The organism is Aliidiomarina maris (genome assembly GCF_003987335.1).
Lineage (GTDB): Bacteria > Pseudomonadota > Gammaproteobacteria > Enterobacterales > Alteromonadaceae > Aliidiomarina > Aliidiomarina maris.
Genome location: NZ_PIPK01000019.1, coordinates 1 through 41,980 on the forward strand (window position 1 = coordinate 1; position 41,980 = coordinate 41,980).

The 41,980-nt window shown below is 48.4% G+C and carries 61 protein-coding genes and 1 pseudogene; 14 read left to right on the plus strand and 48 right to left on the minus strand.

Annotation, left to right across the window (positions count from 1 at the left end; genetic code table 11):
* Window positions 1-256 precede the first annotated feature (256 nt).
* Entirely contained in the window at window positions 257-838 is a 582-nt protein-coding gene (locus CWE07_RS13525) for a hypothetical protein (RefSeq protein ID WP_111570467.1), read from the plus strand.
* Between the two features lie 27 nt (window positions 839-865).
* Here the strand turns inward: CWE07_RS13525 and CWE07_RS13530 are convergent, their stop codons facing one another.
* From CWE07_RS13530 to sugE, 3 genes are all read right to left on the minus strand, one after another.
* Window positions 866-1,981 carry a hypothetical protein gene (locus CWE07_RS13530; RefSeq protein WP_111570468.1) on the minus strand — a complete coding sequence of 372 codons (1,116 nt, stop codon included), beginning with the start codon at window positions 1,979-1,981 and terminating at the stop codon, window positions 866-868.
* 69 nt (window positions 1,982-2,050) lie between these two features.
* Window positions 2,051-3,901, minus strand: a complete 1,851-nt coding sequence (locus tag CWE07_RS13535) for a hypothetical protein (RefSeq protein WP_111570469.1) — start codon at window positions 3,899-3,901, stop codon at window positions 2,051-2,053.
* 183 nt (window positions 3,902-4,084) lie between these two features.
* Window positions 4,085-4,402: a quaternary ammonium compound efflux SMR transporter SugE gene (gene sugE / locus CWE07_RS13540; protein WP_111570470.1), complete on the minus strand. Its 318-nt coding sequence runs from the start codon at window positions 4,400-4,402 to the stop codon at window positions 4,085-4,087.
* Between the two features lie 242 nt (window positions 4,403-4,644).
* On the opposite strand from sugE, the gene CWE07_RS13545 reads away from it, so the two are divergent.
* From CWE07_RS13545 to CWE07_RS13560, 4 genes are all read left to right on the plus strand, one after another.
* The gene (locus CWE07_RS13545; RefSeq protein ID WP_111570471.1) at window positions 4,645-5,025 is read left to right on the plus strand and encodes a DUF6152 family protein; all 381 of its coding nucleotides are present in this window, start codon (window positions 4,645-4,647) and stop codon (window positions 5,023-5,025) included.
* 6 nt (window positions 5,026-5,031) lie between these two features.
* Window positions 5,032-5,517 (plus strand): DUF6644 family protein, encoded by a 486-nt coding sequence (locus CWE07_RS13550; protein ID WP_111570472.1) that lies wholly within the window; start codon window positions 5,032-5,034, stop codon window positions 5,515-5,517.
* Window positions 5,518-5,724: 207 nt separating this feature from the next.
* The gene (locus tag CWE07_RS13555) at window positions 5,725-8,580 is read left to right on the plus strand and encodes a TonB-dependent receptor (RefSeq protein WP_111570473.1); all 2,856 of its coding nucleotides are present in this window, start codon (window positions 5,725-5,727) and stop codon (window positions 8,578-8,580) included.
* Window positions 8,580-10,367: a metallophosphoesterase family protein gene (locus CWE07_RS13560; RefSeq protein WP_111570474.1), complete on the plus strand. Its 1,788-nt coding sequence runs from the start codon at window positions 8,580-8,582 to the stop codon at window positions 10,365-10,367. Before CWE07_RS13555 ends, CWE07_RS13560 begins: the two co-directional genes overlap by 1 nt.
* A 25-nt stretch (window positions 10,368-10,392) precedes the next feature.
* Here CWE07_RS13560 and CWE07_RS13565 read toward each other — a convergent pair whose 3' ends face one another.
* The 7 genes from CWE07_RS13565 to CWE07_RS13595 form a co-directional block, all read right to left on the minus strand.
* Window positions 10,393-10,764 carry a hypothetical protein gene (locus CWE07_RS13565; protein WP_111570475.1) on the minus strand — a complete coding sequence of 124 codons (372 nt, stop codon included), beginning with the start codon at window positions 10,762-10,764 and terminating at the stop codon, window positions 10,393-10,395.
* 20 nt (window positions 10,765-10,784) lie between these two features.
* Window positions 10,785-11,204 carry an SMU1112c/YaeR family gloxylase I-like metalloprotein gene (gene gloA2 / locus CWE07_RS13570; RefSeq protein ID WP_111570476.1) on the minus strand — a complete coding sequence of 140 codons (420 nt, stop codon included), beginning with the start codon at window positions 11,202-11,204 and terminating at the stop codon, window positions 10,785-10,787.
* A gap of 13 nt (window positions 11,205-11,217) precedes the next feature.
* Complete coding sequence (locus CWE07_RS13575) at window positions 11,218-11,601, minus strand: hypothetical protein (protein WP_126819022.1); 384 nt, start codon at window positions 11,599-11,601, stop codon at window positions 11,218-11,220.
* A 34-nt stretch (window positions 11,602-11,635) separates the two neighbouring features.
* A complete protein-coding gene (locus CWE07_RS13580; protein ID WP_111570478.1) occupies window positions 11,636-12,076 on the minus strand; it encodes a YqaA family protein in 441 nt (146 codons plus the stop codon).
* A 22-nt stretch (window positions 12,077-12,098) separates the two neighbouring features.
* Window positions 12,099-13,112, minus strand: a complete 1,014-nt coding sequence (locus tag CWE07_RS13585; protein ID WP_111570479.1) for a YihY/virulence factor BrkB family protein — start codon at window positions 13,110-13,112, stop codon at window positions 12,099-12,101.
* Between the two features lie 94 nt (window positions 13,113-13,206).
* Window positions 13,207-13,545 (minus strand): hypothetical protein, encoded by a 339-nt coding sequence (locus CWE07_RS13590; RefSeq protein ID WP_111570480.1) that lies wholly within the window; start codon window positions 13,543-13,545, stop codon window positions 13,207-13,209.
* A 35-nt stretch (window positions 13,546-13,580) separates the two neighbouring features.
* Window positions 13,581-13,793, minus strand: coding sequence for a zinc ribbon domain-containing protein (locus CWE07_RS13595; RefSeq protein ID WP_111570481.1), 213 nt, complete (start codon window positions 13,791-13,793; stop codon window positions 13,581-13,583).
* A 403-nt stretch (window positions 13,794-14,196) separates the two neighbouring features.
* On the opposite strand from CWE07_RS13595, the gene CWE07_RS13600 reads away from it, so the two are divergent.
* The 4 genes from CWE07_RS13600 to CWE07_RS13615 are packed head-to-tail and all read left to right on the plus strand — an operon-like array spanning window position 14,197 to window position 17,472.
* On the plus strand, window positions 14,197-14,904 hold the full coding sequence (locus tag CWE07_RS13600) for a TVP38/TMEM64 family protein (RefSeq protein WP_157983280.1): 708 nt from the start codon (window positions 14,197-14,199) through the stop codon (window positions 14,902-14,904).
* 2 nt (window positions 14,905-14,906) lie between these two features.
* The gene (locus CWE07_RS13605) at window positions 14,907-16,241 is read left to right on the plus strand and encodes an MGDG synthase family glycosyltransferase (protein ID WP_111570484.1); all 1,335 of its coding nucleotides are present in this window, start codon (window positions 14,907-14,909) and stop codon (window positions 16,239-16,241) included.
* A gap of 15 nt (window positions 16,242-16,256) precedes the next feature.
* Entirely contained in the window at window positions 16,257-16,847 is a 591-nt protein-coding gene (locus CWE07_RS13610) for a YkoP family protein (protein WP_111570485.1), read from the plus strand.
* A complete protein-coding gene (locus tag CWE07_RS13615) occupies window positions 16,825-17,472 on the plus strand; it encodes a polysaccharide deacetylase family protein (protein WP_111570486.1) in 648 nt (215 codons plus the stop codon). Before CWE07_RS13610 ends, CWE07_RS13615 begins: the two co-directional genes overlap by 23 nt.
* Here the strand turns inward: CWE07_RS13615 and CWE07_RS13620 are convergent.
* Genes CWE07_RS13620 through CWE07_RS13635 form a run of 4 tightly spaced genes read right to left on the minus strand, consistent with a single transcriptional unit; the run spans window position 17,469 to window position 20,103 of the window.
* Entirely contained in the window at window positions 17,469-18,263 is a 795-nt protein-coding gene (locus tag CWE07_RS13620) for an amidohydrolase family protein (protein WP_111570487.1), read from the minus strand. The genes CWE07_RS13615 and CWE07_RS13620 overlap by 4 nt on opposite strands.
* Window positions 18,264-18,282: 19 nt before the next feature.
* On the minus strand, window positions 18,283-19,083 hold the full coding sequence (gene blaOXA, locus CWE07_RS13625; protein WP_111570488.1) for a class D beta-lactamase: 801 nt from the start codon (window positions 19,081-19,083) through the stop codon (window positions 18,283-18,285).
* A complete protein-coding gene (map, locus tag CWE07_RS13630; RefSeq protein ID WP_275541020.1) occupies window positions 19,080-19,895 on the minus strand; it encodes a type I methionyl aminopeptidase in 816 nt (271 codons plus the stop codon). Before map ends, blaOXA begins: the two co-directional genes overlap by 4 nt.
* 1 nt (window position 19,896) lies before the next feature.
* On the minus strand, window positions 19,897-20,103 hold the full coding sequence (locus CWE07_RS13635) for a ParD-like family protein (protein WP_111570489.1): 207 nt from the start codon (window positions 20,101-20,103) through the stop codon (window positions 19,897-19,899).
* Window positions 20,104-20,316: 213 nt separating this feature from the next.
* On the opposite strand from CWE07_RS13635, the gene CWE07_RS13640 reads away from it, so the two are divergent.
* A complete protein-coding gene (locus CWE07_RS13640; RefSeq protein ID WP_111570490.1) occupies window positions 20,317-20,529 on the plus strand; it encodes a coiled-coil domain-containing protein in 213 nt (70 codons plus the stop codon).
* Window positions 20,530-20,665: 136 nt separating this feature from the next.
* On the opposite strand, the pseudogene CWE07_RS13645 reads toward CWE07_RS13640, so the two are convergent.
* From CWE07_RS13645 to CWE07_RS13770, 25 genes and pseudogenes are all read right to left on the minus strand, one after another.
* Window positions 20,666-21,022 (minus strand): annotated as a pseudogene (locus CWE07_RS13645) (LbetaH domain-containing protein); the annotation flags it as partial.
* Between the two features lie 63 nt (window positions 21,023-21,085).
* Entirely contained in the window at window positions 21,086-21,526 is a 441-nt protein-coding gene (locus CWE07_RS13650; protein ID WP_111570491.1) for a GFA family protein, read from the minus strand.
* A gap of 100 nt (window positions 21,527-21,626) precedes the next feature.
* On the minus strand, window positions 21,627-21,848 hold the full coding sequence (locus CWE07_RS13655) for a VF530 family protein (RefSeq protein WP_111570492.1): 222 nt from the start codon (window positions 21,846-21,848) through the stop codon (window positions 21,627-21,629).
* A gap of 66 nt (window positions 21,849-21,914) precedes the next feature.
* Window positions 21,915-22,217, minus strand: coding sequence for a type II toxin-antitoxin system RelE/ParE family toxin (locus CWE07_RS13660; protein ID WP_111570493.1), 303 nt, complete (start codon window positions 22,215-22,217; stop codon window positions 21,915-21,917).
* Window positions 22,205-22,462, minus strand: coding sequence for a type II toxin-antitoxin system Phd/YefM family antitoxin (locus CWE07_RS13665; RefSeq protein WP_111570494.1), 258 nt, complete (start codon window positions 22,460-22,462; stop codon window positions 22,205-22,207). The genes CWE07_RS13660 and CWE07_RS13665 overlap by 13 nt, the downstream gene beginning before the upstream one ends.
* An 84-nt stretch (window positions 22,463-22,546) precedes the next feature.
* The gene (locus CWE07_RS13670) at window positions 22,547-23,086 is read right to left on the minus strand and encodes a hypothetical protein (RefSeq protein ID WP_111570495.1); all 540 of its coding nucleotides are present in this window, start codon (window positions 23,084-23,086) and stop codon (window positions 22,547-22,549) included.
* Between the two features lie 100 nt (window positions 23,087-23,186).
* Entirely contained in the window at window positions 23,187-23,483 is a 297-nt protein-coding gene (locus CWE07_RS13675; protein WP_111570496.1) for a HigA family addiction module antitoxin, read from the minus strand.
* The gene (locus tag CWE07_RS13680) at window positions 23,483-23,761 is read right to left on the minus strand and encodes a type II toxin-antitoxin system RelE/ParE family toxin (protein ID WP_111570497.1); all 279 of its coding nucleotides are present in this window, start codon (window positions 23,759-23,761) and stop codon (window positions 23,483-23,485) included. The genes CWE07_RS13675 and CWE07_RS13680 overlap by 1 nt, the downstream gene beginning before the upstream one ends.
* A gap of 66 nt (window positions 23,762-23,827) precedes the next feature.
* Entirely contained in the window at window positions 23,828-24,073 is a 246-nt protein-coding gene (locus CWE07_RS13685; RefSeq protein ID WP_111570498.1) for a hypothetical protein, read from the minus strand.
* A gap of 47 nt (window positions 24,074-24,120) precedes the next feature.
* Window positions 24,121-24,543, minus strand: a complete 423-nt coding sequence (locus tag CWE07_RS13690) for a VOC family protein (protein ID WP_111570499.1) — start codon at window positions 24,541-24,543, stop codon at window positions 24,121-24,123.
* Window positions 24,544-25,308: 765 nt separating this feature from the next.
* Window positions 25,309-25,698, minus strand: coding sequence for a YcxB family protein (locus CWE07_RS13695; RefSeq protein ID WP_111570501.1), 390 nt, complete (start codon window positions 25,696-25,698; stop codon window positions 25,309-25,311).
* A gap of 59 nt (window positions 25,699-25,757) precedes the next feature.
* Entirely contained in the window at window positions 25,758-26,336 is a 579-nt protein-coding gene (locus CWE07_RS13700; RefSeq protein ID WP_111570502.1) for an HD domain-containing protein, read from the minus strand.
* 159 nt (window positions 26,337-26,495) lie between these two features.
* Window positions 26,496-26,903: a GFA family protein gene (locus tag CWE07_RS13705; RefSeq protein WP_111570503.1), complete on the minus strand. Its 408-nt coding sequence runs from the start codon at window positions 26,901-26,903 to the stop codon at window positions 26,496-26,498.
* A gap of 54 nt (window positions 26,904-26,957) precedes the next feature.
* Window positions 26,958-27,254, minus strand: coding sequence for a hypothetical protein (locus CWE07_RS13710; RefSeq protein ID WP_111570504.1), 297 nt, complete (start codon window positions 27,252-27,254; stop codon window positions 26,958-26,960).
* 12 nt (window positions 27,255-27,266) lie between these two features.
* The gene (locus CWE07_RS13715; RefSeq protein ID WP_111570505.1) at window positions 27,267-27,836 is read right to left on the minus strand and encodes a hypothetical protein; all 570 of its coding nucleotides are present in this window, start codon (window positions 27,834-27,836) and stop codon (window positions 27,267-27,269) included.
* Between the two features lie 151 nt (window positions 27,837-27,987).
* Window positions 27,988-28,470 carry a hypothetical protein gene (locus tag CWE07_RS13720; protein WP_111570506.1) on the minus strand — a complete coding sequence of 161 codons (483 nt, stop codon included), beginning with the start codon at window positions 28,468-28,470 and terminating at the stop codon, window positions 27,988-27,990.
* 29 nt (window positions 28,471-28,499) lie between these two features.
* Window positions 28,500-29,804, minus strand: a complete 1,305-nt coding sequence (locus CWE07_RS13725) for a glycosyltransferase (protein WP_111570507.1) — start codon at window positions 29,802-29,804, stop codon at window positions 28,500-28,502.
* A 175-nt stretch (window positions 29,805-29,979) separates the two neighbouring features.
* Window positions 29,980-30,279 carry a type II toxin-antitoxin system RelE/ParE family toxin gene (locus tag CWE07_RS13730; RefSeq protein ID WP_111570508.1) on the minus strand — a complete coding sequence of 100 codons (300 nt, stop codon included), beginning with the start codon at window positions 30,277-30,279 and terminating at the stop codon, window positions 29,980-29,982.
* Window positions 30,276-30,515 carry an addiction module protein gene (locus tag CWE07_RS13735; RefSeq protein WP_111570509.1) on the minus strand — a complete coding sequence of 80 codons (240 nt, stop codon included), beginning with the start codon at window positions 30,513-30,515 and terminating at the stop codon, window positions 30,276-30,278. Before CWE07_RS13735 ends, CWE07_RS13730 begins: the two co-directional genes overlap by 4 nt.
* Before the next feature lie 206 nt (window positions 30,516-30,721).
* Window positions 30,722-31,812, minus strand: a protein-coding gene (locus tag CWE07_RS13740) for an IS3 family transposase (protein ID WP_198679930.1) whose coding sequence is annotated in 2 segments (ribosomal slippage) — window positions 30,722-31,563 and window positions 31,563-31,812 — 1,092 coding nt in all. Because the reading frame shifts where the segments join, the coding sequence is not laid out codon by codon here.
* Between the two features lie 83 nt (window positions 31,813-31,895).
* Window positions 31,896-33,065, minus strand: coding sequence for a serine hydrolase domain-containing protein (locus CWE07_RS13745; RefSeq protein ID WP_126819023.1), 1,170 nt, complete (start codon window positions 33,063-33,065; stop codon window positions 31,896-31,898).
* Between the two features lie 175 nt (window positions 33,066-33,240).
* On the minus strand, window positions 33,241-33,459 hold the full coding sequence (locus CWE07_RS13750; RefSeq protein WP_111570511.1) for a DUF6500 family protein: 219 nt from the start codon (window positions 33,457-33,459) through the stop codon (window positions 33,241-33,243).
* 156 nt (window positions 33,460-33,615) lie between these two features.
* Window positions 33,616-34,461, minus strand: a complete 846-nt coding sequence (locus tag CWE07_RS13760) for a hypothetical protein (protein WP_111570512.1) — start codon at window positions 34,459-34,461, stop codon at window positions 33,616-33,618.
* Between the two features lie 27 nt (window positions 34,462-34,488).
* Complete coding sequence (locus CWE07_RS13765; RefSeq protein WP_111570513.1) at window positions 34,489-34,830, minus strand: addiction module antidote protein; 342 nt, start codon at window positions 34,828-34,830, stop codon at window positions 34,489-34,491.
* 3 nt (window positions 34,831-34,833) lie between these two features.
* Window positions 34,834-35,130 (minus strand): type II toxin-antitoxin system RelE/ParE family toxin, encoded by a 297-nt coding sequence (locus tag CWE07_RS13770; protein ID WP_111570514.1) that lies wholly within the window; start codon window positions 35,128-35,130, stop codon window positions 34,834-34,836.
* 200 nt (window positions 35,131-35,330) lie between these two features.
* On the opposite strand from CWE07_RS13770, the gene CWE07_RS13775 reads away from it, so the two are divergent.
* The 4 genes from CWE07_RS13775 (at window position 35,331) to vapC (ending at window position 36,580) form a co-directional block, all read left to right on the plus strand.
* Window positions 35,331-35,552, plus strand: a complete 222-nt coding sequence (locus CWE07_RS13775) for a TA system antitoxin ParD family protein (RefSeq protein ID WP_062373131.1) — start codon at window positions 35,331-35,333, stop codon at window positions 35,550-35,552.
* Window positions 35,545-35,835, plus strand: a complete 291-nt coding sequence (locus CWE07_RS13780) for a type II toxin-antitoxin system RelE/ParE family toxin (protein ID WP_111570515.1) — start codon at window positions 35,545-35,547, stop codon at window positions 35,833-35,835. Before CWE07_RS13775 ends, CWE07_RS13780 begins: the two co-directional genes overlap by 8 nt.
* 152 nt (window positions 35,836-35,987) lie before the next feature.
* Window positions 35,988-36,182: a type II toxin-antitoxin system VapB family antitoxin gene (locus CWE07_RS13785; RefSeq protein WP_093479021.1), complete on the plus strand. Its 195-nt coding sequence runs from the start codon at window positions 35,988-35,990 to the stop codon at window positions 36,180-36,182.
* Window positions 36,179-36,580: a type II toxin-antitoxin system VapC family toxin gene (gene vapC, locus CWE07_RS13790; RefSeq protein WP_111570516.1), complete on the plus strand. Its 402-nt coding sequence runs from the start codon at window positions 36,179-36,181 to the stop codon at window positions 36,578-36,580. Before CWE07_RS13785 ends, vapC begins: the two co-directional genes overlap by 4 nt.
* Window positions 36,581-36,686: 106 nt before the next feature.
* Here vapC and CWE07_RS13795 read toward each other — a convergent pair whose 3' ends face one another.
* The 9 genes from CWE07_RS13795 to CWE07_RS14440 form a co-directional block, all read right to left on the minus strand.
* Window positions 36,687-36,884: a hypothetical protein gene (locus CWE07_RS13795; protein WP_111570517.1), complete on the minus strand. Its 198-nt coding sequence runs from the start codon at window positions 36,882-36,884 to the stop codon at window positions 36,687-36,689.
* Window positions 36,885-36,911: 27 nt separating this feature from the next.
* The gene (brnA, locus tag CWE07_RS13800; protein ID WP_111570518.1) at window positions 36,912-37,181 is read right to left on the minus strand and encodes a type II toxin-antitoxin system BrnA family antitoxin; all 270 of its coding nucleotides are present in this window, start codon (window positions 37,179-37,181) and stop codon (window positions 36,912-36,914) included.
* A complete protein-coding gene (locus CWE07_RS13805) occupies window positions 37,171-37,434 on the minus strand; it encodes a BrnT family toxin (protein WP_111570519.1) in 264 nt (87 codons plus the stop codon). The genes brnA and CWE07_RS13805 overlap by 11 nt, the downstream gene beginning before the upstream one ends.
* Before the next feature lie 138 nt (window positions 37,435-37,572).
* Entirely contained in the window at window positions 37,573-38,469 is an 897-nt protein-coding gene (locus tag CWE07_RS13810) for a hypothetical protein (RefSeq protein WP_111570520.1), read from the minus strand.
* 77 nt (window positions 38,470-38,546) lie between these two features.
* Window positions 38,547-38,846, minus strand: coding sequence for a helix-turn-helix domain-containing protein (locus CWE07_RS13815; RefSeq protein ID WP_111570521.1), 300 nt, complete (start codon window positions 38,844-38,846; stop codon window positions 38,547-38,549).
* Entirely contained in the window at window positions 38,839-39,153 is a 315-nt protein-coding gene (locus CWE07_RS13820; RefSeq protein ID WP_111570522.1) for a transcriptional regulator, read from the minus strand. Before CWE07_RS13820 ends, CWE07_RS13815 begins: the two co-directional genes overlap by 8 nt.
* A gap of 131 nt (window positions 39,154-39,284) precedes the next feature.
* Entirely contained in the window at window positions 39,285-40,643 is a 1,359-nt protein-coding gene (locus CWE07_RS13825; RefSeq protein WP_198679931.1) for an alpha/beta hydrolase, read from the minus strand.
* Between the two features lie 129 nt (window positions 40,644-40,772).
* Window positions 40,773-41,726 carry a hypothetical protein gene (locus tag CWE07_RS13830; protein WP_111570524.1) on the minus strand — a complete coding sequence of 318 codons (954 nt, stop codon included), beginning with the start codon at window positions 41,724-41,726 and terminating at the stop codon, window positions 40,773-40,775.
* Between the two features lie 16 nt (window positions 41,727-41,742).
* Window positions 41,743-41,980 (minus strand): hypothetical protein (locus CWE07_RS14440; RefSeq protein WP_206750624.1); only part of this gene is annotated, 238 nt, incomplete at its 5' end.

A 41,980-nucleotide genomic window follows, 5' to 3' on the forward strand; every position in this document is an offset into this window, starting at 1 on the left:
AGGTGGAGCAACTATCGAAACACTGAAAGAATATGTACAAAGTCAGGCCATACCTGACTAGAACCGCTGCGCGGCTCCCGCTTATATCCCCGCCCGATTGGGCGAGGGTTTACGCGGATTTTGCTAAGGTTTGTAACTGTGTTGCACACAGTGATATAAATAGTTGATTTGCTCTGCAAATGCGAATTTATGGATTACACTTTGCAGCTTAATTACAACAAGCGTTTGGGAAGGCCGAACGAATATAAGGGGTCATATGCGCACGTCACAATTATGGATTAGCAGCTTCCTCGCTCTTTGGGTACTTACTGGCTGCGCGAGTTTCAGTGCGCCGTTCAATGCCCCACAGCCACAGGCGACCCAGCAATACAGCAACTTAACGGCTGCCGACCGCCACATCAATATGGTGTTAATTGACGAGCGCCAGCTCATCAACCAGCGCCGGGCGAGCCAAGCTAACTTCAATGAGCAATTAAGCACCATTCGTGCACGCGAAGGTTTAGCGCCGAACTTTGAAGCCAGCGTACGTCAGTTTGTCGCACACCTACCTAACCACGATCGCAACTGGCGGGAAACCTACACCTATATTCTGGTATTTTACGTCGATGGCCTCAACCGACTTGAACCATTACGCGGTTTGACGGTGCGCAATAGCGCCGGTGAGCGCATCAGTGAGAGCTTTCAGGTTAGCCCTGAAGACCACATGCTGGAAATCACTATCAGCGGCGATAAATACCGCATTCGCGAACCGTTGCAAGTTGAGATAGCGCGCAGCAGTGGCGCGCCTTTGCAATTCACCGTACCTGTGGTGGCGCTGCCTAACCGACCAAACCGCTAGGCAGCCCAGCGCTATTCGGTAATATTATCAATTAGCCTTCTCGCTGTGTGCTTGACCATCTAGCTCATGGTCAAGCGGCGGAACCCAAGCTCGCAAGCGCGTTGGCAATACTTTGAGCGTTACCCGTCGGCAGCGCTGCCAATATACTGACAATGCCAGCAAACCAAGGCCGATACCCATAGTGCTAATGGCAAAATTCAAGCTGACCACACCATATTCGGTCAATACTTGGCTATACACGTACACCAGTGCACCAATCGCTGCCAGCATCAGTGCGCGACGGTCCACCCAAAGCGATACCAAGGCCATCAGTGCGTAGATCAGGGTCACAATCAGGGCACCAAAGATACCCACCTGCGGGGCTTCCTCAGCAAGCTGAGGACCGCCTATAATGAACGGGAAAATACCAGCTGCGAGTAGCCAAGCGGCTAATATATGCAGCCAAAACGCGACATCGGCGCGGTAATTAGTGCGTTTTAAGTCGCTAATATCCCACCACATGGCAAACGCAAATACCGCAAGACCGAGCAGTAGGTTCAGCAGTGGTATGGTAGCAATCACACCATGGGTGGTACCTGCGACCATGATTTGTACCGCCAGCACCAGTGCGCCCACTGCTGTCGCAATAGTAATAGGTACCCGGAAACGCCACCAGAACAGCAGTTGTAGCGCTGCCGCTGCCAGGCAAACCAACACCAGCCTAAAGCCTTCAAAGCCAAAGTTTTGCATCGCGAAAATAATGCTCGCGATACCGAAACTTAACGCCAGCGCCACACCCGGTAGCGCCATTTTACGCACCCGCACAAAGTACTCGGCGAGTGCCCAAGCACCCAGCGCAACCCCTAAGCTAGCATTTAAATCCGTTAGTGCACTGACGAAACTACCGATGGCAGCTAGTACCAAGGCACAGGCAACCACCACGAAAATATCGTTAAAGCCTGAAATTAAGCGAAAATACTCACTTTCAATGCTCTTTTTAGCGGTATTGCGGTGGTATACGTGGTCACGTACTTGCGTTAACTGTTCAGGCGTAAGAATCTCGGCCTCCACGCAAGACTGCAAGTCCGCTTCCGTATAGTTGCGAGGCGCAGGTTTTGCAGTGGAACCGTCAATCTCTGGCTGGTTTGATGTATGTTGTTGCATGCTCAATCCTTGTGGTGCACTTATTTGTGTGTGAGCCATAGCAATTAAGCTCGGGTTCACTTTTCCCTATTAAAGCTGCATTGGGCCTTGTAAGTCGACTGTTATTTCAACAATATGTTCGCTCACATCTTGCTTTGACCACACCTCTACCCAACGCGGTTCACCGTAATATAGTGCCGCCTCATAGGCTTGTTGCGGGTCGCTTTCAAGGCTTACAGTGCTGCGTGCCATCAGCTTTAGGACGCCATGGTCATCGCCGACTACTAATGCACTGCCGTCGGGCACAGCGCTATCAGCCATCACTAACCGGTTACCTTGCACATATACGCCAGTTGGCAGCGCATCTAACTGAAAGCGTTCACGCTGGAAGCCATCCACCCGCGTCACCGGCAAGGTTAACGTCACCCGATACGGCCAACGCTCAAATTCATACGGCCGATAGAGCAGTTTTCCTGTATCCACACTTACTGCATCATCGCTATCTGGAGCCGCCAGCGGCTCGCCGTCTTGATCGAAGAATTGGACGCTTTCAAGCTGCGGGGCGCCAATACGCTGCGCGCTGGTCAGCAAGTCTGTCATCACGCTTGGGTACTTAAATGCTATCTCTTCAAGCTGTTCCGTTTCTGCTTTGCTGAAATCATCTAAATGGGTAGTGAAGTTCGACAGCAATGCTTCAGCCATTGCCTCCTCGGGCAATTCTTCTAACTCCCAATGCCCGTCATACACCGGCCCCGCGGGCGCAGTGATTGGTAGCTCGTCAAAGGCTTTGAGCGGATGCGGCCAGCGGCTCGACCAAAATTGTACTGGAATACTAAGTTCGCGCTGCACACGCTGCGGCGTTTCTGGATATTGCAGCAAGGTAATTCGCCCCGCCTGCATGTAGCCAAAGGTCGCGTAAGTGACCGTCACTCCTTCCTGCAGCACGTCCTCGCTGGCGTAATTGAGTGAACTTTCCAGCGCTTGTAATTGCTGCTCCCAAACATCCAGATCGATGGGCTGTTCGGCGTCGGCAGCAATAGCGTCAGCAATGCGGGCGTTGATCCAGTCATTTAAAGTCGCCAAATACGCTGCATTAAACCGCGTGCTTGCGATTTGCTCAACTAAACGGCCGTCTGCGGTCTTGCCAAGGCCACGCAAATCGCCATCACGTAACGGCGCAAGTGGTTCACCTGCGTAATCCGGGTCGCGCTGAATATGGACACTGAAACGCGAGGGCTCAAGGTCTGTTAGCGTCATCAAGTACCCGCCAACCCGCTGGGTTTTATTTAGGTCTTGTTCTGTAAAATCGACGTTATACACACCGAGGGGCAAGTCAGCCTGAAACTGTCCGCCCAAGCTCGCAACTTCACGCTCACGTTGCTGCGGTCGCGAGCGCAACTGAAATAGCGGGCTAAAGCGTTGAATATCGACAGTCTGGTCAGGCCCATCCGTAAGCCCCGGCACCATTGGCATGGCGATGCGCTGGTCATTGCGTAACTGTGCATATGGTAATTGCAGCTCATAGTCGAATGGCAGATCGAAGCCCCAATATATCATCCAGCTGGAATGATCTTGCGCACTGCTAAGGACCTGCAAGCTATTTAAAAACGCGTCGGCCATGGCTTCTGGGCTTACGTAGTCGGTTAGTATCTCGTGACTATCTTGGCTATGTACAACAAAGTCAGGGTCTTGCGCTGGCCCATCAATCCACTCTTGACGCCGCTCATGTTCGCGGTTCAGATTGCCTTGCAAGCGCCACAGCCAATTCCGCACACGTCGGTTTTCTATCTGCATCACGTCGGCTTGCTGCCAGACATACTCTGGGTTTTCTTGATTTGAAGATTGCGTCATATCGTCTCCCGATGGATGCGCAAAGGCAGTGCCGCTGGCGAATGCCAGGCTGGTGGATGCAACCAAGATACCAATACAAGTTAGTTTCATCGTGCCTCCGAATGCGTGTGTGAGGGTGATACTAGAGGTAGATCGGTCTGCTTTGGGGGTGCCATTCGCTTTCAATTCCTTTTGTTTTAAACGCGTATAGCATAGCAACATAGCGCTTGAGAATGAAACGCATCCTTGATCAAGCGCTTTGATTTTACCTAAGTTTAACGTTGAGAAGCGCGACTAGGTGCTTGCGAGTTTTAAACCAATGATGCCGCAAATAATCAGGCCAATACTGACTAGCTTGAGTAATGAGACGGTCTCATTGAATAGCACAACGCCTGCAATTGCAGCACCAATAATACCGATACCCACCCACACCGAATACGCAGTCCCAAGCGGCAACACGCGCAATGCTTGGCTGAGCAGGTAAAAACTGGCCAACATAGCAATGATAGTCACGATTGACGGTGTCAGTAGCGTAAAACCGCGGGTGAACTTAAGCCCCACCGCCCATACAACTTCCAACAAACCTGCAAGAATTAAGATTAACCAGAACATAACGGCTCCTTGAATTGCTAGGGCCGTCCCTACGATGAAAGGCAACGCGAGGTCGTCCCCGCGTGGCGCACTTATTCAATAAGCGTGCGACTTGATATTACCACAATAAAGCCAAAAGTAGCTCAACTGCGTAGTGATTATCACCACTGGTATTCATCCGCTTATTTTATATACTGATGATGTAGTCAGTGAATCATGCTTAGATTATGTAAATCATTCGAACATCATGTACGAGGTAACAGATGCGTAAATTATTTGGATTTGCCAGCGCTGTATTCGCCGCCGCACTGGTCACTATGGCGTCCGCGATTGCCCACCACGGCTGGGACTGGACGGAAGACGAACAAACTGAAATGACAGGTACTATTACCGAGATCTACATCGGCCCGCCCCACCCACGGTTGATGATAGACACACCCGACGGCCCTTGGCAGGTTGATCTGGGTAACCCGCGACAAACGCGTGATGCAGGCTTTGTTGAAGGCGAAGCGGAAGTGGGCGACCAAGTGTTGATTCGTGGTCATCGGTCAAATAATAGTGATGAGCGCATTATCAAGGCGGTTCGCGCGACCATTAATGACACCCAGTACACCTTCTACCCCAATTTATTGCAAGAAGACTAAGCGGCCATGCTTGAGCCTCTTTGGCAATGGCTAGCGCAATCCGCGCTAGCCAGCTTTCTACGCAGCTCCGATTGGGCTTACCCCGCATTAAGCGCCAGCCATATTATCGCTCTAGGCACCCTAATCGGCACGGTAATCGTGATGGACTTGCGCGTCCTTGGGGTTATCCGCCGCATTGAGCTAGTCCCTTTAGTGCCATTGATGAGCCAAGTTGCCGCCGTTGCTTTAGTCTTCGCGCTGCTAACTGGGGTGGTGCTATTTAGCGTGCAACCGAACCATTACCTCAGCAACGACGCATTCCTATTCAAGCTGGCCTGTATCGCGCTTGCACTACTAAATGCCCTTCTGGTTCACGCCAATACGCACTGGCGGGCACTACGCAGCAACGCTCCAGCCACACATGCACACGGGCTGCTGAAGCTAGGTGCAGCGCTATCTCTCATATTGTGGCTAAGTGCCGTGTTTGCAGGGCGTTGGATAGCATTCGTGTAATTAATAAAACTGAATGATATTACAAATTAATAATTTACCACTTAAAATATTAGCCAAACTTAACCGACTGTTCTTTACACTTATTCACACAATCGTCACGTTCCAGTCACTCAATTGAACCCGAACTGTCACATACGCTAGCTAACCTCTCCTCCCGCGTTAAATCTGTCTTTCACAGATTACAATAATTATTCGCGAGGGTGTCCCATGTCGTTGCAATTCAAATCTCTATTCAATAAGTCGTTTATTCATCGTGCAGTGCTTCACGCTTTGCACAGTCGTCATAGCGCACTTGCAGGCGTGGCACTTGGCGGCGTACTACTGAGTTCAGCCGCTATGGCGCAACAATCCGAACAACAATCCGAACAACAATCCGAACAGCCGTCAGACACCACTGAACGCGTTGAAATCATCACTGTTTCTGCAAGTTATAGCCGTAGCCTAGAACAAGCCAACGATTTGAAGCGTGACAATATTGGATTTTCTGACTCTATTGTTGCCACCGACATCGCCGACTTTCCAGAACAGAACCTCGCAGAGGCTTTACAACGAGTGCCAGGGGTTACCATCGAGCGCGAAAAAGGGCTTGGTACACGCGTCAATATTCGTGGTTTACCCACCGAATTTACCCATGTGTCTATTAATGGCCTTGCCACCGCATCGGGTAGCGGCGGACGCGATGTTGAATTCGACATTTTTGCCTCAGAACTGATTCAACAAGTTACCGTGCAAAAGTCTCCCACGGCCGCCGACGAAGAAGGTGGTATCGCAGGCTCGGTGATGATTTCTACAGCGCGGCCATTTGATTACCCAGGAAGCCGCTTTATTGTCTCTGCTGAAGGCGCTCATAATTCGATTTCAGAGGAGATCGACCCGCGTTTTTCAGTGCTTGCAAGTAATACGTGGGGCAACTGGGGCGCATTAGCGTCGTTCTCGCACGCGCAACGTACTAACCGTACTGACTCTAATTCAGGGATAAATTTTCGCCCGCTTGAACGCTTCGCTGCGCGCACGGGCGATGCAGCTCGTGATGCGCAAGGTCAACAGGCAGTAGACGTAGTGGCTCGTGATACCGGCCGCGTCATTCAAGATAGATTCGACAACGACGAAACCTCGCGCGTGGTGTTTTTAGATAAGTCAGGGGATCGCGTGTATGTCAACGACCAGACGCGCTGGGGTGCGACTGCTGCGTTGCAATATCGCCCTACGAACGCATTCAGCATGACCCTTGAGGCTATGTTGGGCGGTTACGACGCCATCGAAGACGAATACGATGCGGCAGCTTATTCAGCATCAAGCATTAGTACCTTAGAACGCATTCACGCCTACGACGATACCACACTAGCTGATTATGGCATTCTCGTGCTGACTGATGCGTCTTACACCGCAACCCAACACGAATTTTTGAGTAAAGAGCGTGTGTCAAACACTGACTTTCAACAGTTTAGCCTTAACTTTGACTGGCAACCGGGCAATTGGCTAGTGAGTGGACTAATAGGCTATTCCGGCGCGCGCAAAGAGCTGGACTATGCGAACTTGAAGCACGTCGCCTTTGGTCCTTCACGCACTCGCTACACCGAACGCGGTGGTGAAACTATCGCTAGCGAGAGTGCAGCTGGCTTCGATATGTATACGGCACTTGATCAGTACTTATTTGAATCTTATGAAGTTAACCTCGAAAATATTAGTGATGACAAATACGCCGCTGAGCTTAACTTCAAGCATGCCCTTAACCTAGCATGGTTGCCCGTGCTAACTGATATTCAATTTGGCATGCGTTACACCGATAAGTCTAAACAACGTGACTTTGGCGACGCCCTGATTCAAGGCCCAAGCGAGGGGGACACTTCGTGGGCAAACACGCGTCTTTTGAGCGATAGTGAGCTTGGCTATATTAGCGACATTGCTCCAGGTGGCGCTTACCGGTCGAATGACATCGATTGGATGCAACCGTCCAACGCCTATGCCAGAGACACCTTTCGCTACCCAGGTTTCGCTGTCGATTTCGATCCAGCAGAGTTTTACCAAGTTGACGAGCAAGTCTTTGCCGCGTATCTGATGGCAAATTGGGGGTTTGATGTAGGCCAAATTCCAGTCACGATTAACACCGGTGTACGCGGTGTCGACACCTCGGTCGATTCTTTCGGCTACCACCAAATTCAAAACCCAGATGGTTCCAGCGGGTATACCAGCGAGCCAGTATCTAGCCAGGGCAGCTATCGGGATTGGCTACCCAGCATGAACTTAACCGCAGGCTTAACCGACCAGCTATTACTACGCGCTGCCGCATCAAGAACACTAATGCGCCCAGATCTGGTCGATATTGCCTATCGGCGCAGCGTAAGCTGGAACGAGTATCGCTTCAGTGACGGCAACCCTAACCTTGAGCCCACCTATGCAACCCAATGGGATCTGGGTTTAGAGTGGTATTTAGATTCAGGTGGTTTGCTTGCCGCAACCTACTTTGAAAAAGAAATTGAAGGGGTGGTTCGTCAAGCCTTAACCGGAGTTGTTCCAAACGTAGAAAAACTTAATGCAAACGGCACCTTAGACGGCTTTTACGACTTTGATGTGTACCAGCCAGTCAATGCCGACGGTTCCTATCGTATCTCGGGTATTGAGCTTATCGCCCATGTACCCTTTGGTGGCTTATGGCCTGCACTTGAAGGCTTTGGTTTGAATAGTAACCTTACTTTGCTTAATAACTCGTTAACCGGTGCATCGACTCTCGATATTCCTACCCCACCAGAGGGGCTGGCTGAGACCGCTTACAATGCCACGCTGTATTATGAGAATGAACGCTTTGATGTACGTGTCTCTTACAACTACAAAGACGACTATGTAGAACGCATTGAGCGTAATATGTTCCCGGTCTATCGGGAAAGCTACGGGCAAATCGACATGTCCATGGGCTATCAAATTAATGACTTCGTGCGCGTCACGCTTAAAGCCATTAATCTGACCGACGAAGCGACCCGCGGTTACACCATCGACCCTCGCTTCCCAACCACCAACGAGTTTTCTGGCCGTCGTGTTAGCCTCGGTGTGCGGGCGGTATTTTAATGCAACACATACTATGCTTTACTGCCTTACTGTCGCTATCAGGGCTTGCTCCGGTAGCGGCGGAACCGACCCCTGTGGCCCAAATTGCATTTCTGCCGGATGTGCATTTTCATGACGTCTATGCAAGTTTTGAGGATGACACTTTCACTGGTATTACGCTCGACAGCGGCGAAAAGGCAGTGTTGCGAAGTATGCAGGCGCAGCTAAGATCCACGCGGCTATTTAACGAAAACTACTTTGCCTTTATCGCAGCGCTTGACGATATCGCGCAACGCGGGATATCACTGGTTGCTTTACCAGGCGATTTCAGTGACGACGGACAATCTCTGCACCTTCGGGGTTTGGCCAATATTCTGAGACGTTACGAGCAGGAACACGGCATGCGTTTCTTGCTAACCCCAGGCAATCACGACCCCGTGCGTCCATTTACGGTGCCGGGTGGTAAGCCTGACTTTCTAGGGGAAGACGGCCAAGCTCTAAGTATCTACAGTCACCAACATACTGAGTGTCGGCAGCAGCGTGCGGATATATGCAGCGACGAGTTAGAGCAGTTAGGCTATGCAGGCATATTTGCTCATCTCAGTGACTTCGGGTTTACCCCCAGGCGTTCCGATATCTATTTCGAAACCCCCTTTTGGCGACCTCAAGGCGATTATTCCTCACAGCAAGGGCTTGCTGCAGCTGAATTGGCTGCACGTCAATATGAACCGTGTGCTGATGGTGACTGCCAAACAATTAGCGACACCAGCTATTTAATTGAACCCATTGATGGCCTTTGGCTCTTAGCACTGGACGCCAATGTGTATGAGCTTTTAGACGACCATGCGAGTGATGCGAATCTTGCCTACGCTTCACCAAGCAACGCTGGCTATAATGCGCTCGTTGAACAAAAACCTTTCTTGGTCGAATGGATTAGCAACGTTGCAGCCCGAGCAGATGCACAGGGTAAAACGCTTATCACATTTAGCCATTACCCCATGGTCGACTTCTATCACGGCACGGGTACTGGCATGGCCGAACTATTTGGCCCTGATAGCGCCCAATTACGACGCTTACCCACTGCTCATACCGCAGAACGCCTTGCTGCAACTGGTTTAAGGCTACATGTCGGTGGGCACATGCACTTCAATCACACGAGCAGTGTGGCAGATTCCAGCGGCAATACATTAGTGAACATTCAGGCCCCGTCTATTGCTGGCTATCGCCCTGCGTATAAATTACTAACGGTACATAGTGACCAAAGCATAAAAGTAGAAACCCTGTTGGTTGAAGACATTGATGGCTTCGACACATTCTTTGCTGCTTATACTCAGGAGCATGCACAAGGCGCACCGTGGAGCCCAGAGCTACTTAATAGTACAAGTTACGGAGAGATGGTGGATTGGCATTTACGCGAACTTGTGCGCCAGCGCTTTATTCCGCGGGAATGGCCGCAACCACTTAAGCAAGCAGCATTAGAACTGAGTGCCGAAGAACTAGCACAGCAATTATCGCTACCCGAAACCATCAGCGAGCAATGGCAGTGGTCGATGCTCACTCTCGCTGAGGACTTTTATCGTGTACGCAATGCCAGCAGCTTAGGGCTTAACCATATCAGCAATACGCGCCTCGCTGAGTACCAAGCCTTACACAAGGCGGTACAACTAGTGTCCGCACAGCATGCAAACTATCAGTTGGCGCAGCAAATCGCGCAGTTACTCGATATTTTATTCCAGCTACAAAAAAGCCCCGCCAGCCAGCACTTCTGGGTGCAACCCGACGGGACCATAGAAAACCGCGCTGAGTAAACCTGCCAGCGCGGTTTATATCGAACTATAACGTTTGAATATTGGCTTCAGCGTTTTTCGACTTCACCGTGCTTAGGTAAGCAACTGGAATTAAACCCAGTAACGCGCCCAAGACTGCCGCTAAACCGCCCGCAGCAAGCACCAGCAAAATAGCCAGAAACGAGCTCCACAAACCTTTTGCGCTGACAACTAATACCGCAAGTAGTAAACATACCAGAATCGCAATGCCACCACCGACGCGCATCAGAAATTCATGGTCTTCGCCGCCAGTGATGACCCCGGCAATACCACCCGCTATGCCGCCAACCAACAGAACCAGCAACAAGTATGCGAGGTAAAAACCAAGCGCTTGCTTACCCGTGCGCTCGTAACCAAAATTTGTGAGTTGTGAGAACATGCTTACCTTACCTCATTGTTTTAATTAGGATCTTGCCATTGTAGCTCGCTTTCGCTGTACAACTCTAGCGGCAAACCGTCAGGATCTTGAAAAAAGGTAAAGCGGCGCCCGGTATGGGCATCAATCCGAATCGGTTCAGCGCTCACCTGCTGGGCGTCTAACCAAGCGACCGCCGCATCAATGTCGTCCACCGCAAAAGCTAGATGCCGAAGCCCCCGCGCTTCGGGGTCAGTCACCCGTGACGGAGGGTTTGGAAATGAAAATAACTCAATTTGACCGCCATCTGGCAACGCAAGATCAAGTTTATATGACTGGCGTGCCTCGCGGTACACCTCGTTTACCACAGGTAACCCCAGTATGTTCGTATAAAACGCTTTCGATCGCTGATAGTCCGAGCAAATAATGGCGACATGGTGAATGCGCTTTAATTTCAGGCCCATAGACTCAAACTCCTTATACTTCGACGTGGCTGCGAGATGCTGTATGCCGTGCACGCCAGCGCCAGACATTGCCAATCACCACACCTGCCACTATCAACGCGGCTGAAGCCCATAACGCCCAAATATATCCAGCCCCCTGCTCTGCGCTGATTGCTTGCATCAAGGCTTGATCACTTAAGGTGTCATAGGCGCCAATTATACTAAACAGAGCAACCGGTAAAGCCACCACATTCGCCCATTTCGACCAACGCACTAGCACTAAAAGTATTGCCCCCACCAGAGCCCCAGATACATACAAGCTTGGTTGTGAGCTCATTTTATCCGCCACCTCAGCAGCAGCTGGCGGCACCATACAAAGTAAAATTAACCATGCCCACGACAGTTTTAAACTCGCCACATCTGACTCCATTCATATAACAGCTAAGTGAGTGTCAACTAACTTGAAGTACTAGGTAGGCCACTACAACGTAGCGCAGTAACTTACCCGCAGTCACCAAAATAAAGAACCACTTCAGCGGCACGCGCAGCATGCCTGCCATCACGGTCAGGGGGTCACCAATCACGGGTACCCAAGAGAAGCATAATGCCAGTAAGCCATATTTGGAAAATCGCTGTTCAGCGCGAATAAAATCTTGCTCTGACATCCGCAGCCATTTTTTCACCACACTTAAGCGTGCCCAATACCCAAGGGCATAGTTGGTTAGCGAACCCAATACATTGCCAACCGTAGCCACGGCCACCAAAGTAACGGGCGACAGCTGGGTCAGTAGCAACGCGGTTAATACAATTTCTGAACTGAACGGTAAAATAGTCGCCGCTAAAAACGCGGCAACAAACAAGCCAACATAGCCAAGCTCTGCGAGGTATTCCATGGGTATCGATTACATTACTGGTCTATTGGCGCTCTTGATCTTCGGGCTCCGGTTCAGAACCAACCGTATCGGCCATATACGCGCCGCGCTCACCCATGGGTTTGTCTTTGCCAACGGTTGAGTCAACTTCGGTTTGGTGCTCCATTTCGGCGTTGATTTCGGCGCCTAACAGCACCACAAACGCGCTAATATAAAACCACAAAATGAGCACAATGACACTGCCAATTGCACCATAGGTTTCGTTGTAATTGGTAAAGTTTTGCACGTATACCGTGAAGCCGTACGACGCACCCAGCCAGCATAATGTCGCGATGACGGCACCCACGCTGACCCAGCGCCACTTCGCATTCTTGCGATTCGGCGCAAACCGATAAATGCTCTGCAACACTAAAATAAATATCAGTGCTAACAGTGGCCAGCGTAAAGTGCTCAGTAAGGTTTCAACAGATTCCCCCATCGGCACCATATTGAGCGCGATAGGCAGCACAATCGCAAGCGCTGCCAACGCCACGAAACCAAGAATACCAATCACCGTAAATAGCATCGACACCAATAGCAGCCCCCAGAAAGGCCGCTTTTCATGCTCTTCATAAATAATATTGCAGGCGGTAATCAGCGCTTTCGCCCCTCGTCGCGACACCCAAAACCATACCGCAATGGAGAGTACTAATGTCCAACTCAAAGATACGCCAGCCTCGTCTGCCAAGCTACTCAATTGCTCAGTCAGTAAATCGTAGGCTTGCTGGGGTAAAATTTGGCGTAATGGTTCAAGCTGCGCAATGATGGCTTCTGGCGACGAGACCAGTGCATACAGCACCACCGCTGCGTTCAACGCAGGAAATATCGACAGCATGACAAACAGCGCAACCCCCGCCGCAACCAGCGAGATATTATGCTTTTGTACATTGTTGGCGACACGCTGACCTATTTGGTACCAGCCGCGCCAGGTAATTTGCCAAGGGTTAGTGGCTTGACGACCGTAACGGTCATTGCTAGAAGCATTTGGGCTTTGTGGTGAAGTGTCACCTGTCGGCATGTGCCTTCCTTTATTTGCTGGCTCTCATCTTGCTAGCAAGTTTAGCAACAATATGACACTTCACACGTTTGAAGACATTTGTAGCAGAACTCGGTTAAGCGAAGAAAAATTTCATCGCGAGTGCCAACAGGCTGCCGCTACCAAGCGTCACAACGATTTTAAGCACAGGCTTCAAATAGCGCCTAAAGAATAATGCTCTGAAAAAGTCGGGATGCGCGTTGCGCAACTCCGCTAACTTTTGCTCGCCGCTTGGGGTCAGTAAGACATTTAAGTAAATCGAATCATCAGCAGTCTGCCGCGTAGCGGCCACCAACCCCTTGTTGCGAAGCACATTAACCTGCTGGAAAAGCGGTTTACAATCCGCGTCAATGCGCGCTGGTAGCGCGCCAACCTTGATGTTGTATAACGTGGTAAGTTGCGTTTGTCTGTCCATAGCGTCAACACACTCTACTAGGTTTGGCTAACCCATTAACCAGTGAAGAAATCGACGGCTTTTTGGCCACCACCAAGCACGCTGCTATAGAACTCTGTGTAACCACAGCGTTTGCAACTGACATAACGGAATCTCTTATTGTTGAGGTTAAATATCGCAGATACTAAACCGCCCTTGCCTCTAAGCTGCCCAGCTTCAAACTGATTACTTTTACACTTAAAACACTCAAACTTTGCTTTCGCTTCCATGGCTAACGACCCTTATAACTTTGATTTAAATTTATCGTATTTCTTTTGAGCTTCGATAACTCGATCTAACTTCTTATCTATATCACGTATCCTGTAATAGATTCGTACCACCAGTAGGGGCACGACAACAATTAGTAGTGCTTGAGACAGCGTGACAAAAAGAATAAAGCCGCTTCGCAGTTGTTCAAAAATATCCATCTACACATCCCAGTGATTAAGGGCAAACAGTCACGACCAGCCTAATCGAACTAAGCACGCAGATTCAAGCGCTAAGGGACTTTCGGTGGCTGATTAACAAATGAGTGAACACTGAGTTTGGTGCTGATGCAAATCACTGTCTATGCTTAACGGCATACTCGTTTGCGCTACAACGCTGATACATACATCATATGCGAAAGATCATATGCAAAAGACATCGTCACGTAAGTCCCGAACATTGCCTTCCAGCTTAGTGCGCTGGCAATTGGCCGCCGTATTGATGATATGTGGCATTGCGGTCGCGCTGACATTCGCTGTGCCGGCTGAGCAATGGCAGTCCTTGCTGCAAAATTTGCTCGATAATCAAGGCTGGAAAACCAGCTTGCTCCTGTTTGGGCTGTACATCGTAGCAGTCATATTCATGTTGCCGCTCTCTCCTTTTGCGCTTACCGCAGGCCTTTTTCTGGGCTTCTGGTTAGGCACTCTGATTTCCCTCGTTGCCATCAATTTAGGGGCTTTACTTAGCTTCGCCATTAGCCGGCGTTATCTTCACAGCGACTACTTCAAGCAGTCCTTCTCGTCCAAATCAATGCGCCTGCTGACCAGTAACGACATCAAAATCATTAGCTTATTGCGCTTAAACCCGATCGTGCCATTTAGTTTCCACAATTACCTATATGGCGCAGCACGAACCAAATTGCGACCTTATCTGTGGGGCACGTTGATAGGCAGCGCCCCTTTTACTCTGCTTCTCGTGTATTTCGGTGTCACCGGGCGCGCTATATACAGCGCCGGTGCATCCATCGACGGTTGGCATTACACCATGCTTGGCATCGGCGTAGTGCTTTCAGTGGCTCTGCTAGCACTGACCCAATACGCCAAATCATCGCCCCATTTAGCCAATAAGGAATAGTCATGAAAGTATTATTTCTCACGTCTCAGCTAGGTTTTGGTCATGTGCGCGCAGCCAATGCGATAGAGCAAGCATTACAAGATAAATTCCCGGCGGTAGATTGTGAGTACCTGGACTTATGGTCACTTATGGATGAACGCGTGGCCGCTGCAGTCAAAGGCGGTTACCTGCGAATGACCCAAGACTATCCTGATTACTACCAAAAGCTATATGACCTGGATAAAGAGTTTTGGCAACAACTCAGCGGCGACGCGCCGTTGGACGATGGCATCAAAGCATTCCTCGCAGAGCAACAAGCGCATTGGTTTCCGCGCCAAGCTGGCTGGCTGCCTATTGGTCAGCATAATCTCGACACTGCTTTAGCGAACAGTTATGTGCGCCTTTTAGTGAACAAAGATAAGAAAAGTAATCACCCGATTGTATTGCGCAGCTTGCTGCTACTGATGCGTACAGTGATGTTGCGGCGCATGAAAGAACAAATTGAAGCGGCGGCGCCCGACGTTATCGTTGCAACCCAAATGTACCCAGCGGCACTGTTTTCACAACTGAAGCTAAAGCCACCCTTTGATAACATTCCTACTTTAGGCATTCTGACCGATTATGGTCTGCAAAAGGTGTGGGTAAGGCCGACCACCGACGGCTACTGCGTGTCGTCCAAAGCAGTCGCCGACCAGCTGTTAGCCTGGGGTGTTCCGGCAAATCATATTTATGAGACCGGCATTCCACTCGATCGTCAATTCGATAACCCACCAACCCAGCAGCAAGCAAGAGCGGCACTCAACATTAATGCACACAAACCGACGGTGCTAGTCACCGGCGGCCAATATGGTATCGGTTTAGTCCCCACCGTTGAACACGTATGCAAAGTGGGAAAAGACTTACAAATACTAGTCACCGCAGGCAATGCCGAACAAGACCACGCCAGCTTGCAGGCATTACAACACGCGTACCCCGACCAAATTATCCTGTTTAACTGGGTCGACGATATGGCCCAACTGATTGCTGCATCTGACGTTGTGGTCGGCAAACCAGGCGGTTTATCCGTCAGCGAGGCTTTGGCGTGTGGGCGCCCCTTCTTCGCCACGTGCTCCTTGGGCGGCCAGGAAGAGCACAATGTTCAGTTTCTGCAAAATGAGCACATCGGCGCAAAATTCCCCCCAGCACAGCTAACTGCCTATTTAAAGCACTTGTTTGCTACGCCTGAGGAACTCGCTGCGCTGCAACAACGCGCCTATCAAGCCGGGCACCGCAGAGCAGCAGAGCAGATCGCGCGTCAAGTCATGTCGCATTTACCGGCGCATTTTAGCCCCATCGTAGAACCCAAAATCGCCCATTAATGGATGGATAAGAGCATGCTAAAAACACCCGCATGGCGACTTTTAAACAGCAGTTACCTGCAGTATGACCGCGCTTATCGACGCTGGCATAAATTAGAGGCGGTAGACGAATTCTTGTTGGTGAAAAAGCAGCGCTACCATGGCGCGCCACAAGTATTTCGCGATGGCACTGAGCTCCAGTCAGGTGATACCGTGTTAGCCTTGCACTTTAATAATGAATATATGGCCACGTTGTATCAGAACCATGAAAACGCCTCGTCCAGGCGCGTGGTTTGGTCATTTGGGAAGGCTCTGATAGCCGCCATGCAACAGCTACATGAAGATTTAGCCACCAAGTATGCTACGGACAATATTAAAGCGATTACCGGCGTGACCTGGTTCAAAACTCATGGTGATATTGTCGGTTTTGAAAGTGAACCCTTGCCAGCGGGTTGGCGGCGTGACCTGTTACATTGGCAATTCAGGCTTTTGCTATTGGCTTTATTCCCACAGCTCAAGGCGCATCGCAATTCTGAGCTCATGCCGCACCAATTCTGGCTGACGCCGAGTCAGTTAAGCGAGACAGTTAAAGGAGAACGCTCGCATGTGGCCAAACGGTTTACTTAACATTATCAGCCGTGGGCAGCGCTCAGAGCCATACGCCTACTTGACCTTCGACGATGGCCCCGACCCTGAGTTCACACCGGCTGTGTTAGACCTATTAGCCAAGCACCACATCCAGGCGAGCTTTTTCGTGTTGGGAGAAGCCTGTGTTGCACACCCCGCGTTAGTTCGACGTATCGCCGACGCGGGTCACGATATTGGTATTCATAGCTATTCCCATGCGCATCCTTGGCGCTTATCTCAAGCAGACGTGCGAGAAGAAATTCGACGCTGCTATCACACCCTAGCCGACACCACAGGTAACGCGACCCAGTTATTTCGCCCCGCCTATGGTCGCATTCGGCCTGCTGCATTAGCACAAGCCAAAGCCTTAGGGATGCATACCGTACTATGGAACCGAAGTGTCATTGATTGGGGGCGATGGGGCACCGTTGAGGCCATCCAGCGTCGACTGACCGCGACAAAACCCGGCGACATTGTACTGATGCATGACGCGAGGCCAGAAGCCAACCGCCCGGCAGCCTCTTTCACTGCACTGCAAAACTTTTTAACCAGCGAACGCGCAGCCCACTGTCAATTTCAGGGGCTTAGCTGTCTAATCGCAAAGCACCCAGCAGCTAAACGCTAAGTGAAAAGCTTCATTTCAATGACGCGAATCAACGAGCGCAGGAACGTTATCGTGTTAGAGCCCCGCGCTGAAGCTTTTAACTCGTCCAATGCATGCTGGTCTAACCACACCCCGTTGATCATCACACCCGCCGGGAATTCCAACACGCTGATATCGTTGAGTGGGTCACTCGGCACTAGAATCAAGTTGGCGCGATAGCCAGCACGGTGCTGCTTGCGCACCACAGCGCGCGCTTCGTCAGCTGTCGTGACTGTGGTTTGCAGCACCAGCTCATTGGGCCCTGAACTATTGATAATTGGGCCAGTGGTGATTAAGTCAGGTGCTATTAGTTGCTGCTGTGCGATACGTTCAATGAGACGTAAATGAAACGGGTAGCCCGACATATTGCGCAACCCCGTGACGCCATGGGCAAGGTACGCAGCGAGCTCTGTTTCGTCATTGAGGTGAACATGCGCATCGATCAACCCAGGCATTAAGGTCTGGCCGCGGCCATCCACCAGCAGCGTGCCTCTGGGCGCTGGCACCGAACCCGCGACACCTATTTCGGCAATTTGATTGCCAATCACTAGTACCGCTTGCAGTTCAGAAGGGGTTGCGGGCGCTGGCAGCGCTTGCGAATCATGCGCCATCGACAGCACCCGCACATTGTCAAATAGCACCGCATTTGGTTTAAACGCCTGCTGCTGCAACGCACTGGGCGGCCGCAGAATCAGCATCCATAAGCTTGCCAGCACCGCAATGCTGATAACAAGCGCAATCGCCGCTACTTTGATGGCTTTACTTCGCGGCATATGTATAAACCTCTTATGGTTAGCGGGCAGGCAACGCATCGAGGGACGCTAAAATAGCCCGCGCGATTTGCTCTCGTTTGGCTAAATCGTCCATCCGGTTGGGGGTGTCGATGTTGAGGGCAAAGAATACTGGCCCCGTTGGCCATTCGACCCAACCAACCCACCAGCCAATACTGCCGCCCCAGCCCGTTTTAGCGCGTAAAATCCATTCACGATCAGCCTCAACCACCATAACGTCTTTCACCAAACGCTGATGCTCAACCGCATACGGCAAAGCATTGCGGTATAGGCGCTGCAAAAAGGCCACTTGCTCATGGGCGGATATTGCCAGATTTCCGTCTACCCAATACGCGCCGAGCTCAGTGTCTGCGTTGCTACTTGCATCGGCATTCCCGTAATCAAGTTGCCGCAAATACTGCTGCGAGCGTGCCAGCCCGAGTGCGTTCGCAAAGCCCTCGTACACCCAAACCGCAGACACCCGCATCGCCGAGCGCAAATCTTGGTCAGCATTATGCCCCGCGAAACTATGTTCAGTGCCGTCCCATACAAATACCTGAAACTCGTCGTCCACCAAACCGGCATCTAACGCAAACAAGGTATGTGGAATCTTAAATGTCGACGCTGGCGTCAATCGTTGCTGCGCCCGCTGCGGGTTATGCACCAAAGTGGTATCTGCTTGGTTTCGCGCATCGAGCACCACCATAGTGCCCTGAGCGTCGAATCGGCTAAACACCTCGGCCCAATCAGGTTGAGTTTGCATCTCCATGGCGGACGATGACCCTAGGCCAAGCCAGACAAATACCCATGCCGCGTAGCTCATAGACTACCTTCCGCGAGCGCCGTCGCCGGAACTTGCTCATCGGCACGCAAGGTCAACACCTCAAAGCCATCCTCCGTCACTGCCACCGTGTGCTCCCATTGCGCAGAAAGCTTTTTGTCACTGGTGACTATGGTCCAGCCATCCTTTTTCTGCTTAATCTTGGCTTTGCCTTGGTTGATCATAGGCTCAATGGTAAACACCATGCCCGCTTCCAACACTAGCCCCTTACCGGCAGCGCCGTAATGCAGCACCTCGGGCGCTTCGTGCATCTCGCGGCCAATCCCATGCCCGCAAAATTCACGCACCACCGAATAGCCATGGGCTTGTGCATAGGTTTGAATGCGATGCCCAATATCACCCAGAGTCGCGCCTGGTTTAACGCATTGAATGCCTTGCCACATGGCTGCGTAGGTAGTTTCCACCAAACGTTTGGCAAGGGGTGACACATCACCCAACATATACATTTTGCTCGAATCTGCGATAAAGCCGTTTTTCTCCAGCGTAATGTCGAGGTTAATAATGTCGCCCGATCTTAGCTTTTGGCTTGGCGAGGGCACCCCGTGGCACACGACATGATTCACCGAGCTGTTCAACACATACTGATAGCCATACTGGCCTTTGCTAGCAGGTCGGGCTTGCAGGGTTTGCGTGATATACGTATCCACCAAATCATTGATTTCCATGGTTGATATACCCACTTTGACAACCCCATCGAGGTAATCAAATACTTGCGCCAGCAACTGCCCTGCTTGGCGCATCAGCGCCACCTCTTGTGGGGTTTTGATCAGTACGTTGTTATTGTCTTGTTCCAAGTTAGCCACCCGCCACTTTTCTTATATCCACCGCGGCCTGCTGCATCTGGTCACGAATAATCTCGGCGAAAGGCATGTCTGGGTTCGCCTCTGCCAACATGCCAATTTTTATCCAATATTCAGCCTGTGCGTTAATTGATCGCACCATTACAGAGCTCGCCTTACGAATTTCTTCGTGAAGTTCGTCGTCAATTTTTACAATGCCCATGAGTAACCTAATCGCTTATGATTTATATATGAATCATATACAGATCGCATAACTGGTGCAAGTAGCCCATAGCCCTAAGGGTGGAGGGTCTATTCGAGACGAAAAAAATGACATAAAGGCTTACAAAAATCCGCTGCACACAGCTAACTTTAATATTAGACTGTTGCTGTTGTGAACTATAAAACCAAACTAAGTGACACCGAGGAAGATGCCATGGGACCATTTGAAATTGCTGCAATTGCTATCATTGGCGGCTTAGCGTATTCAGCGTACGAAACGCACATGAAAACCAAGAGCAAAGCCGCGAAAGGTGATGTTGAGGCACTCAGAAATGAAATCGCCACCCTGAAAGAGCGCGTCAGTACACTAGAAACTATCGTCACCGATAAGTCGTATCAGTTAAAAGAACAGTTTAAGCAGCTTTAGTGCGTGTCGCTTTGTCGAAACCATGTGCCTGAGCGGCTGGCTCAAGGCTTAAAGTTTTCGCGCTGCCAAAATTTTTGAAGTGCAGTAATATTGGACGAGCATAAATGTGGCATGGCTGCTTTTATTTGCTCCAGCGGCCAATCCAAACATCACTCCCAATCACGGTGTCGCCAGCTTTCTCAAAAGCATCGACTGACTTTGCAAAAGCCGGTTCTCCATCCATATAGAAAAACGGGAAGGATGACACCCAATCATAGCGGTGACCTTGATTGCCAGCCATGATAAAAGCGGCGCCTGATCCGATAGAACAGAAACTGCCAATAATCAGCTTATCAACATCATCCCTGTCAGGAAGGAGGTAGCGCGCATAATCATCAAATGAGTGCCCATGATAATATCCAGAGTAATAACTATAGCGCCCCACGACGATATTAGGGTTTGTAATCTGTTCGCTGAGCCCTTTGCCTTTAAATGGGCTTTCAAAAAAATTCATAGAACATCACTTCATAACCTGTACAACATAAGGAACATGTCGAGATAGCAGTTAACTTAGCTTTTAGGAAACCCTGCGCTGCAACGCTTGGTTCAGAGCCTCTAAACTATCGGGCCCAGCCTGTAACCGAAGGCAATTATCCGACTCAACTTCCCAAGAGGCCGAGGAACCTAAGTGAAGATGAACAGCAACCTTTGATGTAAGCGCGCCGTGGAGTAAGCCCGCGGGGACCCACATGATGGCTGACCCTCTTAGCTGATTTGGAACTGGGCTGCCACAGGTACCGCAAAAGTCGCTGCGATACCCAGTGGGCTTTTGAAACGAGCGGATGGCTGACTGACCGGAAATCCAACGAAACTCAGCTGAGTTCACAAAAGTAGCGGCATTTGCCGTCGAACCAGTCGCCTTGCGACATAAAGAGCAATGGCACTGGTAGAGGTCCGGCAACTCTCCGTCAACTTCAAACTTCACCTCAGCGCAGAGGCACTCACCTTTTACTACCATTGCACAAAACTCCTTATTTTTTAAGGCCTTACCATATAAAAATTTTTAGCAGCAAAAATAAGGCTATTCATTGATGGGCTCCTTGCCTATCGAGGCCTCACTACACGTGGGTGAATGTACTGATATACAAAGCCTCAACTTTCTCGCGAGCCCAAGGGGTTTTGCGTAAGAACTTTAGGGACGATTTAATAGACGGGTCGTTGGCAAAGCAATTGACTTTGACTCGTTGGTGCAAGCCTTGCCAACCGTAATGCTCGACCAACTGGGTCAGTATTTTTTCTAACGTCAGGCCGTGCAGCGGGTTGTTCTGTTGTGTGTTCATGGATGTATTCTCGGTTATGGTTTGCGGCTAGAGGTCTCATTGCAATACATCAACAGGACACTTTTATTAGCTCTTCTCCAGCATAAAAGTACGCAGCTGACGCTCCTCGCGCATGACGTAGAGGATAAAAGCCCGATTATCATCTTCACGATAAAAAGTGCGGCATGGAGGAACCACTAATTCTCGATATATTGATTCTGCAAGCTCCGCGGGTATTTTCCCAGACTTTGGAAAACCTTCTAAACGCTCGGTCTTGTTAAATACTTCTTTAACGAAATGACTTGCTGCGACAGGGTTATCCAAAGCAATGTACTCAGCTATGGCATCCAACTCGTTGAGGGCAGGCTGCGTCCAAATTACTTCAGCCATCTACTCATTTGCTCTTTGGCTTCAGCTTGACTGCTCGTTCTTCCATCAAGCACCGCGCGCTCTCCGCGAGAAAGCCCTTCAAGTAACTCAAGCCTGCGCTGCATAAACTCATAATCCTGCACATCAACAAGGTATGCCGACGGCTGTCCATGCTCAGTAATCAGTACAGGCTCTTTCGACACGTGCAGATCTGCTAGAATTTTTGTAGCTTGGCGTTTTAGATTCGTAACGAGTTCGACTTTCATAGCGTCACCATTTTTACACTTCAAGTGATACTATAGTATCACTACGCAACCAAGGCAATGTGCACCGCTAAACAATAAGTAACTCTACCCCTCATTGCGTTGGCGAGCGCGCTCTTTCGATTCAGACAACGAAGGAACTCGCCACTCAGCACGCTGCTCGTCGCTGACTGCGCCTTCTTGAACCTCATACAAATGCCATTGACCATCATCGTCGATGGTAAATTGCGTGCCATACCATTGCGGCTGCTCGAAATACATGAGTAGACGGTCCCAGGAAGCCGCCTGCATCCAGGTTGCACGGTCATAACCCAGTTGACTTGATAGGGTGGCAAAGGAGTGGGCAAGACGGATATCTTCGGCACTCTCACCATGTTGCATAATCACCGCCGCCTGAAAGTAATCAAGGCCTGTTTTTATCTCACCTCTGGCAAGCATTGCCAGCACTTCAGCGCGATTCGCCTCGTCTAAGGTATCAATTTCATCCCAGCTCATATTAGGGTCGCGTCGTGCATTTTGGTCGGCATCAAAGAGCCGTTGTAGCTCAGGGTTATCCTCGGCACTCACCGATATGGGGGCGCTTAGCAAAGCGCCAAGCATTAGGAGGGTGAATAACTTAATCGGCATTTTAAATTCCTTTTAATGATGTCGGTGTTTATACGTACTACTCTTAGCTGCAGCAGCGCAGCTGTTATTTAGCATCAAAGTGACGTGCTGATGCGACTTGCTATGCAGCTGTGAGCTCAACCTTCTGCACCTTATCTAAACTCAAATTCTTTCCAGCATGCCACAAATCGTATGCATCCTGCATTGCCAACCAACTCTCTGGGCTTCTGCCTAACGCTTTCGATAAACGAAGCGCCATTTCGGGGCTAATGCCACTTTGACACTTCAAAACACGGTTCAGAGTAGACGGTGAAACATCTAATTTCTTCGCCAAATAGCGGCAACTCAAGCCGAAAGGCTCCATATAAGTAGCCGTAATAAATTCGCCCGGATGGGCTGGATTAAACATCACAGACATCAGTGATAGTCCTCATAATCAAGCAGATACACATGGCCATCACGAAACTCAAAGGTCAATCGCCAGTTACCACTGACAGTGATCGAGCAAATGCCCTTTCGATCACCTTTTAACGGATGGAGTTTGTATCCAGGAATGTCGAGATCTGAAACTTCCATCGCAGTATTCAGCGCCGTTAATTGCAAACGCAATCTAGTCGCGTGTTTCACCTGAATACCACGGGTACTTCCTGTTTCGAAGTAAAGCCTCAGTCCCTTGTGCTTGAAAGTTCTAATCATGGAACATAGTGTAGCGCGTTACGCAACAGTGTCAAGCCACTAACCACGTCACTTATTAGCGCCTTATTAGCGATTAAACACACTTTCAAACGACTCCCCTGCGGCAATCCGCTCTATTGCTGAATCTATGGTGCCTATAATGGTTTCAGTCTGTTGTGCTGACATATCTGCACTTACAAACACTTGGGGAGTAACTTGCTGATAATTCAATATAGGAAGCAGCTCACAGGCCAAAGCATGCCGTTGAAAAGCTGCGCCAGAAAGCACCAGAGCTGAAATAATAATCAGAATTCCGATAACCAGCTTACGCACAGCTTCTCCGTGAGGGTTGGCGCCCGACTAATGGGCTTTTGTCTTTGTTACGCGCGTGTTTTCGGTGCATTGTTGAGCTGCAGTAAATCCCATTTATTTCCATACAGATCTTGGAACACCACAACGGTCCCATATGCTTCGACTCGCGGTTCTTCGTTGAATACAACACCATTTGCTTTCATCAACTGGTAATCTCGCCAGAAATCGTTAGTTTGGAGAAACAAGAAAACACGCCCCCCAGTCTGATTACCTACACATTGAGCTTGTTCTGTTGTGCTCGCTTGAGCAAGAAGCAGGTTTGTTCCATTTGAGTTTGGCGGTGACACTTGAACCCAGCGTTTGCCAGCGCCTAAGTCGGTATCTTCAATCAAGACGAACTGAAGCTTTTTTGTGTAAAAATCAATGGCATCATCATAGTTTTCAACTACAAGTGCAATATTACCAATTTGTTGCTGAACGGCTTTCGACATACTTGTTTCCCAGGCCTTCTAAAAGTCAGACTTTTTACTACTTTGGGGTTTTTCGGGAAAGGTCTTACACCCGGCACGTATGGCTTCCCGCAGTTATCTAAGGTTCCACCTAATCCATCTCTATGTGTCTAATTGCTGCCTAAGCGGCAAAACTTGTTGCAAGCACAGCTGACCGAGGGCAAGGTCTCAAATGCTCGCTCTTGAATATTCGACACACTACAGCTTGCACGCATCGTCATGAGAAATTCGCAAAGTAGGGAATGACTAAAGGTGTTTGGCTAAGTATGGGTGAATAAACCACGCTAACAATCGGTCATGCATTATTGGGACGATGAGAATCATGGTAACCGCTACCATTACGGCTATGCCACTTGTGGTCGGCCCCTCAGAACCAAGAGACCTTGAGGCGACTCCGATTCCGTAACCTCCAGAAAAACTAACGACTATGAGAAATACCACCTGCACCGCGTACCATTTGGTATAGAACCGCAGTTTCCCTTCATTATTACAGGCGTCTTTCTTAGCCGCTGCTAAAACTCGCTGCCTTTGTTTTTTATTAAGTTCCATTAGTCTAGCTGTAACGTCATTCATAGCGCATTCTCTTTTGGATTAAAGCTGGAGGATAGCGGCAACTCAAAGGTAAATTCCGGTAGCAAGCTTACGCGCGTGTTCTTGGTGCATTGTTCTATTGTGATTGTTTGCGTTAGAAGCAGGTTTTCTCCGTTCCTACCTCGCTTTTCACGCCTAACGAAAACAAGCAATTGATTAGAGTTCACTTGCTAACTTACCCCCCGCCCAGCTTTTTATAAGACTAATTTGCTCTTGCGAAAAGCATCGCTTCGGCAATGGCGCTATACCGTCAGTTGCTCCAATAAGCAGAAATGCATCTTTAATATCAACAACCCTGCCAATATTTGACCATTGCATCTGGGTACTTCCTGAGTTTGATACACGCTCAAACCCATCTGCGGTAAAAACGAATTCACAAGTACCCTCTGTAATTGATTTATACATGAAAATACAAAAGCAAATCGGATGCGAAAAAAGCTGAACGTGCCACTTTGCACTCGCAGGATGGCCCAACTCTTGTAGCATCACGGCGTCTACTATCGACTTGTATTCAGCGTAGGTATAGCGAATTTTGGTTGAAAACATTTTTGAGCCTCAGTGTCACATTCCGCGGTTGTCTGCTGCAATACGCCTAGTTAAATGCCTTACTTAAGAATGCCAGCGTTCACCGCATCCTCTAACTTATTTCGCAGAACCGACCACAGCTCTTTACTGCCTAAGGAGATTCGTTGGTTCACTGAAAACACCTTTTCCTTTGTGACACCATGTGTTTTCCAGCTGTGACCGTCACCATGAATGTTATGAAGTAAAGGCGGCACCCTATCTATAGCTTTCGCAAAGCGAGAATCCGCAGTTTCCCCGGCTTCAAATTCATGCCATAACTCTAAGAACTCGTCGGCCATGCCATCAGGTAGCATGTTTAAGAGCCGACTAGTACCTGCCGCTTCCTTGGCTTTATCTTCGTCTGTCTGCCCTGCGTAAACAATAGTGTCACCAGCATCAAATTCACCAAGATCATGAATAAGAAGCATCTTAACGACACGATTAATATCGACCTCGTCATTCGCATAGTCCTTCAGCATCAATGCTGTAAGGCATACATGCCAACTGTGTTCTGCCGAATTCTCGAATCGCTCAAGACCCACTGGCTTCGTCTTTCGATAAATGTCTTTCAGCTTTTCAATCTCGACAACGAAGTTGAGGATTTTTTCGATATCTTCCACTACCCCTCCTAGGCAGGTATTGCCCGCTTATGGGCTGGCAACGCCATAGTTAGAAAAACAAACACGGTCAAACTGCGATTCATTAAGGCTGCAAACGCTAAGTGTTTAAATACTCTCCGAGCTCCGCAGGAGCGTACTTATGAGACTTGTTACGCGCAATTATCGGAGATCTGCCGGATGATTCACGCCATCATTGGTTGGTACACTGGGTATCTTCAAAGGGTTAACCCCCTCAAGACAAGCGACATTAAAGCCATACTGATTAGGGTCAGATCTGCGCTGATGGTGGGTATAAATACCGCAGTTGCTACAAAAATAATGCTTGGCAGTTTTTGTATTAAACTGATAAAGCTTTAATGAGCTCTCACCTTTTATAATTTTTATACCAGACAGAGGAATTGAGGCAGCTATCGCTCCGCGCCTCCGGCACAGCGAACAATCACAGCGTCTTAATTCAACCAAGCCATCTGGTAAATCAAGTTCAAACACAACAGAACCACAGTGACAGCTAGCTTGGTGCTTAGACTTGATTGGAACACCATCAACTTCTTTCAAGTTTAAGGTCATATTTGGTTCCTAGTTAGCAGATTGCCACGCGGCGCGGCGCTTTGTTATACGCAATTAAATTGCCAGCTTGATCGCCCCTTTAATAACGCCGTAAGCCTTATTAAAAGCATGAACGCGCTGTGAATGAGATGCTGTAGCTTGCAAAGCTAACTGAATGCTGTCATCTATCTCTTGTATTTTTGGGGTATCAATCTGTTGCATCTTTTGAGCAATATCTGAAATCGACATGCTTTCAATAGCAATCTTCATTTGACTCACATCATCTAACTTGAAAGTTTTATCAGGTTCATCCATGTCCTCAGCGGCCTGCTTAAGCATTGAGACTTTATTCAAAAGGTCTTGCTTGTCCATGATGCACCTCCTTTAAAGCGCGCCCAATAATGTTGTTAGATCAGATTGACTCCTTTCTATTCTTGTCATTAGCTCATTGACACCGCTCAACAACGCTCTTACTGATGGTTGATTAAGAACGTCATTAACCACCATTTCGCCAGCCTTTTCTGATTGAATGTAAGCGTCTAAAGCAACATGAACTTCCTTCATTTTTGCTATAAACCCGTTTAATTCAACTGTCTTGGTTCGAATCAAAGCCAAATCGCGGTCTAATTGTTGCTTCGCTAATATGGCCTGAGCGGATCGCTCAGAAATCCTTCTAGTCAATTCTGACGCCTGCTCACTATCAAGCCCACCTTGCTGAACTAACGCCGTCATTCTAGACCTAGTGTCTTGCTCTTCGGCATCAATTCTTTGCTTCGCTTCAGTCACTAACCTTTCGGCTGTCATCATCAAAGCTTCCGACTGTATTGATACTGCTGATATGGCAGTATCAAACAATTCCATTTGCTTTACCGAAAGTTGTTTTACCTCTGGAGGCGAAGCGCAACCAGTAATCATCAGAACGATAAGAACTGCCGCCATTCTATATATTTGCATTATTAATCTCCTTAAATGAAAGTGAGACCGCTCTAGCGAATGTACGGCCCATGTGCAGGAGTGATAAGCAGCATAACAAAAGGCTGGAGTGGAGCGACTTCGCCTGCATGCTGAGTTCCAGTGAGCGCCAGCGAAAGACAACCGCTATTTGTTATGTGCCAACAAACTCACTGAGCCCCATAATGTCTTTTACATGTCGCAATAGTGACTTTAACTCTGTCTCGCGAAAAAAGCCCTGGCAGCCATGATAATAAGAAACAATTTTCTCTTGCCCTGCATACTGAAGAGAAGCATGTGTGTATACATGACCACTTAGAAGTTCAGTGCATTTAGGATCTTTCTCTTCATCATTCATCCAGCCATAGTCATCTTCAAATCTAGTAAATTGAAACTCATCTAAGGTGCTGATTAGATCTTGAAATGTACTAGGTGAGTTGTGTATTTGAAATGACTTTACCGCAGCATCTTCATTTTGCAGTATCAATACAGTGGTGCCATCAGCAAATATTGCAGCCTTGTAGTGTTCCCAAGGCTCTTCAAAGTTCATAGAGCTAATAGTAAATGAATCTTGCAGAGGTGACTTTGCTACTGCCACATTGCTAACTAAAAGTAATATCAAAATTATAAATTTCACAAAAAAATTCCTCGCAAATAACGCTTCACTCAACGGCTTGCCCGCTGCGATGCTTGGTTATGCTTGTCTGCAAGTTTTTCAATCACTGCAACAGCATTCTCTACGCCACGCTCTTCGCGAAGTTTCGCTCCGATCGCTGCAGCATGGTCGATTATCTTTTGATTTGTGGTTATCTCTTTAATGCCTGCCGCAAGTCTTTCCACCGTCAGCTTTTTCAATGGGATAGGTGCGGCACCGGCCTTCAACGTATGTACGCGATGCCCCCAAAAGGGCTGGTCACCAAAGAACGGAATAACAACCGACGCTTTACCGGCCTGTAAGGCAGCAGCCGTAGTCCCCGCGCCTCCGTGGTGCACCACCCCACTCACACGAGAAAACAGCCACGAATGAGGCACTTGGTCAACAGCAATAATATTCTTAGGCAACGCCTTAACTTTCAAACCGCCCCAGCCCGTTGCGAGAATACCCCGCACACCGGCTCGTTGAAGTGCTTCAATGACGATATCAGCTAGGCGTTCAGGGTCACGACCTGTCATTGAGCCGAAACCAACATACACTGGCGGTGGACCGGCGTTCAGGAAAGCTGAAAGCTCTGGTGAGGGTTGATAGTGGCCGTCATCTTCAGTATGCCAGTAACCACAGATACTAGCAGTTTGAGGCCAATCATCAGGTCTTGGTACGACCAAACTACTGAAGCCATGAATAACAGGAATGGGTGCGCCATCGGCGGTATGTAATAGGCTAAAGCGCTTGGCTTTCGGTAGATGATGAGCCTTGCGCCAAGCTCGGACGTGCTTAGCCACTGACAACCCAATCAATCGATTCACAACGCTGTAGGAAAGTTTGTTATACCATCCACCCAACCTCAGGCGCGGCAACATCATATTCGGATATTCAGCAGTAGGTACTAACCCTGGCACGACAAGCGCCAGCACAACTGGAACACCGAGTTTTTCAGAAATATCGGGGGCAGTAAAGGCCTTGGGGTGAAACACAATTATATCTGGCTTGGACTGCAGTGCTGCTTCCCAACTCTCATCAACGAGGGCGCGCTGTATTGGGCCTATTTTCTTGAGTAAACCAAGGGTGCGCTTCACTACTTGGAATAGGTTGTTTGTGTCTTCCAATACGCCTTGGTTTCCAGGGGCATCCAATAAAGCCAGCATGCCGTCGTTCATAAAAGCATAATGCAACCCAGCTTGCTCGATAACCTCTTTAAATCGTGAGCTAGTCGCTAACGTAATACAGTGACCAGCCCGCTTTAAGCCTTGCCCCAATGCGATATATGGCTGCACATCACCGCGCGTTCCGTAGGTTAGTATCAGGATGTTCATGTTGAAGCTTAAAGCCTGCAGAATGGGCGCGACGTCAGTCGCGTCCCTTGCCTAAACTTGTTAGCGGCTTAACCATTGCAACAAGACCTAAGTCCTCTCTTGTTACAGAAAACCCTAACGATTCATAAAGACCCAATGCCGCTCTATTTGACTCCAGCAGCGCAGGTCCGTGTTGTTATGTGCGTGGCAGGTTCAACCATCGCTCCGGCGCTTGTTTAGGATGAAACACTGCAAGTATGAGGACGAATCTCTCTTCATTTCGATAGAGCACTCCATGAGGAAATGTTTCTAGAGGCCAGCGTCGTATTTCATTTTCAAGAATTTGCATCGCAAATGGTTGCATAGAGACCGCGTTAACGGCGATTTCTAAAGCATTCTGAAACTGTATCGCTAAATCAGGATTGATTTTCCGGTAATAGCTTTTTTCCCGCCGAATATCCTCACGGGCAGACCCAAGAAAACGTACCGGTTTCAACGATCATCAGCCCGTAGGTCAGAAAATACGTCTTCAGAAGAGACTGTTTGTTCGCCACCATCAAGATACAGCTGATACCTGCGATTTGCTTCGTTTAGCCAAGCTTGCTGCACCCGCAGGGGATCTGGGCTAGGGCGCTCGTCGATACTCTCTAGAAGGTGCACGATCAACCGAGTTCTATCTTCTTTTGGAAGAGCAAGCGCCTCGGATTCGAGGGCTTCTGCTGATAAGGTCATAAACCACCTCGTTCAATATTTAACCACCAACACTTTACTACACGACATTGCTGAAATGAAGCTGTATGCATGCATTAAGCACTTAACGCCCGAAATACCGGTGTACGCTGGCATTCCCCCAAGAATAGAACCATAAAACCGTCATGAAAAGAGGAGACCTGACAGGCCCCCATTATTAGAACCACTCGCGGAATGAATTGAGCTGTTCAATTTTTAATGGATGCCACAAACTGCAAGGGTGGCAGGTTATTTAAAGCCCGATGAGGTCGACTCTTGTTATAGTCATCTCGCCACGCTTCAATTTTCAATCTAGCATCGGCTAGCGATTCGAACCAGTGACAGTTAAGGCATTCATCACGAAAACTTCCATTTAATGATTCTATATAGGCGTTATCGGTCGGTTTCCCAGGCCTCGAAAACGCCAATGTTACCTGATTGGTGTACGCCCAAAGATCGGTTATTTGCCCCGAAAATTCACTGCCGTTATCGCAATGAATACGCTTTGGCGACCCTCTTTCTCGACACAGCCGAGTAAGCGTTGCCACCACATTTTCTGAGCGTAAACGGACTCCAATATCAGCAGCCAAGCATTCTCGTGTAAATGTATCGACGATGGTTAAAATACGAAACTTACTGCCCGTAGCCAGTTGATCGGCAACAAAATCCATCGCCCATGCCTCATTTCGCCTTGTGCTTGGGATATAATCACGTTTTCGATGCGCACCACTGACGTTGCGACGTGGTCGCTTAGGGCGCAATTGCAGCCCCTCCAAGCAGTACAAGCGATGTACGCGTTTCTTATTAACGTGAATACCCTCTCGCTGTAACATCACATGAATACGTTTATAGCCATAGCGGATTCGGGTGCGAGCAATTTCCACGATGCGCTGGCGTAATGCCTCCTGAGGCTCTGAGCGAGGTTTGTATCGACAAGCGGTGCGACTCAACCTTGTGAGTGAACAAGCGCGCCGCTCACTGACTCGATACAGACTCATCAAATGGCGTACCGCCTTACGGCGCTGCGGTACGCTTACCACTTTCGTGTGTTCAAATCCTGAAGCATCACTTTGTCGAGTGTTAAGTCTGCAACAATCCGTTTAAGTTTCTCATTCTCTTCACGTAGCTGCTTGAGCTCGCGCACCTGATCAGATTCTAGACCGGAGTACTTCTTCTTCCACGCATAAAAGGTACCTTCCGCAATACCCATTTTGCGGGACACTTCCGCGATTGAAAGTCCGGCTTCGTGCTGTTTAATGGCAGAGACAATCTGCTCGACTGAAAAACGTTTTGATTTCATGGCATGGTCCTCGTACGGTCTTCATCATGCCCAAATTCATCGTCCTTGTGGATCTTTTTATTGGGGGACCGTCAGACCGATGATCAGATATCGGGGTTTTCGATTAAAAAAGCGGTCATATGCCTGACGATATTCCAAGCACTTTTTCTGGCGGGCCTTAAATCACCATCATTGGTTGTGACGGCTATAGAGATTTGCAACTCTGGAATAATCACTAACAGCGCAAACCAAAAGCCGTTAGAGCCGTTGTGATATAACACTTGGTGCTCATTCGCCCATGAATTATTCAACGCCAAAATCCAACCATAGGTATAGTCTTCCATACCGGGCTCGTGAAGTCGTTCAAAGGTTTGGGCACTCAAAAGCTCGCTTTCACCCTGACTGCCCAAAAGATGTTCATTCGCATAGGCAGATAAGTCTTCGAGCGACATGTGAATCATGCCAGCGGGCCCCATGATAGGAGAGTTATCCGTGTCGGTGGTTACCGCTCTCGGGCCCCTAAACCAAGTGGTTTTGTGACCTCGTGGTTGCTCCATCGTTTCGTTTTCATCGACAGGTGGACCTAAGCCACCGCTCGACAACCTCAGCGGCTGAAACACCTCTTCACGCATGAGATCTTCCCAGCTTTTCCCAGTTTGGGTGGTGGCCAATACAGCAGCAATTGTATAACCAACATTGGAATACTCGAAATCAGTGCCCGGCTGATAACTGGGGCTTTTCTCTAGTATTTTCAGGACTTCTTCTTTGCGTAGCGCATCGCGCTCTGCCCCTTCTTCTGGGTGCAGCGACTGAATCCGCCAGGGAAAATCAGTTTTAGCGCCACCAATGTGATTGAGCAGCTGCGACAAAGTGGCGTCCCGCCATTCAGGTCGTACCCTGCTGTCAGTGAGGATATCACCAACTGTGGTATCCCATTGCAACACGCCTCTTTCCACCAGGCGGGCTATCATGGTGGCGGTCATTGATTTAGTGACGGAGCCAATATGCCATTTGTCATCGACTGAGACAGGTACACCGCTTCCGGTTTCTCTTTCACCAGATACCGCCGTCGCCAGATGCACACGATTTTGGGAAATTGCCGCCCCCAGAGAGACTAAGCCGCTGTCTGCATGTTCTTCCGACACGATAGCCTGCAGTTCTTCAGCTATTCTATTATCTGTTGTCTGTGCGAATGTGACTGAAAAAGTCATACTCAATGTCATGACAACCATTAGCGTCATTTGACGCTGGAACCCTACGCGATATTTTTTCAAAACTCTCACTTAGTTGCTGTAAATTAAAAACCAATTAATTCAAGGGCTGATGAATAGCCAGCAGTTGGCGGGTAATAAGCTTATCTATTTGAGCTTTGGTGCGTGGCCGCTACGCCGCCACCACAGCCCCTTAAGGGGCGACAACAGCTGGTTGCTATGTGATTTGCAGGTCCGATTAAACACCAGATACTACCATACCCCTGATTTTTAATGCTTTTTCGAAGTGATCTAGTCTGTGGGTTTCAATCCACCATCGAGCCGCCTCCATAAGAACTTCTGGCTGGTCATTTTTATTTTTGAAGAACGCATAAAAGGAGAGTCCGACTCCCTCACCTTTCTGACCTATTTTGTGGTCGCATGCTTCAACAATTTTCTCTCTAAGTTCCTTCCGCAAAGTAGTACTCCTTTACTGTATTGATCAGATAACGCCCTGTTAAGGTGTGAGCAACGCAATACCAAAGCCGCCGCAAACCACCTTAAACACTAAACGCAACGCATAGTAAAAATGCCACGCGTTGCGAATCACTCTTAAACAGCTTGTTATGTAACATTACCAGCTTTTTTTCATTGTCTTGAACGAGCCACAATTTGGATCTGCTTTTTCTATGTCTTCTGTCATCTTTTTCCGCTGAACATCCGAGATTTCATCATTACTATCAACGAAAGCTTTATAGAAGTGGTTAACAAGAGCACCAACGTAGTCAGGTACCGATTCAATATCATTCAATACAATTTTGTCTACATTCTCTAGCTGAGTTCCAACCCAAGGGTCATCCGTATTAGGTACAATCTCAAAAACAATGATACTAAAAGGTATTTGGATATATAATACAAATCGCTCCCAGTTATCCCAAACTCTAGGTTCTGCGGTAACAGATCTCTCATACATATGCCATGGCACTTTAGGCAGATTTAGTGTTGTTAATACTTCTTTAGTGCATGGTATCGCATGCGTCCGAAAATTAGTGAAACCACCTGTTTCGATAGCGTTTTTAATTTCGTCCAACAATACAGGAAATCTCGATATCTCCACGTCTGTATATTCATTTTCTTTTGGAAAATATAGAGCATAAGCCAACGCTCTCCATGCCATGATATAAATGCATTTTATCGTATCAACGGATATATCCAATACATCCGGACATGACTTTCGATAATTGGCTACCTTTGAAAAATACTCCTTTTTAAATACGTCTTCCAATTTTGAAAAAATCCGCTCGCAATCTAAGCACAATAAAGCCGACTTTAAACCATCTTGCTTTCTAATATTTGGTTCATCAGTTGTCCTCATATAGCCTGTTGGTGATGTTACTTTAATCCACTCATAGACAAACGAAGGTATTATGTGTGAGTTTTTTATTGCTTCTTTTTCTTTACAATACTTACAAAGTTCCATAATTCATCCTGTTACATAACGCCCAATTCATGCGCCGGTTATACCGGACGCATGCAATTGATTGTTAGAAGGTGAATTAGCAGGCGCCTGAATGGTTAACTGCAGACCAAGCGCTTTAGCAACTTTAGCTACAGTAGCAAAGGTAGGGTTACCTTCTGGTGATAATGCCTTATACAGCCCTTCCCGTGTCAGTCCTGCATCCCTCGCAAGCTGACTCATATTTTGCGCGCGAGCGACAACACTTAAAGCATGAACAATAAATGCCGGGTCGTCTCCGGCCTCTTCAATGCATGCCTCAAGATAAAGCTGGACATCTTCTTGGGTTTTAAGATGTTCTGCTGAGTCCCAACGTTTAGTTTTAACGTTCATAGCCTATACCTCTAATTGCTTCGCAATTTCTTTGGCTTTAGCGATATCTGCTTGTTGAGAGCTTTTATCACCACCTGAAAGTAAAATCACAACAACAGGCCCCTTCTGAACAAAGTAGACCCGGTATCCTGGCCCGTAGAAGATACGAAGCTCGCTTATACTATCACCTACTGGTGCTACGTCCCCAAAATGCCCCATCTCAACGCGATCGATACGCGCCTGAATCCTCGCTTTCGCTCTGCGATCCTTGAGAGACTTAAACCATCTCGAGAACGCTGTTGTTGTTCGGATTTCAATCATGTGTGAACTATAGTTAACGAACATTACCCTGTCAACTGTGGTTAACAGGCGAATAGTGCATAACTGAACCTTCTAACGCCGTGCTTTGCGGCTGCTTTGTAGCGTCAGCGGAAAAGCAGTCCGACAACAGCGCCTTGTTACAACTTGCTTCAATTGTGGCACATTGCTACAATTTAGAAAACTCAACTTAGGAGGTTCAAATGGCTACGAACAGCATTCGCTTAGATCAAAAACTTATTGAGAAGGCTACTATTATAGCCAAAGCGCTTAATCGAACTCCGCCCAAACAAATAGAGCATTGGGCAAAAATCGGCGAGATGATGGAAGACAACCCAGACTTACCCTACGAGTTTGTAAGGCAAGCCATCATCGCGCAGGCCGAGCGAGACGCCGGAAAGCTGGAGGCCTACGACTTTGGTTAAGGCTAGCAGTGTATTACAAACCCCTACATTCAAGAAAGCGGTGAAGAAGCTCAAGTCCAACCAGAAAAAAGACCTTGATTTGGCCGTTAAGGACTTAATGGCCAATCCCAACATTGGTGAGCAGAAGAAGGGGGATTTGGCCTTTCTGCGAGTCCATAAGTTCAAAATGAATAAGCAGTTGACGCTGCTGGGTTACAGTTTTGATGATGGTGCTCTTGTCCTTGAACTGATTGCCCTGGGGTCACACGAAAACTTCTACCGCGACCTAAAGCGGAAGAAATGATGTTGTAACGCAAAGCACACGTGCCGCCAAATAAGCGCAGCGTTTTGGCTGTCCCAGCGACCAAAGGGAGCGATTGCTGCGGATTGTTATGTTTTTTAACCCATGCTAGAGTGTGTACATATACTCCATTCATACACACAGCTAGGTGATTTATGAGAACCAACATAGTAATAGACGACAACCTGATGGAGGCGGCCCTCAAAGCATCTGGGTACAGCACTAAAAAAGAAGCTGTAGAACAAGGACTTAAACTGCTTGTCTTACGAAGCCAGCAACAGGAAATTCGCAAACTGCGCGGCCGAGTGAAATGGGAAGGTGACCTGGAAGAGATGCGAGGCGGTAAGTGATTCTGGTCGATACCAGTGTCTGGATCGACTACCTTAACGGCGTCCAGAGCCCGCATACGGATGCCCTGGATGCGGGAATTGTCGCGGGTACCGTCGCCATGGGTGATTTGATTTTCCTGGAAATTCTTCAAGGCATCCGGAATGACAGCGAATATCGCCTGACCAAGCAGACACTGATGACCTTGGGCAGGCTTGAATTGTTTGGCGAAGGTATGCCTGAAAAATGTGCTGAAAATTATCGTGCGCTCCGTAAAAAAGGAATCACCATCCGCAAAACCACTGACGTCATTATTGCGACTTTCTGCATCGAACGACGAATGCCACTGCTATTTATTGATCGAGACTTCATTCCGTTCGTTGATCACCTAGGTTTGATCTCGGCGCTGCCGGAAACATAACGCAAAGCACAGGGGCGGAAAAACGCGTCAGCGGTTTTGCGTCCCAGCGGCCGCAGGCCGCGACTGATGCGCCTTGTTATGAGTTTTTGTTGCCAATCTAAAATCATTATTTTTCCTTGCACTGATAATTCTTGAGCAAAATATAACCGACAAACAACACTGTAAGTAGAACAAAGCTTGAGATCATTAAGGCAAAATCACGTTTTTCTACGTTTATAAATGTAAGGGCAACTAATGGAAGGCAGTAAATCAAGATTTCGGTGATTGCCACTCTAAACCAAGATTTTTGCTTTGAGTTACTCATGAACACTCCTCTATTCATAACGCCGCGCTAACGTGCGCCGCTCGCGGTGTCACTTTTGAGCGGCTTGTTAGCAGCTTCAGCTCGCAAACGCTCCACCAGCCAAACTTTAATAATTGATTGTCGAGTAACTCCAACTCGAGCAGCTTCGCGGTCAAGCGACTCAACTACCCAAGCGGGAAAATCTACGTTAATGCGCTTCGCTTCCTGGTTTACTCGCCGTGCGCTCGTGACGTCCAGATCATCAATAATGTCATCTACACCTTCATCAAACTTGGCGTCAAAATCTTTAGCTTTCATACAACTCTACCTCTCTCTTTCGCGAGCGTCGTACCGAAATAAGACGAATCTTCTCACCTCGATAAGTGATAACAGCAGACCAATGCTTCATTCCTATAAGACCAATAACCAGATAACGAGGTTCATCAGATGATTTTGCCCGAACTTCAAGTAAGTCTTGGTCTTCCCATAGCGCTTGAGCGTCATGGAAGTCAATGCCGTGCTTATGGCGATTCGCCTGGCTTTTTTCGTCATCAAACTCGAAAATGTTCATGAGTATAAATTATTCCTTTTTTACTCATTTGGCAAGATAGCTAGAAAGGAGTGGCTGCTAACGCCCCCAAGCAGGGGCATGTTTTGCGTTTTGAGCGCAGCGAAGCAAAATATGTCCCACTGCCTTGGTTTGTTACGTTTACCGTCGCTTCCTCTCGCTACGTCGAGCGATAGTTGGTACGGAATCTGCCGGAGACACAACCGTATTTATAGATTCCGCGTCTGGCAGGTACTTTCTAGCCAAGCTTGCAAGCGTTGCTCCGGTGCGCTTGCTCTCTTCAAACATAGCCTGAAGTTGTTCGCCGGAAAAAGGAGTTTCACCCGCCATAATCATGGTTTGTAGTCTATAAGTTGCCTCGTCATGATTGTCAGTGTGCTCGGTGTACTCGATTATATCCTCCGGCGACACTTCCGCTGCATCCTGCATTCCTACGCCCCCTTTTCCAAACCAATGGTGGAAACTATCAGGTAGCGCTTGAGCAAGGTCAAGATGAAAAAGATCTTCTTCTGAGAAGGGAATATGAAAGTCTCCGAAGTTAATGAAGGGCTTGGAATCAATTCTCATTTGAAAATGAAAATGTGGAAAATTCGAATGCGTTCCTCCATGACCTTCATAATCATTTTTTGAGCAGTCAAAGGTCCACTCGATATTTTTCCACTTGACTGTGTACTCCAGTATCTTTCTATCGCCTTTCTCGTCAGCCAAGTCATTAATGGAGCTTAAGAAACGTTCTTGATTTGCAACCCACCTTACAAAAGCTGCAATTTGAACGTAGCCAAATTTCTCGTATACAAGGGGAAAATCTTTTTTCTTGAACTTACATTGACGAAGTAGCCAGTGCACACAAGGAGATGACTTACTTATCGTCTTAAAGGACTTTCCGCATAAATAACACTCGCCTATCTGGTAGGCAGCAACGAATTCTTCGTATTCTGCATCAGCGCGGGAAATATCAGCTTCATTTTGGGCGCGCAACTGCTCATCTGATAAGTTTTCAAAATGCTCCCTGACAGCTTCTGGGTCTATTCGCCGCACCTTAACTCCTTATCAAACGTAACGCCCAACTCAGCGGGCGTTTCTGCGCAGCAAAACAGATCCGCTGCAGTTGTTTGTTAACCCCTCAGCGCTAAATCTTCCCGAATTACCTCGGGGTGACGGAAAGCAATCTCGATAAGTGCTTTTGCAGGGCCCGAAGGTTTGCGTCGACCTTGCTCCCATTCCTGCAAAGTGCGAGGCGAAATATGCAAAACCTCAGCAAACTCAACCTGCGTCAGGCCAGTTTTGCTCCGCGCTTCAGCAACCTCATTAGGCTCCACGTGACTCACTCGGGCCACTTTGCCCGCTTTCATTTCTTTGACTGACTGAAGCAACTTGTTACCAAGCTCCTCTGCTCTCAAAGTTTCGTTACTCATTTTCCAGTACCTCACGAATCGACTTCAAAATATGCGCGGGTATGTTTTCCCTAACAGCTTTTTTGTAGATCACCAACAACCAGATCTCACCATTTGCTAACTTGGTGAAGTAGATAACTCGCACCCCACCACGCTTACCTGAACCCGCTATCGACCAACGAACCTTTCTACATCCTCCACTGCCAGGTATAAGATCACCAATCTCCGGATTAGCGGCCAACCACCCGAAGAACGCATTGCGCTCCTCCTCGGTCCAAATATTTCTGGCATCCGCTTCGAATGTAGGGGTTTCGATGATTGTATACATGGCGACAATTATACGTCATTGACGGAGTTATGCAAGGCAGTGAGAAGAAGGGTTAACGCTTTACTCACCGGAAAATTGGGAGCGCCAGCGAGTAATTTTTCCGGTGCAGTAACTTGTTAGCAATCAAGTGTTCATAACGAATCGCAGTGCTCCGGCACCTCATCAGTGCTAACAAATGCTGAAGCTGCCTTAATGAAACACTCAGGTGCGACCACAGGCAAAAAATGTGCACCACCAATCACGGTTGAAAACCGCACATCCCCTGCCTTATCCAATAGCTCAGCATGTAATTTGGCACCTTTATAAGGTGTGCTCGGATCTAAGGTTCCATGAATAATCAAAGTCCGCGGTAGACGTTCTGGTACCTGCCCAAAATAGTTGTCTCTGTCGTAAAACGGCGCTGAAGCACTCGCCAACAAACCAGGTAACGGATGGATAAACAAAGCATCTTTGGCCTCGGCAGCTACGGTTTCAGCACTCAGGTTTCGCCGACTATTATTCTCCGAGCCGCTGATGAGCATCACCAAGGGTATCGATGGTTCGGACTGTGGGTATGGCGCTAAACGGTGATGAGCTTCACGAAGCTCTATCATGGTATCGGTCAGTAAATCCGTGTGCCCTGCTACCAGTTCGTCGATAAGATCAGGAATGCGTTCACGTAACTCAGGAAAACTTAATAACGTTCCCATAAACTGCCGTATATCACCCGAACCAATCACATCATGCCAAACATTGGTCTCAGAAGCTAAAAGCTGTTGATACTGCCCGATACTTTTTTCACTTAATAGCGATCGGCCAACATCATCAACAAGCGCGGTTCGGTAACTTAGATCCCATTCCGGCATCGACTCTGGCGGAATAAGCCCATCAAGAATAATACCATCTAACTTTGATTCCGAAACTTGCATCATTCGCAAGGTCAATTGAGTACCATAAGATACCGCGTATACATAAACCTCGCCTGGCTCACGATATTGTTCGATAAGCGCCGCTAAATCGTTAGCAGCATTAGTGATGGAAAATGCCTTTGTTCGTTCTGGATTTGCAAACATGGAGCCGATGCAAGCCCCCCACTCTGAGTTTGCCATAGCATAGCCGGCCTCACTCTCTAAAGATTCTTCAGCCGGACAAAGTCGAGTCGACTCACCCGTTCCACGATGGTCTGGCACAATAAGATCGAAACCTTCAAAAGCCGCACGAAACACTTCGATAAAAGGATAAAATCCCGCTCCAGGTTCGCCAGGCCCACCATGTATCAGCCATATCTGACCACGCCGCTGAACCGACTCTTCAACAGTAAACTTTCGGATTGCCAGCTCGACACTACCTTCAACATTACCCGCGTAGTCAAGTGGAAGCTTGCTTTTTGCACAGGTTGATGAGGAAAACCCTGCAACATTGAGTTCGAGATCACACGGACCAAATGAGCCTGCTTGTAGCGGATTAGCAAATAAAGCCACCAAGGTAAGTAAGAGGTATTTAATTTTCAAGATGAGAATCCTTAGTTTTTTGAGCTAACGCCCATGTTCTGGCGCGAAAATATGTTGGCGTGGCTTTTGCGTCTTCTGCAAAAGGCATGCGACATATTTTTGTCGCTCAGGAACTGTTTGTTATGTGCGTTACTCAATTTCACGTTCCGAAATCTCGACGTATATAGTTGAAACGCCCCCACCATCATCGCTTGAATAGTCATTACCGTCGTTAGAGCGCCCTCCCTGCAGACTACCAAAATAACCATTCCCACTTTCTCCTTCGAAGCGATAGAACCCATCCGTAGCCGCAGCCGTCTGCCGATCAAATCCTTTCGCTAGGCCCGATCGACTCCGCTTTGCAACCTTGCCTTTTGTAATGTCTAGCAAATCCCAAATCATCCTGGACCAGTCTTCCGTAATTGAATTCCTGTCGCTTATGGCCTTACCTGAATTGAACGTCAAGAACTGGATCAACTCGTCAGCAAACTCTCTACTAAGAACAATGGATCTATTAGGAACGGCACAGCCATATGGAAAGTGCCCTGGCAGGTCAGCCCAGTGAATATAGCTTGGATCTACCAATAGAAATTTCCCGCCGGAGTTTGGACATTTTGGGTGAATGTCTCTCGTTTGTCCGTTCATCATCGCAGCTCGTTTGTATCTGAATTTCGGCCATTCCTCGTACAGCTTAAGTTGATGTAAATCACCAGAGCCAATCGTAAAACTAGAGCTTGTAGAAGACTTTGCCTGCAGCAAGAGCGAATTGAAAAGCGGCTTCAGTCCTTGCTCCCGGTACTCCAAGACAATTAGCAAATCACCAATCTCTGGGCTTGGCGAGCTGCCATAATCTGCTAGCGGCTTCTGATGGCAAAAGACCCCGGTGATTCCGATCGAAAATTTCGTATGCAGAATAATCTGTAGTAATTTGGCGAAATCCGACACCCAATCTAGCGATAGATCAGCAACATAGTCTGGTTCTTGTGGAGGGCCTCCGTTCCGCAGACAGCGGTTCCAAGTTCGCTTGTAGCTCGAGGAGAGTGAATCACTAACAGCACTCTTGAAAATGGCAATATGGCTGGCTATTTGTTCCGATATAAGCATCGTGGCTCTCCTTCCTCTAGAGTTCCCTACCTGGCAGAAGGCTCAGATAAGCACATAACGCCAAGCATACGGGCGACAAGCCGCGCGGCGGGTTGGCGTCCCAGCGGCCACAGGCCGCGAGTGCTGCGCTTTGATACTCATTGAGCCTTCTCCCCAGTCTAGCCAGCTTGGCTAAACTGGAAGGCGACCAAACCAAAAAGGAGAAGACCCAATGAATTTTTACAATAGCACCCATCAGCATTATTGTGGAATCG

Coding starts and splice junctions, on each gene's coding strand:
- CWE07_RS13560 (WP_111570474.1), top strand. CDS start 8,580: ATGCAACACATACTATGCTTTACTGCCTTACTGTCGCTATCAGGGCTT.
- CWE07_RS13765 (WP_111570513.1), bottom strand. CDS start 34,830: ATGAACGTTAAAACTAAACGTTGGGACTCAGCAGAACATCTTAAAACC.
- CWE07_RS13595 (WP_111570481.1), bottom strand. CDS start 13,793: ATGGAAGCGAAAGCAAAGTTTGAGTGTTTTAAGTGTAAAAGTAATCAG.
- CWE07_RS13770 (WP_111570514.1), bottom strand. CDS start 35,130: ATGATTGAAATCCGAACAACAACAGCGTTCTCGAGATGGTTTAAGTCT.
- CWE07_RS13530 (WP_111570468.1), bottom strand. CDS start 1,981: ATGCAACAACATACATCAAACCAGCCAGAGATTGACGGTTCCACTGCA.
- CWE07_RS13525 (WP_111570467.1), top strand. CDS start 257: ATGCGCACGTCACAATTATGGATTAGCAGCTTCCTCGCTCTTTGGGTA.
- CWE07_RS13565 (WP_111570475.1), bottom strand. CDS start 10,764: ATGTTCTCACAACTCACAAATTTTGGTTACGAGCGCACGGGTAAGCAA.
- CWE07_RS13680 (WP_111570497.1), bottom strand. CDS start 23,761: ATGATTAGAACTTTCAAGCACAAGGGACTGAGGCTTTACTTCGAAACA.
- CWE07_RS13580 (WP_111570478.1), bottom strand. CDS start 12,076: ATGGAATACCTCGCAGAGCTTGGCTATGTTGGCTTGTTTGTTGCCGCG.
- CWE07_RS13805 (WP_111570519.1), bottom strand. CDS start 37,434: ATGAACATTTTCGAGTTTGATGACGAAAAAAGCCAGGCGAATCGCCAT.
- CWE07_RS13785 (WP_093479021.1), top strand. CDS start 35,988: ATGAGAACCAACATAGTAATAGACGACAACCTGATGGAGGCGGCCCTC.
- CWE07_RS13660 (WP_111570493.1), bottom strand. CDS start 22,217: ATGGCTGAAGTAATTTGGACGCAGCCTGCCCTCAACGAGTTGGATGCC.
- CWE07_RS13640 (WP_111570490.1), top strand. CDS start 20,317: ATGGGACCATTTGAAATTGCTGCAATTGCTATCATTGGCGGCTTAGCG.
- blaOXA (WP_111570488.1), bottom strand. CDS start 19,083: ATGAGCTACGCGGCATGGGTATTTGTCTGGCTTGGCCTAGGGTCATCG.
- CWE07_RS13710 (WP_111570504.1), bottom strand. CDS start 27,254: ATGGACAAGCAAGACCTTTTGAATAAAGTCTCAATGCTTAAGCAGGCC.
- CWE07_RS13550 (WP_111570472.1), top strand. CDS start 5,032: ATGCTTGAGCCTCTTTGGCAATGGCTAGCGCAATCCGCGCTAGCCAGC.
- CWE07_RS13815 (WP_111570521.1), bottom strand. CDS start 38,846: ATGAGTAACGAAACTTTGAGAGCAGAGGAGCTTGGTAACAAGTTGCTT.
- CWE07_RS13670 (WP_111570495.1), bottom strand. CDS start 23,086: ATGCCGATTAAGTTATTCACCCTCCTAATGCTTGGCGCTTTGCTAAGC.
- CWE07_RS13605 (WP_111570484.1), top strand. CDS start 14,907: ATGAAAGTATTATTTCTCACGTCTCAGCTAGGTTTTGGTCATGTGCGC.
- CWE07_RS13635 (WP_111570489.1), bottom strand. CDS start 20,103: ATGGGCATTGTAAAAATTGACGACGAACTTCACGAAGAAATTCGTAAG.
- sugE (WP_111570470.1), bottom strand. CDS start 4,402: ATGTTCTGGTTAATCTTAATTCTTGCAGGTTTGTTGGAAGTTGTATGG.
- CWE07_RS13615 (WP_111570486.1), top strand. CDS start 16,825: ATGTGGCCAAACGGTTTACTTAACATTATCAGCCGTGGGCAGCGCTCA.
- CWE07_RS13555 (WP_111570473.1), top strand. CDS start 5,725: ATGTCGTTGCAATTCAAATCTCTATTCAATAAGTCGTTTATTCATCGT.
- CWE07_RS13585 (WP_111570479.1), bottom strand. CDS start 13,112: ATGCCGACAGGTGACACTTCACCACAAAGCCCAAATGCTTCTAGCAAT.
- CWE07_RS13715 (WP_111570505.1), bottom strand. CDS start 27,836: ATGCAAATATATAGAATGGCGGCAGTTCTTATCGTTCTGATGATTACT.
- CWE07_RS13650 (WP_111570491.1), bottom strand. CDS start 21,526: ATGGTAGTAAAAGGTGAGTGCCTCTGCGCTGAGGTGAAGTTTGAAGTT.
- CWE07_RS13610 (WP_111570485.1), top strand. CDS start 16,257: ATGCTAAAAACACCCGCATGGCGACTTTTAAACAGCAGTTACCTGCAG.
- CWE07_RS13705 (WP_111570503.1), bottom strand. CDS start 26,903: ATGACCTTAAACTTGAAAGAAGTTGATGGTGTTCCAATCAAGTCTAAG.
- CWE07_RS13535 (WP_111570469.1), bottom strand. CDS start 3,901: ATGAAACTAACTTGTATTGGTATCTTGGTTGCATCCACCAGCCTGGCA.
- CWE07_RS13775 (WP_062373131.1), top strand. CDS start 35,331: ATGGCTACGAACAGCATTCGCTTAGATCAAAAACTTATTGAGAAGGCT.
- CWE07_RS13675 (WP_111570496.1), bottom strand. CDS start 23,483: ATGTCTGTGATGTTTAATCCAGCCCATCCGGGCGAATTTATTACGGCT.
- gloA2 (WP_111570476.1), bottom strand. CDS start 11,204: ATGGGCCTGAAATTAAAGCGCATTCACCATGTCGCCATTATTTGCTCG.
- CWE07_RS13690 (WP_111570499.1), bottom strand. CDS start 24,543: ATGTCGAAAGCCGTTCAGCAACAAATTGGTAATATTGCACTTGTAGTT.
- CWE07_RS13665 (WP_111570494.1), bottom strand. CDS start 22,462: ATGAAAGTCGAACTCGTTACGAATCTAAAACGCCAAGCTACAAAAATT.
- CWE07_RS13760 (WP_111570512.1), bottom strand. CDS start 34,461: ATGGAACTTTGTAAGTATTGTAAAGAAAAAGAAGCAATAAAAAACTCA.
- CWE07_RS13795 (WP_111570517.1), bottom strand. CDS start 36,884: ATGAGTAACTCAAAGCAAAAATCTTGGTTTAGAGTGGCAATCACCGAA.
- CWE07_RS13545 (WP_111570471.1), top strand. CDS start 4,645: ATGCGTAAATTATTTGGATTTGCCAGCGCTGTATTCGCCGCCGCACTG.
- CWE07_RS13695 (WP_111570501.1), bottom strand. CDS start 25,698: ATGTTTTCAACCAAAATTCGCTATACCTACGCTGAATACAAGTCGATA.
- CWE07_RS13620 (WP_111570487.1), bottom strand. CDS start 18,263: ATGCCGCGAAGTAAAGCCATCAAAGTAGCGGCGATTGCGCTTGTTATC.
- brnA (WP_111570518.1), bottom strand. CDS start 37,181: ATGAAAGCTAAAGATTTTGACGCCAAGTTTGATGAAGGTGTAGATGAC.
- CWE07_RS13600 (WP_157983280.1), top strand. CDS start 14,197: ATGCAAAAGACATCGTCACGTAAGTCCCGAACATTGCCTTCCAGCTTA.
- CWE07_RS13655 (WP_111570492.1), bottom strand. CDS start 21,848: ATGAACACACAACAGAACAACCCGCTGCACGGCCTGACGTTAGAAAAA.
- CWE07_RS13725 (WP_111570507.1), bottom strand. CDS start 29,804: ATGAACATCCTGATACTAACCTACGGAACGCGCGGTGATGTGCAGCCA.
- CWE07_RS13820 (WP_111570522.1), bottom strand. CDS start 39,153: ATGTATACAATCATCGAAACCCCTACATTCGAAGCGGATGCCAGAAAT.
- CWE07_RS13830 (WP_111570524.1), bottom strand. CDS start 41,726: ATGCTTATATCGGAACAAATAGCCAGCCATATTGCCATTTTCAAGAGT.
- CWE07_RS13590 (WP_111570480.1), bottom strand. CDS start 13,545: ATGGACAGACAAACGCAACTTACCACGTTATACAACATCAAGGTTGGC.
- CWE07_RS13735 (WP_111570509.1), bottom strand. CDS start 30,515: ATGACCTTATCAGCAGAAGCCCTCGAATCCGAGGCGCTTGCTCTTCCA.